The organism is Streptomyces sp. NPDC016851, assembly GCF_055562795.1.
The window spans coordinates 1-54,947 of record NZ_JBVHEP010000016.1 but is presented as its reverse complement, the minus strand read 5'-3'; the positions used below and the strand labels follow the sequence as shown (position 1 = coordinate 54,947).

Genomic DNA, 54,947 nt, shown 5'->3' with positions numbered 1-54,947 from the left:
GACGAGACGGCCGTCCGCAAGGTGGCCGGCGCGGTGACCGGGGCCGGGGTCTGGCTGAAGGCCTTCCGGGACCCGTCGGTGGTGGCCGGCTGGCTGGACGACAGCTGGTGGATCGACCCCGAGCCCGGCTACCTGATGACCGTCCCGCTGACCCCGGCGGACGTTGCGGACGTGCCCGACGGCTACCGGCTGCGCAGCTGGTCGCGCGGCGGAGTGACGCGAGTGATGGTGGCCGCGCCGGACGGTTCGCTGGCGGCGCGCGGGCAGATCGCCCCGACCGGCGCCACCGCCGTCGCCGACCAGATCGAGACGGCGCCGGAGCATCGCCGCAAGGGACTCGGCAGCCTCGTCATGCGGACGTTGCAGAGCGCCGCCGTTCGTCAGGGGGCACACACCGGTGTGCTCGCCGGTACGCCCGCGGGGCGAGGGCTGTACGAGGCGCTGGGCTGGGAGGTGGCGGCCCTGCTCACCAGCGCGAAGCACGACCCGCGGACCTGAACGGTCCCGCCTTCAGCGCCGGGCAGGTCAGAGCGGGCCGGTGGGCCTGCCCCGCCACCGCCGGAGCACCGGCCAGGTCGCGATCCCGATGGCCAGGGCGATCAGATGCCCCCAGTTCGTCAACGGGTCGGCGAGGGCGAGCAGGTCCTGGAGCAGCATCCCGCCGAAGCCGGCCAGCAGCGGCACGCGCAGCCAGAGCGGCAGCAGTCCGGCCAGGGCGCCGGTGCCGGCGGCGACGCCGAAGCTGACGCCGTAGTCGAGGCGGTGCAGCGAGCTCTCGGGGAGCTGCCCGGCCAGCACCGCGAGCCCGACCGGGACCTCGGTCGCCAGGGTCGCGAGGACATGCCCGAGCAGGAAGACCCCGGCCGTGCGCAGGCCGCCGATCCGCCGTTCCAGCGCGGTCAGCACGAGCACGAACCCGATCGCGAACGGCGAGGCCACCCCGCCCGCGAGCCACAGCGCGCTGCCGACCAGCACCAGCTCCGGCGTCCGCACCAGGTGCGCCACATCCGTACTGGAGCCCTGGAGCAGGGCGTGCACCAGGGCGGGGTCCGCGTACGCGGAGAACAGCGAGGTCAGACAGAGGACGATCCCGTAGCCGAACGTGAACGGCGTGCCCGTGGGAGTGGGGAGCAGCCGCCACAGCCGCGGTGTCCGGAGCCGGAGCCGGGGCTTCCCCGCCTCGGTGGGCTCTCGCACGTCCGGGACCGCGGTTCCGCACGGCACCCGGCCGCCGGCCCGCTGCCGCGGCACCCCGTCCAGCAGCGCCGGCACACCGGGAACGGGCACGTCCGAAGGCGTCGGCGTGGCCGTCTCGTCGGCCGGCGCGGTGCGGTCCACGGCGGGCGCTCCTTCCGTCATGTCCCACACTTCGCGCACCTTCGCCCCCTGTCTGTGACGGGCGCCACGCGAGACCCGATTCACAGCAACCTGACAGCAGCGCACGGCGTCCCCTGCCGGCCCGTCCGTAATGCTTGGCGCCGGACGCCCCTCACCTGCCAGGATGCTCGGATGCCCACCTCGAACGACACCCCCCTCGTGCTGGACCGTCGCGAGGGTCCGCACGGCGAGGTCGTGCTGCGACGGCACGGCGGCCGGCTGGAGATCATCGCGAACGGCTGCTTCCTGATGGACACCTCCGACGGCCGCTCGGAGCGGCGGCTGGTCGACGCGGCCCTGGACGCCCTGACCGGCCGGGACCGCCCCGAGGTGCTGATCGGCGGACTCGGCGTCGGCTTCTCCCTCGCCCACGCGGCGGCGAACCCGCGCTGGGGAGGGATCACGGTCGTGGAACGCGAGCGCGCGATTGTCGAATGGCATCGCGACGGCCCGCTCTCCGCCTTCTCCGCCGAGGCCCTCGCCGACCCCCGCACGAAAATCGTCGAAGCCGATCTCGTGGCCTACGTCAATGAGACATCCGACACGTACGACGCCCTGTGCCTCGACATCGACAACGGACCCGGCTGGACGGTCACGGAGGGCAACCAAATCCTCTACGGAGAAGCCGGACTGGCAAGCTGCGTACGGGTGTTGAGGCCCGGCGGGGTACTCGCCGTCTGGTCCGCCCAGCCCTCCCCGGAATTCGAAGAAACCCTGCGGAATGTCGGGTTCCAACAGGTGCGTACCGAAGAGATCCCGGTTGCCCGGGGCGTTCCGGACGTCGTGCACCTCGGCATCAGCCCTGGATAGCAAAGGTGTGCTGACTCCCCGTACGCTGCTCCTCTGACGCCGATCATTCAAGCGTCAATCGCAACCATGCGCAGACCGAGGAATCACCCCACTGATTCCGGAAAGCACACCCCAGGGGCGGGCGATGGAGCAGACACACACCTCCCACAACGGTTCGGCGACGGCTACACCGGGCGCACAGCGCCGGGTTCTCGTCGTCGAGGACGACGCCACGATCGTGGACGCCATCGCGACCCGCCTGCGAGCCGAGGGATTCCTCGTGCAAACAGCGGGTGACGGTCCGGCCGCCGTCGACACGGCCGAGGCCTGGCAGCCCGACCTGCTGATCCTCGACATCATGCTGCCGGGCTTCGACGGTCTGGAGGTCTGCCGGCGCGTGCAGGCCGCCCGGCCGGTGCCGGTGCTGATGCTCACCGCGCGCGACGACGAGACCGACATGCTGGTCGGGCTCGGCGTCGGCGCCGACGACTACATGACGAAGCCGTTCTCGATGCGGGAGCTGGCGGCGCGCGTGCACGTGCTGCTGCGCCGTGTGGAGCGGGCCGCGCTGGCCGCCGCGACGCCGCGCAGCGGCATCCTGCGCCTCGGCGAGCTGGAGATCGACCACGCGCAGCGCCGGGTCCGGGTCCGGAGTGAGGATGTTCACCTCACGCCGACCGAGTTCGATCTGCTCGTGTGCCTGGCGAACACCCCGCGCGCGGTGCTCTCCCGCGAGCAGCTGCTCGCCGAGGTCTGGGACTGGGCGGACGCCTCCGGCACCCGCACGGTCGACAGCCACATCAAGGCGCTGCGCCGGAAGATCGGCGCCGAGCGGATCCGTACGGTGCACGGCGTCGGCTACGCCCTGGAGACCCCGACGCCATGAGCGGCGGGCCGGCCGCACGGAGAAACCCCCGGGAGCCGGAACCCTGGGGCGGGGTGAGCCCGTTCTCGATCAAGACCAAGCTGGGCGCGCTGGTCGTCATCTCGGTGCTGATCACCACGGGCCTGTCGGTGATCGCGGTGCACACGAAGACGGAGCTGCGCTTCATCACGGTCTTCTCGATGATCGCCACACTGCTCATTACGCAGTTCGTGGCCCATTCGCTCACCGCACCGCTGGACGAGATGACGGCCGTGGCCCGTTCCATCTCGCAGGGCGACTACACCCGCCGGACGCGGGAGAACCGCCGTGACGAGCTGGGCGACCTGGCCGTGACGATCAACGCCATGGCCGACGAGCTGGAGGCGCAGGACAGCCAGCGCAAAGAGCTGGTGGCGAATGTCTCGCACGAGTTGCGCACGCCCATCGCGGGCCTGCGCGCGGTGCTGGAGAACATCGTCGACGGCGTCACGCAGGCGGACCCGGAGACGATGCGCACGGCACTGAAGCAGACCGAGCGGCTCGGCCGGCTGGTGGAGACGCTGCTGGACCTGTCCCGCCTCGACAACGGCGTCGTACCGCTGAAACAGCGGCGGTTCGAGGTGTGGCCGTACCTGTCCGGCGTGCTGAAGGAGGCCAACATGGTCGCCTCCGTGCGCGCGGGCATCGCCACCGGCTCGGGCAGTCACACCCGTACGGACGTCCATCTGCACCTCGACGTGCACCCGCCGGAGTTGACCGCGCACGCCGACCCGGAACGCATCCACCAGGTCGTGGCCAACCTCATCGACAACGCGGTCAAGCACAGCCCGCCGCACGGCCGTGTGACGGTCAAGGCGCGGCGCGGCGTGCTGCCGGAGTCGCTGGAGCTGGAGGTCCTGGACGAGGGCCCCGGCATTCCGAAGTCCGAGTGGCACCGCGTCTTCGAGCGGTTCAACCGCGGCAACGTCAAGCGGCCGCAGGGCCCGGGGAGCGACGGCGGTACGGGTCTCGGCCTGGCCATCGCGCGCTGGGCGGTGGATCTGCACGGCGGGCGGATCGGAGTGGCCGAATCCGAGCGGGGTTGCCGGATTCTTGTCACTCTTCCGGGACTTCCATCTGTGCCAAGTTGACGTAAAGTTCGAAGCGGAGCCACAAGATCCACGGGCGTCCGCACTGACGGACACGTGTGATCAGGCACAGGCCCGCGCCGTCGGCGTGTGAGGCCCTGCCCCGCCCTTCCCTCTTTAAGCGGAACCACGCTTGTTTCCCGCCATTTCAAGCCCCGAAACACACTTCAAGATGTGACTTGCACGACGTTGAACGGGCCCGACCTGACCTACCCGGTCCAGGGGGCGTAGCCTTGATTCCCGCTGTCCATCATCTTGTGAAGCGGAAGAGGGCGGTTGCCGCCGTGTCGCCACAGTCCCCCAGTAACTCGAGCATCTCGACCGACACCGACCAAGCGGGGAAGAACCCTGCCGCGTCGTTCGGTGCCAACGAGTGGCTCGTCGACGAGATCTATCAGCAGTACCTCCAGGACCCGAATTCCGTAGACCGAGCCTGGTGGGACTTCTTCGCCGACTACAAGCCGGGCGCCGCTGCCGCCTCGGCTCCGGCGGGTACCGCGGCCGCGGGGGCCGCGGGGACCACCACCGCTCAGCCGGCCCAGGCCGCCCCGGCCCAGGCCGCCCCGGCCCAGGCCGCGGCCCCCGCCCCGGCGGCCCCGAAGCCCGCGGCCGCCGCGCAGGCTCCCGCCCAGGCGAAGCCCGCCGCGCAGGCCCCGGCTCAGGCTCCCGCCCAGGCCCCGGCTCAGGCGAAGGCCGCCCCGGCCGCCAAGCCCGCCGCCGCGAAGCCGAAGGCCGAGCCCGCCGGTGAGGCCCCCTCGGGTCCCGAGCAGGTCGTGCTGCGCGGCCCCGCCGCCGCGGTCGCGAAGAACATGGACGCCTCCCTGGAGCTGCCCACGGCCACGTCCGTGCGCGCGGTCCCGGTGAAGCTGCTGTTCGACAACCGCATCGTCATCAACAACCACCTCAAGCGGGCGCGCGGCGGGAAGATCTCCTTCACGCACCTGATCGGCTACGCGATGGTCCAGGCCATCAAGGCGATGCCGGCGATGAACTACTCGTTCGCGAAGGTGGACGGCAAGCCGACCCTGGTCAAGCCGGAGCACGTCAACCTCGGTCTCGCCATCGACCTGGTCAAGCCGAACGGCGACCGCCAGCTGGTCGTCGCGGCGATCAAGAAGGCCGAGACGCTGAACTTCTTCGAGTTCTGGCAGGCCTACGAGGACATCGTCCGCCGCGCCCGCGACGGCAAGCTGACGATGGACGACTTCTCCGGGGTCACGGTCTCCCTGACCAACCCCGGCGGCCTCGGCACGGTCCACTCGGTGCCGCGTCTGATGCCCGGCCAGTCCGTGATCATGGGCGTCGGCTCCATGGACTACCCGGCGGAGTTCCAGGGCACCTCCCAGGACACCCTGAACAAGCTCGGCATCTCGAAGGTCATGACGCTCACGTCGACCTACGACCACCGGGTGATCCAGGGCGCCGCCTCCGGCGAGTTCCTGCGCCAGGTCGCGAACCTCCTGCTCGGCGAGAACAACTTCTACGACGAGATCTTCGAGGCGCTGCGCATCCCCTACGAGCCGGTCCGCTGGCTCAAGGACATCGACGCCAGCCACGACGACGACGTCACGAAGGCCGCCCGCGTCTTCGAGCTGATCCACTCCTACCGGGTCCGCGGCCACGTCATGGCCGACACCGACCCGCTGGAGTACCAGCAGCGCAAGCACCCCGACCTGGACATCACCGAGCACGGGCTCACCCTGTGGGACCTGGAGCGCGAGTTCGCCGTCGGCGGCTTCGCCGGCAAGTCGATGATGAAGCTGCGCGACATCCTCGGCGTGCTGCGCGACTCGTACTGCCGCACCACCGGCATCGAGTTCATGCACATCCAGGACCCGAAGCAGCGCAAGTGGATCCAGGACCGTGTGGAGCGCCCGCACTCCAAGCCGGAGCGCGAGGAGCAGCTGCGCATCCTGCGCCGTCTGAACGCCGCCGAGGCGTTCGAGACCTTCCTGCAGACCAAGTACGTCGGCCAGAAGCGCTTCAGCCTGGAGGGCGGCGAGTCCGTCATCCCGCTGCTGGACGCGGTCCTCGACAGCGCTGCGGAGTCCCGCCTGGACGAGGTCGTCGTCGGCATGGCCCACCGCGGCCGGCTGAACGTCCTGGCCAACATCGTCGGCAAGTCGTACGCGCAGATCTTCCGCGAGTTCGAGGGCAACCTCGACCCGAAGTCGATGCACGGCTCCGGCGACGTGAAGTACCACCTGGGCGCCGAGGGCACCTTCACGGGCCTGGACGGCGAGCAGATCAAGGTCTCCCTGGTCGCGAACCCGTCGCACCTCGAAGCCGTCGACCCGGTCCTGGAGGGCGTCTCCCGCGCCAAGCAGGACATCATCGGCAAGGGCGGCACGGACTTCACGGTCCTGCCGGTGGCGATCCACGGCGACGCGGCCTTCGCGGGCCAGGGCGTGGTGGCCGAGACCCTGAACATGTCGCAGCTGCGCGGCTACCGCACCGGCGGCACGGTCCACATCGTCATCAACAACCAGGTCGGCTTCACCGCGGCCCCCGAGTCCTCGCGCTCGTCGATGTACGCGACGGACGTGGCGAGGATGATCGAGGCCCCGATCTTCCACGTGAACGGCGACGACCCGGAGGCCGTGGTCCGCGTGGCCCGCCTGGCCTTCGAGTTCCGCCAGGCGTTCAACAAGGACGTGGTGATCGACCTCATCTGCTACCGCCGCCGCGGTCACAACGAGTCGGACAACCCGGCCTTCACCCAGCCGCTGATGTACGACCTGATCGACAAGAAGCGCTCGGTGCGCAAGCTCTACACCGAGTCCCTCATCGGTCGCGGCGACATCACCCTGGAAGAGGCCGAGCAGGCGCTGCAGGACTACCAGGGCCAGCTGGAGAAGGTCTTCACGGAGGTCCGCGAGGCCACCTCGCAGCCGACGATCGTGGAGACCTCCGACCCGCAGGCCGAGTTCCCGGTCGCCGTGAACACCGCGGTGACCACGGAGGTCGTCAAGCGGATCGCCGAGTCCCAGGTCAACATCCCCGACCACATCACCGTCCACCCGCGTCTGCTGCCGCAGCTGCAGCGCCGGGCGGCGATGGTCGAGGACGGCACGATCGACTGGGGCATGGGCGAGACCCTCGCGGTCGGCTCCCTCCTCCTGGAGGGCGTCCCGGTCCGCCTGGCCGGCCAGGACTCGCAGCGCGGTACGTTCGGCCAGCGCCACGCGGTCATCATCGACCGCAGCACGGGCGACGAGTACACGCCGCTGCAGTACCTCTCCGAGGACCAGGCGCGTCTGAACGTCTACAACTCCCTCCTCTCCGAGTACGCGGCGATGGGCTTCGAGTACGGCTACTCGCTGGCCCGCCCCGAGGCGCTCGTGATGTGGGAGGCGCAGTTCGGCGACTTCGTCAACGGCGCGCAGACGGTCGTGGACGAGTTCATCTCGTCGGCCGAGCAGAAGTGGGCCCAGACCTCCGGCGTCGTCCTGCTCCTGCCGCACGGCTACGAGGGCCAGGGCCCGGACCACTCCTCGGCCCGCCCGGAGCGCTTCCTCCAGATGTGCGCCCAGAACAACATGACGGTCGCCATGCCGACGTCGCCGTCGAACTACTTCCACCTCCTGCGGTGGCAGGTGCACAACCCGCACCACAAGCCGCTGGTGGTCTTCACGCCGAAGTCGATGCTGCGCCTGAAGGCGGCTGCCTCGAAGGCGGAGGAGTTCACGACCGGCCAGTTCCAGCCGGTCATCGGCGACCCGTCGGTGGACGCGGCCGCGGTCAAGAAGGTCGTCTTCTGCGCTGGCAAGGTCTACTACGACCTGGAGGCCGAGCGTCAGAAGCGCGGCGTCACGGACACGGCGATCATCCGCATCGAGCGCCTGTACCCGCTGCCGGGTGCCGAGCTCCAGGCGGAGATCAAGAAGTACCCGAACGCCGAGAAGTACCTGTGGGCCCAGGAGGAGCCGGCGAACCAGGGTTCCTGGCCGTTCATCGCGCTCAACCTGATCGACCACCTGGACCTGGCGGTCGGCGCGGACGTCCCGCACGGCGAGCGCCTGCGCCGCATCTCTCGCCCGCACGGCTCGTCCCCGGCGGTCGGTTCCGCGAAGCGGCACCAGGCCGAGCAGGAGCAGCTGGTGCGTGAGGTGTTCGACGCGTGAGCCACTGAACACCGGCTCGTAGCAGGGCCCGGCCCCGGGAACACGCGTCCCGGGGCCGGGCCTTTCGCCGTCCGGAGTGTCAGATCGGCTGCGGTTCGAAATCCCAGTAGGGGCGGTGACGTTCCAGGATGTACTGCGTGTGCGGGTGATCCGGGCCGAGCAGGACGGTGAGCCGGGCGGCGACATCGTGGTGCAGCTTCTCCGCCTCGGCGCGGTGTCCCAGGTCGGCGAGGTCGAGAGCGAGACCGGCGCGCAGGCTGATCGTCAGGATGTGATCGTCGCCCAGCACCCGCGCGGAGCGTTCGGCGGCGTCCCGGCCGAGAGCGGCCGCGGCGTCCGTCTCCCCGTTGGCGGCGAGGGCGGCCACCCCGTTCTTGGCGCAGCCGATGGCCCATGGATGGTCCCGTCCGACGGCCTGCTCCATCTCCCGGACAGTGGTGAGGGACAGCTCCAGAGCGGCGCGCCGGTCCCCCATGTCCCGCATGACGGTGGCCACGTTGTCCCGGGCTCCGACGCAGTAGGGGTGCTGTTCGCCCAGCAGGGCCGCGTACTGTTCGGCGGTGAGCTCGGCGAGCTCCCTGGCCTCGGCTGCGCGCTCCATGTGCCGCAGCAGCATCGCGTAGTCGCAGGAGACCATGAGCGTTTCGGGGTGCGAAGCGCCGCGTCGGCGCAGCAGCTTCTCCCGTACCTCCCGCATCATGGCGTACGCGAACTGGAGGTCACCGTCCCGGCGGGCGCACAGCGCGAGGTTGTGCTCGGCCTGCAGGGTCTGGCTGTGGTTGCGGTCGAGGACCTGGCTGTGGACGCGGGAGTTGTGGCCCTGGATCGTCATCGCCTCCCGGTAGCGGCCGAGCAGCCGCAGCATCCAGGCGCTGCGCAGCGCCGAGTTGAGCGTGGCGACGTCCTTGCCGCCGAGGAGCTGGACCCGGGCCTCGAAGACGCTGCGGTGCAGGGCGAGCGCCTCGGTGTAGTGGCCCTGTAAGCCGATGGCGACGGCGAGGTTGCTCCGGATGCTGAGCGTGCGGGGTACGTTCTCTCCGCCGAGTTCCCGCGCGGCGCTCTCGGCGGCCTCCTCGAACAGGGTCCGGGCCTCCGTGTAGCGGCCGAGCGCCATCAGTGTGCCGCCGAGACCGTCCTTGGCGCGGATCACTTCGATGGGGCGGACCCCGTGGGCGTCGCGCAGCCGCCGCAGGTTCTCCTGGCCGACCTGCTCCGCCTCGGTGTACCGGCCGAGTCTGCGCAGCATGTTGCCGAGCTGGTGGACGGCGACGAGGACCGACCGGTCGGTGTCGCCGAATCTGGGCCGCCAGTTGTCCACCGCGAGCCGGCTCAAGGCCCAGCCGTCGTGGTATTCGCCGCGCATCCGCAGGTACTCGACGCAGTTCAGCACGAGGTCCCGGACATCCTGGTCGGAGGCCTTCAGGGCACCGGACGGTTCCAGGTGCGGGATGATCACGGAGTATCGGGCCCAGTTGCCGGCGGAGGCCGAGTCGCGCGGGTCGGCGGAGACCAGGACCCTGCGGGCGGCGGCGGAGTAGCGCGCGGCGTCGCGAGGCGACTGCACGGACCGTACGAACCGGTGGAACAGGCGGTGCATACGGACCGTGCCCACGGTCTGCGCGTCCATGCGAGGGCCCTGCTCGTACTCGATGCGCATGGAGGTGACCTCGGAGAGCCTGCGCAGCGCGGTGTTCCAGCTGCTGGGCTCGGCGATCAGTTCGGCCAGCTCGGGCGGCAGGTCGGCGAGCCGGGCCGTCTGCAACAGGCGTACCGGGACCACGTCGTGTGCGAAGCAGACCAGCAGGTTGAGCAGCTGCCAGGCGGGTTCGTGGCTCTCCCGCAGCGTGTTGATCAGCTTGGACCAGGCGATCTCGTACTTGGGGTGGTGGCCGGAGGCCATGACGCCGAATCGGTCCGGCTTGCCGTCCCGGATGTCGCGTATGTAGTCGTTGACGGTGACGCCCGGGTTGAGCTGGAGCCAAGCGGCGGTCTGGTCGAGCAGCAGGGGCATGTCCTCCACCGCCTGGGCGAGCCGCTCCGCCTCATGGTCGGTGAGCCGCACGGCGCGCCGCCGGGCGAACGCGACACTCTCCCGGCGTGCGAAGGCCGGCACGTCGATGACCTCGGCGTGGGCCGACCACTCACCTCGGTGGGTGGTGACGAGGACGTGTCCACGCCCGTCGGGGACGAGCCCGCTCAGTCGCTCGGGCTCCTCGGCCCCGTCCAGGACGAGCAGCCAGGGGCGGGCGGTGCCGTCGAGCTCACGCTGTACCGCCTTGATGGTGGCCGACAGGTCGCCGGTGCCCGGAACACCCATGGCCGGGGCGAGCTCGGCGAACTGCTGGCGCGCGGTGACGCGCTGGGCGGCGCTGATCCACCAGACGATGTCGTACTCGCCCGCGAACCGGTGGACGTACTCCATCGCGAGCTGCGTCTTGCCGTTGCCGCTGGGCCCGCGCAACGCCACGGCGGCGCCGTCCCGCCCCTTCGCCGAGAACGCCCCGTACACCTGCTCCAGCAGTTCGGAGCGGCCGACGAAGCGGTGGTTGCGCCGCGGTACGCCGCCCCACACCTCCGGCGGGTCGTCCGGGAAACGCGGGCCGCGGCTGAGGTCCGGGGCGACGGGGCCCGTGATGCCCGCGAGGTCCAGGACGCGGTCGCGGGCCGCCTCGGGAGTGAGGCCGCGCAGTTCGACGGGGGCGAGGGCGATGACGGCGGAGGGCATCGGCTGGGCGGTGACGCTGACGGCGGCGACCCGGTCCCCGTGCTCCGTCAGCAGTTGCCTGAGCACGCCGGCCCAGGCGTCGAAACGGTCGCGGTCCAGCTGTTCGTGCCAGTCGTCGATGACGAGCAGGATCCGGCCCGGGGCACTCAGCAGGTCGTTCAGCGCCTCGACGGCGGCCGGTCGCCGCAGCGGATTCCAGCGCACCAGCGTCGTGGCCCGCCCGGCGGCCCGGATCTGGTGGTCGATCCACTTGGCCCAGGATTCGCTCTGCCCGGCGAAGATCACTGTGACGTGTCCGAGCTCCGCCGTCATCTCGCTGTCCCCTCAACTGAACCTGGTCACGACTGTGCACAGGTTATTCAATTGTGCGTCAAAAGGGCTCGATCAACGCAAAGTTGACGAGTGATCAGTTATCCGGAGGCCGTGCCCCGTGCGGTCCGTGCGAGTCGTCGGGCGATGTGCCGGACAAGCCGCTCCAGGTCAGCGCAGTAGACGCTGGGGTGGCGGAAGCCGGTGCCGGGCGCGTACCGGTGCACGTAGTTGCCGCCTCCGCACACCCTCCCGACCGGGCAGCCCCGGCACTCCGTGGCCAGGGCCCGTTCGCCCAGCTGGCGGGCGGCGACGCCGGGGTGGCGCAGGGCTTCGTCGAAGGAGTTCCGGAAGACGTCCAGCCCGGTCTCCGCCGCGCCCGCGTAGGCCGATCTCAGGGAGTCGACCTGCTCGATCGCGCCGTCCGTCTCGACCACGACGGCGGCCATCGGCGACAGTCCCACGGCCTCGGCCCTGCTGGGCGAGCCGAGCAGCAGGGCGGCGATCTCCTGGAAGAGCCGGACGCGGGTGCGCAGTCGCCGCTCGTCCCACCAGGCGTCGAAGACGGTGGCCAGCCAGTCACCGTAGGGGGCGGGGTGCGGGCGGTGGCGTCCGGGGCGCTGCGGAAGCACTCCGGGGGGCGGGTGGGCCCAGTTGGCGTGCGGCAGGAGGAAGTCCACCGCGGGCGGGTTCAGCTCCAGCAGCGACCGGTAGACGTCCAGCGGGTCGGCGTCCAGGTCGATGGTGCACAGGATGCCCGCATAGCAGGCCGGGCGCGCGGCGAGCGCGTGGGCGGCCGCCCGGGCCGCGGGCCAGGCGGGGCGGCCGGCGTGGTCGACGCGGCGGGCGTTGTGGGCGGCACGGCCGCCGTCGAGGCTGAGGCCGACCCGGATACCGGCGTCGGCGAGCACGTCGAGCGCTGAGCCCGTGAGCCGGGTGCCGTTGGTCTGCAGGGTGGCGGTGACCCGGCATCCGGCGGGCACTGCCTCGCGGACGGCCCGGGTGTAGACCAGGGCGGGGCCCGGGCCGGTGAGGAGGGGCTCGCCGCCGTGCAGCTCGACACGGATCCCGTCGAGACCATGCGCGCGGACGTGCTCGGCGATGCGGGCGGCGGTGTGCCGCATGGTGTCCTCGGGCACGCGCGGGGGCCGGTCGCGCCAGCCGGCGTCCTGGCCCCGGTACAGGTAGCAGTAGGTGCAGTCGAGGTTGCAGCGGCTGTGGACCTTCAGCACGAACTGCCGGAAGGGTGTGGCCCGGTGAGCGGAGGTGTCGAGCAGGACATGCGGCCACGGCGGGTGTGCCGACGGCGGGTGGTGCGCCGTCATGGGGCGTCCTCGTACTGGGCGACGACGACGGACTCCCCTTCCCGGGCCCGGAGCTCGGCGAGGATCGCCGCGAATACCGGGTGGTCGGTGTGGTCCGGTCGGGGGACGTCGGGCAGGGGTATGTGGGCGTCGTCGACGGGCGCGGTCACTCGTCGGCCGTTTCGGATTCCATGCGGGCAATGCGGGAGCGGAGGTGCTCACGGCGGGCGGAGTCCTGCGTGAGGGGCAGAGCGAGACGGTAGTCGGCCAGGGCCGGGCCCGTCCGTCCGAGCCGCTCGTGGACCTGTCCCCGGCACTGCAGGGCGACGGAGCGGGTCTCGTCGTCACCCGCCTCCCGGGCGTGGTCGGCGGCCTGGGAGAAGCAGTCGGCCGCCTGGTGCAGCCGTGCGCGCACGCCCGTGCGGCTGTGCAGGAACTCCTGGGCGGTCCCGCGGTTGAGCCAGCACTGCCCGAGGAAACCGGGGTCGTCGGATTCCCGGGCCGCCTCGCCGAACAGCCACTCCGCCTCGTACAGGTCGGACAGCACCTCGTGAAGTCCGAAGCGCAGGAAGTGGGCGGTGCCCAGGTGCTGCCTGCGCAGGGGCAGGCGGGGGTCGTCCGGGAAGGAAGCGTCGACCGCCCGGCGCAGCAGGTCGATGGCCCGGGTGATGTCGCCGGGCAGCCCCGCGGTGCTCGCCCGCTCGAGCAGGGCCCGCCCGAAGCCGGACAGCACGTCGGGCCGCCGCGGGTCGTCCTCGTCCAGCAGTGGTTCGGCCTCCGACCAGGCGTCGATGGCCCGGTCCAGTTGCAGCTGATCGCCGGAACGGTCGTAGCGGACGCGGTAGATGTGCGCGGCCCGCTCGTGGCAGGCGAACCTCAGGGCCTTGTCCTCACCGGCGGCTTCCAGGGCCGCTTCCACCGCGTACATCAGCGAGCGGCGTTCCCGGCCGTCGTCGCGCGGCGGCTGGTGGATCTCGATGGCGCTCGCCATGTCCAGCCAGATCGTGCAGCGCTCGGTGTCCGGGAGGGCGGTCTCGTCACGGACCGCCGCCAGGAAGTCGTCGGTGGCGCGCAGGGCGGCCTCGGCCGCGCGTCGCTCGTCCGGCGCGGCGGCGGAGGTACGGCCGTGCCCCGCGTACTGGCGCGCCAGGTCGAGCCACAGCCGGCCCCTGGCCGCATACGCCTGTTCGTCCCGGGAGGGCTCCAGGGCCACGCCGGCGGCCTCGACGGCCCGGTGCAGATGGGTGACGTACCACTCCTCGGGGCCGGATGCCGGGTAAGGGCCGTCCGGTCCGGCCGCGTCCGCTCCCGAGTCGGCGACGACCCGGCGGAGGTAGGTCAGTGCGAGCGCGGTGTCGTGCCGGTGCTCGGCCGTCGTGTCCGGGTCGTGCAGTACGGAGGTGAAGTCGCGGTCGGCCAGGTACAGCAGCACGGCGCGGGCGAAGTCCTCGGCCCGGTGGTCGCCGAGCGCGGCCCCGGCGGCCCACTGCCTGAGGCCGTCGGGGATGCCGTCGAACCCGATGTCCTGCTTGACCAGCTCCATGGCCTGGGCGAGGCAGATACGCCCCCGTACCACCCGTCCCCAGGCGCTGAGGTCCTCGAAGTCGCCGATCGTCTGCCAGGCCTCCCGGAGGTCCTCCCCGACGCCTCGCACCTGCCAGCGGGACCACAGCGCGTCGGCCAGCCCCACCGCGGCCACGGCCCGCTCCGGCTCCGCCCCAGCGGCCTCCAGCGCCTGCCGCAGATATCCGACCGCGGCGTCGAGTTCCCTGGTCAGGCCCTCCTGCCGGAACCGCTCGAGGGCCTCCCGGCCCCGCGCCAGCAGGTCTCGCACACTCAGCTCCGCGCGTACCGGCACGGCCGGCATCCGCTTGCCGAGGTCCCGCAGCACCTCCGCCGACACCTCGGCGAAGGCCCGCAGCCCGACGGGTTCGCTCTGGTCCGAGGCGAGTGCCGTCGTCAGGTCCTCACCAGGGGTGACCGAGCCGCGCAGGAACGCCCCGGCCAGGGCGGGGAAGTTACGCACGTCGCGCCCGAACCGGCGCGCCACGTAATCGGAGCAGTGCTTGAGCAGCAGGTCGGCGTCGTCCACCGCGAGCCGCGACCGTAGCTCCGAGGCGACTCCGGGCAGGAACTCGTAGCGCACCATCCACGGGTCGTCCGGGTCCTCCCGGCGTTTGAGCAGGCCACTGAGCAGCACCTCGGAGAGCACGTCAGGGCCGCTTCCCGAGAGCATGGCGTGTTGGACGAGCTGCATGACCGGCAGGTAGAGGGGCACCGCGGACAGGTACACGGCGAGTCGGCGAGCCTCCGAGGAAGCCGGGCGCCAGAACGCACGGACACGGTCCGGGCCGGTCAGCTCCTCGGAGGCCCTGACCGCCGCCCCGGACGCCGGGTGATCGGGGCGCACCCACCCCGCCGCCGTCGCCAGCGACTGCTCGGTGGCACCGGATACCAGACGTGCCCAGCCCTCCACCGGCTCCCGGCGCGGAGCGAGCACGGGCACGGGCAGCGCGGCGTGCTCGGCCCGTCCCCTGTCGGGCCGGAACTCCAGTGCGCCCGCGGGCCCTTCCCGCCGGTGGAGCAGCCCGCGCCGGGCGGGCAGGTGGGTACGCAGCCACAACCGCTGCGGGAGCGGCTGCACGACGGCCACGGGCGCCGCAGCGGCCCATCGGTGCAGCAGCCGCTGCATACGGCCGGAGCGCCACATGGGCCCGGCGCAGTCGCTGAGAACCAGGGTCACGCAGCGCCCGGTCGGATCGCTCAGCTGCTCCGGGGCGTGCAGCGGACCGGCAGGTTCCGGGATGGTGGCCCAACCGGGCAGTCCGCCCGCGGTCTCGTGCAGGTACCGCACTCGCACCTCGCGGAAGGCGCCGGCGCGTACGCAGACCTGGCGCAGTTCGTCGAGTGCCTGCTGCCACACCACGGTCGAGGTGGAGACGTCCATCAGGAGCATGAGCCGCGCCTCGCGCCGCCGGTCGGTGCGCAGGACCGGCAGGAGGAACCGGGACTCGGCGGCCCGGTGGGCGGTGGCGTGTTCGTCCAGGACGCGCGGTACGGGGCGGACGGGCGCCCGGTACCTCTGCAGCGGCCGTAAGCCCCGTTGCAGGGCGAGGGGTTCGGGCAGGGCTGGTGCGGCCGGGACGCGGATGGGCTCCATGGGAGCCGCGCCGTCGGCGGCGCCTGCCCCCGGGGCGAACAGCCGGGCCCCGTCGGGCGACTGCGGTTCGCCGTCCGTGACCGGTGGGCGAGGGGGCGGCGAGGGCGGGCCGGTGTCGCCGTCGGCCGAGGGAAGGTCCGTGCGGGCTCCGTCCGCGGCGGACGGGAGGGCCGTCTCCGCCGGGGCCGGGAGCCAGCGGGCCAGCCACAGCGCGTCCGCGAGTTCCTCCACGCCCGGCCCGATCCCCGCGTCCCGCATACGCGCGACCAGCGCCGTGAGCGTGGAGGTCACGTCGCCGGGCGGGGTGTGGGGGGCCTGGTCGGTCATCGGCTAACGCGGCCCCCGGTCCAGGGGCTGCATCAGCAGGTCCGAGATCTCCTCGCGCCGGTGGACCTCGCCCCGGGCCGCGTGCTGAGCGAGGAAGATCGCGTTGAGCAGCTGGTCCGTGGGGCGCAGTGCGCCGTCCGCCTCGGCCCGCGTGAAGCGGTCGACCAGGTCGCGGTTGTCGTCGTACGAACCCTGTCCGAAGTGCGCCTGGACCAGGGCGGCCAGGCGTTCGTCGCGCGGAGCCTTGAGGTCGAGGGTGATGCAGCGGCGCAGCAGCGGTGCGGGGAACTCACGCTCGCCGTTGCTGGTCATGAGGACGAACGGGAAGGCCCGGCAGCGGACCTGCCCGCCCGTCACCGCGACACGGCGGCCGTCGTCGGTGAGGACCTGGACGACAGGGGTGTGGTCGGCGATCCGCTCCAGCTCGGGGACGGCGAACCTGCCCTCCTCCAGGACGTTCAGCAGGTCGTTGGGCAGATCGATGTCGCTCTTGTCCAGCTCGTCGATGAGCAGCACTCGAGGCCGGTCGGCGGCGAGCAGCGCGGTGCCGAGCGGGCCGAGCTTGATGTACCGGCCGATGTCCCGGGACGCGTCGTCGCCGGGCAGCTGGGAGTCCTGGAGCCGGCCGATGGCGTCGTAGGTGTAGAGCCCGTCGCGCAGTTCGCTGCGGCTGACGATCGGCCATTCCAGGACCCGGCCGAGGCCGAGTTCGTAGGCGATGGCGTGTGCGAGGGTCGACTTGCCCACGCCCGGTTCGCCGGTGACCAGGAGCGGCCGCCGCAAGTAGAGAGCGGCGTTGACGAGTTCGAGGGTGCCGGAGTCCTGGATGGGCAGCGGGGCGGCGTCCTCGCCCAGCCTGCGGCGGGTGGAGGAGTCGGGCCCCGGCACCTCGTACGGCACGACCGGGGCGTCGAACCTCCGCCACGCCGGCGGGTCGGGCAGCCGCTCGATGCCGCGCGGATCCGGTTGCCCGGTGCCGCGGTAGACGAACCACTCGCTCATGATGTGCTCCTCGTCGACGGTCGGTGGTCGTCCACGCCCTGGCCGACGGGGGCGTTGTGCACCCACAACGGGCCCCTGAAAATGTACCCAGAACGGGCCCGCCCCACAGGCGTTTCCGGACGCTCGGCCCACGCGTCCCGTCCGTGCCACGCGTCGCTCACAGCGGCGCGTCCAGGGGTTCCGCGTCCTCGGGGGGCAACGGGCGACGAGGATCGTCGTACATCAGTGCCAGGGGTTCGGCCCAGGGGCGCTCGGCCCGGTGCTCGCTGATCTCCTGGCGCACGTGTCGCAGGCGGTCGGGGAGTTCGGCGAGGGATCCGACGGTGCCGAGCAGTTCCTCCGCCTTGGCGTACAGCGTGTCGCACGTCTCGGGGCAGGCGCGCGAGGCGTGTCCGTCGATGTGCCAGAGCGCGACGCCGTGGCCGCTCTCCAGGGCGAGCCGCATGGCGGTGCGCCCGGGGTCGCGTCCGGCCGGGCGGCACATGACCGGGATACGGTGCGCCTCGGCGTTGCGGTAGCCGCGAGAGCCGGGCACGGCTTCCTCCACGAGCGTGCGCCAGCTGCTGAAACGCCGCAGGCCGGTCATGCTCTGCCAGCGGTCGGCCCAGAGCTTGTCCGGATCTCCCCGGCGCTCGAGGGCGCGCAGGACCACACGGCGGCGCGCCCCGAGGTGCCCGGTGTCGTTCAGTTCCGCTATGTCGTCGAACCGCCAGCGGTGCACGGACATGTCGAAGTACTCGGAGGGCAGGGCCACTTCGAGCGGCACGGGCCGGTCTGCGTGGTCCTTGGCCCGCAGCAGCCTGCCCAGGGGCTCCCGCAGGGCCTGGACCAGATCCTCGGGCCGGAAGCCGTGGACGGAGCCGTCGGCCTCGTACAGCAGGGGCTCGCCCTCGCCGTCGTCGTACCAGACCTGCCAGAAGAACCTGGGCGACTGAGCGCCGATCACCGGGTCGAGCAGGACCGCCACGGTGGGGCCCTCGCCCGGGCCGGGGTAAGGGATCACCAGCCGCTCCGCCTTCTCGTCGGGGCCCGGAAGCAGCGCGTCCGGCAGGCTGACCTCCCGGACGAAATCGTGCATGGCCCTGCGGGGCTCCTTGCGCAGCCGCTTTTCGATCCACCGGGTGAGCGCGGCGCAGTCGCCGCCCCTGGTGCGGGTGTACTTCTCCACGCACATCAGGAAGCGCAGGAAGGTGAGCGCCTCGAGCGGCCGGCCCCCTTCGTAGAGCAGTCCGGCACCGTCGCGCCAGGTCAGCAACTCGAGCGTGGTGTCCGGCCACAGGTTGTTGCTGCGCGCCTTCTTCGCCAGCAGTTCGACGGTGGGCGCGTCGGGCGGCGGGGGCAGTTCGGCGAGCAGCCGGAGCGCCTCGCGGCGATCGGCCGGCGTCCAGCACGCGCCGCTGTCGGTCGCCGGGACGTCCTGCAGGTCGACCCAGTTGTCCCCGGTCGGGGACGTCGGCTCGTCGCCGTGCCAACGGTCGTGGGCGGCCATGACCGCTCGGTACGTCGCCCCGAAACGGCGCAGCGCCGAGATCGCCACCGCCTTGCCGCCGTCCTGCTGTCTCCGGCGCGATTTGATCAGGCCGACGACGGCTCCGCTGACCGGATCGACCAGCGGACCGCCGGACATTCCGCTGGGGAAGTCGATGTCGGGCTTGATGATCAGCCCGTAGGCGTCCTCTTGGCCGTTGATCTCGGCGTCCACGATCCGGAAGTGGGTCTCGGGCGGCCCCGGGTAGTACCCGCAGGCCTTGAGCGCGCCGCAGTGACGCACGGCCCGCTCGGGTATCCATACGCACTCGTGCGGGTGCTGTGCGGGATCCCCCGCCAGCCGCACCAGCGCCAGGTCCTCCTCCGGCGGGACGGCGGTCCGGCGCGGTTCGGTGAGCAACCACTGCTCCAGGCGGGCCTGTGCGTCGATGCCCTGGCCGCGTACGCGGAAGGTGACCGAGGTGTCCGCCGCGAGGTGCGGACGCAGCACGTGGGCGGCGGTCAGCACCCATCCCGGCGCGACGAAGAAGCCGCTCCCCCACAGAGGTCTGTCGTCGTCCCCGACGGCCAGCAGGTGAACGGTGGCCGCCCGGGCGAGCTCGTACAGGCGGTCGCTGCGTTCGGTCATGCCGGGCCCGGCTCCTCCGCGGGTCCGCGGTCGAGTTGCCAGGTGAGCGTCACCTGCAGGGATGCCTTGGTCTCACCCCTGGCGAGCACGGCGAACGCCACGCCCTCCTTGGCCGTCAGCTCCACGCCGAAGGTGATCGCGGCCTCATCGGGGCGGGCCGCCTTGGCGGCGTCGAGGACGGAGGCGCCCACACCTTTGATCAAATCTTGGAGCTGTTCCACCTTCGCGAGGGCGGCCTCGGTGAAACCGACGTCCTCCTGGTCGCCGTACGCCTCGCCCTCACCGATCCGCGCGGTGATCACCGTGCCGTCCGGCAGCTGCACATCCTGGATGTGGCTCATCTCGTCCCCCGTCGAGTCCCCCGCCGGCCGATCGAGCACGGCCGGCGCCCTCGTGCACCAGACGAGGGTCATACCCACGTTGACCGCCCGTGACCCCACCCGTTCCCGGCCAGGGCCTCGCGGGACCGCACGGCCTACCCTGGAGGGGTTGGCAAAAGGGGGCTTGCCCCGTCCGGATCAGGAGCACGAGTTGTATTTCACCGACCGCGGCATCGAGGAGCTGGAAAAGCGGCGCGGCGAGGAGGAGGTCACCTTCGAGTGGCTCGCCGAGCAGCTGCGGACGTTCGTCGATCTCAACCCCGACTTCGAGGTGCCGGTGGAGCGGCTGGCCACGTGGCTCGCGCGGCTGGACGACGAGGACGAGGAGTAGGACGTTCCCGGGACGGTCGGTCGCGGGAGGTTCCCGGGGCGGTCGGTCGCGGGACGTTGTTGGGACGGTCGGTGGCGGGACGTTGCCGGGGACGGTCGGTCGCGGGGACGTTGCCGGGGACGGTCAGTCGCGGGGACGTTGCCGGGGACGGTCAGTCACGGGGACGTTGCCGGGGACGGTCAGTCACGGGGGCGGATGAGGCCGTAGGCCAGGCTCAGCAAGCCGTGGGCGAGGAACAGGGCCCCCGCCGCGATCAAGCCGCCGTCGCGCCGCCGTACGCCCCGGGCCGTGAGCGGTACGCCCGCCGCCACCTGGGCGAGGGCCAGGGCGCGGGCCCTGGGGCCGCCGGTCCAGGGCATCCAGGGGCCCAGGCGGCTGTGGTCGACGGTGTCGCGTTCCGCGACCGCGTCGCGCCAGCCGGGCCATTCGACCGGGAGGCTGTCGGGCTGGAGCGCGGCGGCTTCCCGGAGGCGGTCGGCAGGCTCGCCGGGGGCGAGGGCCGGGGACAGGGAGACGCCCAGGCGCGCGAGAACCGCCAGCAGGCCGCGCAGGCGGGCGCGGGCATCGGCGGCGGGATCGGATTTCGTCAGCTGGTCGAGGGCCTGGAGGTCCAGGACGGGGTCGAGGCCCACGCGCGCGGCGAAGGTGCGCATCGCCTCCTCCTCCCCCACCGGAATCCCGCTCGCGAGCCAGACGAATCCGACCGGGCGGCGGAAGCCGGACGCGAGCGTGAAGCCCGCGTGGTCGGCGTCCCACCACAGGGCGAGAACGGGCCAGGGCGCGCCGACGGCGAGGGCCGTGGCCCAGCCGGTGACCACTCGGTCGACGGGCTCGCCGGCGTCACGCCAGGGCCTGCCTTCGGGCACGAGCACACTCCATTCGTCGCCCGCCCGGGTGAGCTGCATACGCTCCCGCAGCAGATGGGCGACGGGGGCGACCGCCCCGGGCACCGCCCGGCACAACAGCAGCGCCCCGGGGGCGGGACCGGTGCGGTCGGCTTCCGTCGGCATGGTCACACGGTAGGGCGAATCACCCCTCTTTGAGCACTTTTGTACGCCTCGACGTGCGCCTCAACTCCCCCGGAGCGAGTGCCTTGACTTTCCCCAGCCACGATATATCGTGAATGACATCAGACGCGATATGGCGCGTCCTGTCGGGAGGTCTGTCCATGTCCGAGTGGTCTGTCGCGGAGCCGGCCAAACTCACCTTCGACGAGCCCGTGAGCGAGCTGCACGTGCGCCTCGTCGACGGAACGGTGAACGTGGTGGGCACGGACGAAGGTTCCGCCCGCCTGGAGGTCTCCGAGATCCAGGGCCCTCCCCTGGTGGTCACCCAGCAGGGCGGCACCCTCACGGTGGCGTACGAGGACCTGCCCTGGAAGGGCTTCCTCAAGTGGCTGGACCGCAAGGGCTGGCGCCGCAGCGCGGTCGTCTCCCTGGCCGTCCCGGCCTCCACCCGGGTGGAGCTGGGAGTGGTCGGTGCGGCAGCGGTGGTCTCCGGGATCCAGGGCCCGGCGGTGGTGAAGGGCGTCACGGGCGACACGACCCTCGTGGCCGTCTCCGGCCCGGTCCGCGCCGACACGGTCTCCGGGAATCTGGAGGCCCAGGACGTGACGGGCGACCTCCGATTCAACTCCGTCTCGGGCGACCTCACGGTGGTCGAGGGCTCCGGTTCCTCCGTGCGGGCCGACTCGGTCAGCGGCTCGATGATCGTCGACCTCGACCCGGACGGCCCCACGGACGTGCGGCTGACCAGCGTCTCCGGCGAGATCGCGATCCGGCTGCCGGACCCGGCGGACGCGGAGGTCGAGGCCAACACGGCGAGCGGCGCGATCTCCAACGCCTTCGACGATCTGCGGGTGCACGGCCAGTGGGGCGCCCACAAGATCACGGGCCGCCTGGGCGCGGGCAACGGCAAGCTGCGTGCCATCACGGTCTCCGGCTCGATCGCCCTGCTGCGCCGCCCCGCCAGGGAGGACGATCCCGAGGAACCGTGGGACACCCGGCCCGGCACCGGCACCGGCAGCTCGCCGGCCGACCCGCAGGACGACCCGCAGGCCGGCTCGGGAGACAATTCCGTCTCCGACCGGGGCGCCGCCGACGCCGGAGTCCCGGCCGACGGCACGACCGACAAGAAGGTGCTCTGACATGCCCCCCGTCTTCGCCCACGGCCGCCTCCGCCTCTACCTGCTGAAGCTGCTGGACGAGGCCCCCCGTCACGGCTACGAGGTGATCCGCCTCCTCGAGGAGCGCTTCCAGGGGCTGTACGCGCCGTCGGCGGGCACGGTCTACCCGCGCCTGGCCAAGCTGGAGGCCGAGGGCCTGGTCACCCACACCACCGAGGGCGGCCGCAAGGTGTACTCGATCACGGACGCGGGCCGCGCCGAGCTGGCCGACCGCAGTGGCGAACTGGCCGACCTGGAGCTGGAGATCCGGGAGTCGGTCGCGGAACTGGCGGCGGAGATCCGCGCCGACGTGCGCGGGGCCGCCGGCGACCTGCGCCGCGAGATGCGCGCGGCCGCGACCGAGGCCCGCCGGGAGACCGGCGGCAAGGGGGCCCGTGGCGCGGAGGACGCCCCCTTCGGGGACTTCGGGCAGTACGGCGACAAGGACGCCTGGCGCGTGGCCAAGGAGGAGATGCGGCGAGCCAGGCAGGAGTGGAAGGAACAGGCCCGCCGCGCCAAGGACGAGAGCCGCCGCGCCCGCGAGGACGCCCAGCGCGCCCGCCGCCAGGCGAAGGAGGCCGAGGAACAGGCCCGTGCCCAGGCCCAGGAGCAGGTGCAGCGCATCGCACGCCGGGTCCAGGAGCAGGTCCAGGACCACTTCGCCCGCGGTGACTGGCCCACGGGACTGCGCGAGGGCCTGAGCGAACTGGCCAAGGAGGTCGGCGAGTTCGGCAAGGACTACGGCAAGGACTTCGGCTTCGACTGGACCGGCACCGGCAAGCCGGCCGCGGAGCCGACGCCCTCACAGCCCGCCGAGGACTTCCCGGCCGACTACGAGCCCGCCTGGGCCCACGAGGACGCCACGGACTCCACCGGCGACCCGGCCCGCGACCTGGACCGCCTGCTCGACCGCTTCCGGGACGACATCCGCGACGCGGCCCGCGACCACGGCGTCACCCCCGGCCAACTGCGCGACGCCCGCCGCCACCTGTCGACGGCCGCGGCCCACATAGGAGCCCTGCTGCGCACGCCGAAGAAGTAAGCGGCCGCCCCCCGCCCTCACCCGGCCTTGGCCTCGCCGCCCCCGTACAGCACCCGCACCAGGGACGCGTACGTCACCCCGTGGTCGGCGAGGACCTCGGCCGGGACGCCGGGGCGCAAGGTCAGGGCGAGCAGGATGTGCTCGTCCCCGATGTGCCGGTCCCGCTGGGCGAGGGCGACCCGCAAGGAGCGCTCCAGGACGTCCTTGGACCCGCGCCCGAAGGAGGGCCGCCCCGACCACCACCCCTTGTCCTTCCGGTCACCGGCCATGGCACCCGCCCCGTGCACCTCCTCCACCCGGGCGACGATCTCCTCCACGTCGATCCCGAGCCCGGCGAGCGCGTCGGTCTCGGCCTGCGACAGCCCGGCCCGCCGCCGCGCCGCCCCCAGCGCCTGCCGCACGGACTCCCTCCCCTCACCGAGCCCGAGAGCGGCGAGCGCGAAGGAGCCACGACTGCTCTCCCGATCGAGCAGCGCGAGCAACAGATGCTCCGGCTCCACGACCTGCCCGCCTCCACCACCCTCCACATACGCGAACGCACCCTTGACCACGCTCCGGGCGTCCTTCGTGAACCGCTCGAACATCAATGCCTCCCGTACTTCTTGTGCACGGCCTGCCTGCTCACACCGAGTTCGGTGGCGATCTCCTGCCACGACCAGCCCTGATTGCGCGCGTTGCGCACCTGGACGGCTTCCAGTTGCTCCAGCAGCCTGCGCAGGGCGGCGACGGCCCGCAGGCCGACCCGTGGATCACGGTCGCCCGCACGCTCGGCCAGATCGGTTGCTTCGGTCATGGCGTCAACCTACGTTGACAACCCACTCCCGTCAACCCCAGTTGACAAACCAAACGGCCGGCCCGAACCCGGACCGGCCGTCGGCGCACCCACTCAGCAGGCACTACGGATTGACGAGCACGACCTTCCCGAACTGCTCACCGGACGCCAGCCGTTCGAAGCCCTCCCGCGCACGGTCCATGGGCAGCACCTCATCGATCACGGGCCGCACTCCGGTCGCGGCACAGAACGCGAGCAGGTCCTCCAGCTCGTCCTTGGTGCCCATCGTGGACCCGACGACCTTGAGCTCCAGGAAGAAGATCCGCGTCAGTTCGGCGTGCGAGGGCCGGTCACCACTGGTGGCACCGGAAATCACCAGCGTGCCGCCGGGCTTCAGCGACTTCACGGAGTGCGACCAGGTTGCGGCCCCGACGGTCTCGATCACGGCGTCGACCCGCTGCGGCAGCCGCGCCCCCGCCTCCAGGGCCTCCACGGCCCCCAGCTCCACGGCCCGCTTCCGCTTGGCCTCGTCCCGGCTCGTGGCGAAGACCCGCAGCCCGGCCGCCTTGCCCAGCACGATGGCGGCCGTGGCGACACCACCACCGGCGCCCTGCACGAGCACCGAGTCGCCGGGCCGGACACCCGCGTTGGTGAACAGCATCCGGTACGCGGTCAGCCACGCCGTGGGCAGACAGGCGGCCTCCTCGAAGGAGAGCTCCTTGGGCTTGGGCAGGATGTTCCAGGTCGGCACGGCGACCTGCTCGGCGAAGGTCCCCTGGTAGCGCTCCGTGAGGATGGAACGGGGCTCCTTGGGGCCGACCCCGTGCCCGCTCTGTCCGATCACGGAGTGCAGGACGACCTCGTTGCCGTCCTCGTCGACGCCGGCGGCGTCACAGCCGAGGATCATCGGCAGCTTGTCCTCTGCGAGGCCGACGCCGCGCAGGGACCACAGGTCGTGATGGTTGAGGGAGGCGGCCTTGACCGTGACGGTGCTCCAGCCGGGGCGGACCTCGGGAGCCGGACGCTCTCCCAACTCCAGGCCGGCCAGTGGCTGGTCGCGGTCGATTCGGGCGGCGTAGACAGCGAACATGACCTTGACGATAGGTTCCCCAACGGGCCCGGGGAACCATCAGCCCCTGTGAGACACACCCTCTTGCCAGGCCCACGGAGTGGGTGCCGCTGCCGGGTGGGCCCGCAGCCCGGCGGAACGGGGTGCCGCTGCGCCCACCCGTGCCGCCCCAAGCGGCACGACTGCCCGCAGCCAGGTCGGCCACGGCGCCCGCGGCACGGGGTCTGCCCGCAGCTAAGGCGGACACGACTCCCCGCAGCGCGGCGGCCTGCGGCAGCTAAGGCGAGACGCGCCCGCAGCCGCGCACGCGCGGAAGGGGACGTGTCGGGGGGTGTCCGCCCGCAGCGGTTGGCGCGTCAACGGACAGTCAGTCGGTACCCGACCCCATCGCGCCGTTCCGAGGACGGACACCCCCCGGCGCGGCCCCGACCCACCGCACCCCGGCAGGCGCTACGCGCACCCCCACCGAACCAGCCACAGGCCGCCGCAGGCATGCACATTCCACCCGAACAGCCGCACCTGACGGCAAAAAGTGACCCCGCCCACCAGGGCAGGGCCACCTCACAACACCGGCGGACGTCAGCGCCGAGCCACACCCTCAGCCCGCGCAGCCGCAGCCACCGCAGCCGTCACCGCCGGCGCAACCCGCTCGTCGAACGGCGACGGGATGACGTAGTCGGCCGCGAGGTCGTCCCCGACCACACCCGCCAGAGCCTCCGCCGCAGCCAGCTTCATCCCCTCCGTGATCCGCGACGCCCGCACCTGCAGGGCACCCGCGAAGATCCCCGGAAACGCCAGCACGTTGTTGATCTGGTTCGGGAAGTCCGACCGCCCGGTGGCCACCACGGCCGCGTACTTGTGCGCGACCTCGGGGTGCACCTCGGGATTCGGATTCGCCATGGCGAAAACGAACGCCCCGTCAGCCATGGACGCCACCGCGTCCTCCGGCACCGTCCCACCGGACACCCCGATGAACACATCGGCCCCGACCAGCGCCGCCTCCAGCGACCCGCTGATCCCCGCCTTGTTCGTGAACCCGGCCAGCTCCCGCTTCACGGGCGTCAGATCGTCCCGGTCCGCCGACACAACACCCTTGCGGTCGGCCACCGCGACATCCCCGACCCCGGCCTCGACCAGCATCTTCGCAATCGCGACACCCGCCGCACCGGCGCCGGAGATGACAGCCCGCAGATCCCCCAGCGCCCGCTTGCTCAGCCGCGCAGCGTTCCGCAGGGCCGCCAGCGTCACCACCGCCGTACCGTGCTGGTCGTCGTGGAAGACGGGAATGTCCAGCGCCTCCTGGAGCTTCCGCTCGATCTCGAAGCACCGCGGCGCCGAGATGTCCTCCAGGTTGACCCCGCCGAACGACGGCGCGAGCCGCACCACCGTCTCGACGATCTCGTCGACGTCCGTGCAGTTCAGCGCGATCGGAACCGCGTCCACGCCGCCGAACTGCTTGAACAGAATCGCCTTGCCCTCCATCACCGGGAGGGAGGCCTCGGGCCCGATGTCACCGAGGCCCAGCACGGCCGTACCGTCCGTCACGACGGCCACGACCGACGACTTCCATGTGTAGTCGTGCACCAGCTCCGGCTGCTCCGCGATCGCGCTGCACACCTTCGCGACCCCGGGCGTGTACGCCAGGGACAGGTCGTCCTTGTCACGGACCGGCACCGTGGCCTGCACGGCCATCTTGCCGCCGCGGTGGAGCGCGAACGCCGGATCGAAGGAGTCGAGGGGCTCCGCACCGCCCTCATGACCCGTATGGTCCGTCGTGCTCTCGCTGCGAGGATTGACGATCTCCGCTGCCACTTCGTTTTACCCCTTAAATCTTCATTGGCTTGAGGGTGGCCACTCCTGGTGAGGCGTGGGCGGGACCGCGTACGGCCGTGGTCGTGCTCTGTACGTGTTACGTACGGGCGCGTACGCGATGGGCGCGCCGCACACGCGCCCTGAGCCCCGGATGAGGGGTGTAAAGAACCTTCTTACCGGACGGACGGCGCCGACGACGAGTCCATAACGCGAAGGTCACACACGGGCGCCCTGACTCTTCGTCCAATATCGGGACAAGGTCTGGACAAACCCTCGACAACCGCTCATGCGTCGGTGAATCCCTCGGGCCCCGTATCGGATTCCCGGGACATACCGAAGATCTTCCTGCCGGAAGGAATGATTCCCGCAGAAGGTCCGGCCGTGATGTACCGGAGTGGTGCGGTTCGGGGGTCGCCCGTTATCCGATTTTGACATGGCTGGCCCCCAGAATGGCGCCGTCCGAATGGCAAGATGCCGTAATCACACGAGGTCGCGACACTCGAAGACGTGTGTTCTCGTCGACCCACGGCACTACCGGCACCGCCGGTAGTCCACGGCACTGCCGAACCCCTTCGGTAGTCCACGGCACTGCCGAACCTTCGGCAGTCCACGGCACTGCCGAACCCATCGGCAGCGCTCGCCCCATCGGCAACTCCACCCATCCGCCGGAGGAACCCACCATGACCGCAAGCTCCACCCGTCGTACGACCGCCGCGCACTCCCGGCTAGCAGCGGTCGGTGCGATCGCGGTCGCAGGCGCGCTGATGCTCACCGGATGCGGTGACCAGACCAAGGACACCGGATCGGGCAGCGAGACGAGCGCGGCCCCGCTCGCCGACAAGCTGCCGCAGGCGATCCGTGACAAGGGTGTCATCAAGGTCGGCTCGGACATCGCGTACGCCCCGGTCGAGTTCAAGGACAGCTCCGGCAAGGTCGTCGGCATCGACCCCGACCTCGCCGCCGCCATGGGCAAGCAGCTCGGGGTCGACTTCCAGTTCGAGAACGGCACCTTCGACACGCTGATCACCGGTCTGCGCTCCAAGCGGTACGACATCGCCATGTCCGCGATGACCGACAGCCCGGAGCGCCAGAAGGGCATCGACCCGAACACCGGCAAGAAGGTCGGTGAGGGCGTCGACTTCGTCGACTACTTCACCGCCGGTGTCTCGATCTACACCAAGAAGGGCGACGACCAGGGCATCAAGACCTGGTCCGACCTGTGCGGCAAGAAGATCGTGCTGCAGCGCGGCACGGTCTCCGAGGACCTCGCCAAGGCCGAGTCGAAGAAGTGCCCGGCCGGCAAGAAGATCGCCATCGAGCCCTTCGACAACGACCAGCAGGCCCAGACCCGCCTGCGCGCGGGTGGCGCCGACGCCGGTTCGTCCGACTTCCCGGTCGCCGCGTACGCCGTGAAGACCTCCGGTGGCGGCAAGGACTTCCAGCTGGTCGGCGAGCAGGTCGAGGCCGCTCCGTACGGCATCGCGGTCGCCAAGAACCAGACGCAGCTGCGGGACGCCCTCAAGGCCGCGCTGGACGCGCTCATCAAGAACGGCGAGTACGAGAAGATCATGAAGAAGTGGGGCGTCACGGACGGCGCCATCAAGGAAGCCACGATCAACGGCGGCAAGTGACCGCGACGCAGCGGCACTGAAAGGCAACACCCGTGACTGTTGACATCGACAAGACGACGGGCGACACGCCCCCGGCCGGGCCGGAGGCCATCAAGGCCATCCCGGTCCGGCACTACGGGCGGTACATCTCCGCCGTCGTCGCCATCGCCCTGCTGGTCGGGGTCGTCTACGCGTTCTCCCAGGGCAAGATCAACTGGGACGCGATCCCGGACTACTTCTTCGACGACCGCATCCTGGACGGCGTGGGCAAAACGCTCCTGCTGACCGTGCTGTCCATGGTGATCGGCATCGTCGGCGGCGTCGTGCTCGCCGTGATGCGCCTGTCGAAGAACCCGGTGACCTCGTCGATCGCGTGGTTCTACATCTGGTTCTTCCGCGGCACCCCGGTCCTGGTGCAGCTGATCGTCTGGTTCAACCTGGGCCTGGTCTTCGAGTACATCAACCTCGGGCCGTTCTACAAGGACGAGTGGTCGGACTTCATGACCCCGTTCCTGACGGCGCTGCTGGGCCTCGGTCTCAACGAGGCCGCGTACATGGCGGAGATCTGCCGTGCCGGTCTGCTCTCCGTCGACGAGGGCCAGACCGAGGCGTCGCACGCGCTGGGCATGAGCCACGCCAAGACGCTGCGCCGGATCGTCATCCCGCAGGCGATGCGCGTGATCGTGCCGCCGACGGGCAACGAGGTCATCAACATGCTGAAGACGACCTCGCTGGTCTCGGTCGTCCAGTATCCGGAGCTGCTCCGCGCCGCTCAGGACATCGGCCAGACCTCCGGCGCCCCCGCCGAGATGCTGTTCCTGGCGGCGGCCTGGTACCTGCTGATGACGTCGGTCTTCAGCATCGGCCAGTACTACCTGGAGCGGTACTACGCGCGTGGTTCGAGCCGGTCGCTCCCGGCCACGCCGTTCCAGAAGGTCAAGGCCAACCTCCTGTCCCTGTCCAACCGCTCGAAGCCGACGGGAGGCACCGCATGACCGCCATGGTGAAGGCCGAAGGCGTCCACAAGAACTTCGGTCCCCTCGAGGTCCTCAAGGGCATCGACCTGGAGGTGAAGTCCGGCGAGGTGTTCTGCCTCATCGGCCCCTCCGGCTCGGGCAAGTCGACGTTCCTCCGGTGCATCAACCACCTGGAGAAGATCAACGCCGGCCGCCTGTACGTGGACGGGGAGCTGGTGGGCTACCGCCAGAAGGGCGACAAGCTCTACGAGCTGAAGGACAGCGAGGTGGCCCGCAAGCGCCGGGACATCGGCATGGTCTTCCAGCGCTTCAACCTGTTCCCGCACATGACGGCCGTGGAGAACGTCATGGAGGCGCCGGTCCAGGTCAAGGGCGTGAGCCGGAGCCAGGCCCGGCAGCGTGCCCTGGAGCTGCTGGACCGGGTGGGCCTGGCCGACAAGGCGGGCAGCTACCCCTCGCAGCTCTCCGGCGGCCAGCAGCAGCGCGTCGCCATCGCCCGGGCCCTCGCCATGGACCCGAAGCTGATGCTGTTCGACGAGCCGACCTCGGCGCTCGACCCGGAGCTGGTCGGCGACGTCCTGGACGTCATGCGCGACCTCGCCGAGTCCGGCATGACGATGATCGTCGTCACCCACGAGATGGGCTTCGCCCGCGAGGTGGGCGACAGCCTGGTCTTCATGGACGGCGGTGTGGTCGTCGAGTCCGGTCACCCGCGCGAGGTACTGACGAACCCGCAGCACGAGCGGACGAAATCGTTCCTGTCCAAGGTGCTCTGACATCACCCACCCCGAGGGGGCGGTACGGAACTCCGTACCGCCCCCTTCGGCATGCGGCTGGTGATGTCCGCGTCCACCACCCAGCCCCGCCCTCGTAATACCCTGGAACCACCATCAGCTGTTACGAGTGCGCGCTCAGGACAACAAAGCCCCTCCGTAAGGACTACACGTGGAACTGGCCTATTACTCGGACTACGCCGTGCGCCTCGTCAACACGGAGGAACCGGCCCGGGGCAAGGACACCCTGACGTCGGTCGAGGCGGTCCGCGAGCTGTTCGTCGACAACCAGTCGGCGGCCCGCCGCACCACCGACGCGGACGTCACCCGCTTCCGCTCGGTCCGGGCCCGGCTGCGCGCGGTCTTCGAGGCGGCCGACAAGGGCGACGAGACGCTCGCCGTGGACCTGCTGAACTCACTGCTGCTGGAGTTCCCGGTGAGCCCGCAGATCTCCGGGCACGACGTCCGCGACGACGACGGCCGCCCCCTGTGGCACATGCACCTGGCGGACCATCCGTCCAACGCGACCGCCGGATACGCGGCGATCGCGGCGATGGGCCTGGCGTTCCACCTGACCGAGTACGGCGTGGACCGGCTGGGGCTGTGCGAGGCCGCGCCCTGCCGCAACGCCTACCTGGACACCTCCACCAACCGCTCCCGGCGCTACTGCTCCGACCGCTGCGCGACCCGGGCCAACGTGGCGGCCTACCGCGCCCGCAAACGCCTCGAAGCGGCCCGGCCCGGCCTGCCCGAGAGCACGGGCCTGGCGGCGGACAGCGCCCAGCCCAGCAGCGCCCAGGGCGAGCGCAGCCCCGGCTTGCGCGGCCGGTAGCGGAAGCGGACCCGCCCCAGCACCAGGTCGTCGGGCACGACGCCGTAGTCGGTGCTGTCGCCGCCGGCGTACGCGTTGTCCCCGAGCACCCACCAGCCGTTCTCGCGCCGCTGGGCGACCCGCTTGACGACCAGCAGGTCCTGCTGGAACGGATGCCGCAGCACGACGACGTCACCGGGCTTGACCCGGGCCCCGTAGTGCACCAGGAGCCGGTCCCCGTGGTACAGCGTGGGCACCATGGACGGACCGGTCACCTCGGCCACCCCGAAGGGCGCGGCCGACCTCCCCCGCTCGGACTCCTGCGACAGCTCCGGCATCACCCGGCACCTCCCCGGTTCTTCGTCCACAGTCTCAGTCTCACCCTGGACTTTTGTCCTAAGCCCATGGGGGCACTCGCGAAAACCGCTCCCCCACGGAGTAATGTCCCCTGTGAGAAGACGATCACGAGGAAGGAATGCTCCATGCTTTCCCGCCTGTTTGCCCCCAAGGTCAAGGTCAGCGCACACTGCGACCTTCCCTGCGGTGTGTACGACCCTGCCCAGGCCCGCATCGAGGCGGAGTCGGTGAAGGCCATCCAGGAGAAGATGGCCGGCAACGACGACCCGCACTTCCAGGCGCGTGCCACCACCATCAAGGAGCAGCGCGCGGAGCTCGCGAAGCACCACGTGTCCGTGCTGTGGAGCGACTACTTCAAGCCGCCGCACTTCGAGAAGTACCCCGAGCTGCACCAGCTGGTCAACGACACCCTCAAGGCCCTCTCCGCCGCCAAGGGTTCGACCGATCCGGCGACCGGCCAGAAGGCGCTGGACTACATCGCCCAGATCGACAAGATCTTCTGGGAGACCAAGAAGGCCTGAAGCCACGGGCAGACGAAGGGACCCGGCCGGGAGAACCGGCCGGGTCCCTTCGTCGTGGGCCCTCGTGGCCCTCGTGGGCGGCGTCGGTGTCGGTATCGGTATCGGTCAGTGGAACTGCGGGACGATCAGGAAGATCCCGTACGCCACCACGGCCGCGCAGGCGAGGAAGCACAGCGCCGCCTGGGTGAGGCCCAGGGCGAAGGTGCGGCCCTGCCGGTCGCGGGCGCCCTCCAGTCGGGCGAGGCCGAGGACGCCGAGGGCGAAGACGACGACCACGGCGACGGTGGCGCCGATGCTCACGGCGGTGACCTGGCCGAGTGCGGTCCAGTCCAGATGCATGTCGACTCCCCTTCGTTCAGGCGGCCGTGCCGACCTTGGCGGGCGGCTCGGTGCGGACGGTGACCTCGTGTGCGTCGTTGACGTTGTGCGCGTGCACCGGGTTGCGGCGCGAGACGGCCACGATGCCTGCGGCGAGGGCCGCGCCGACCAGGGCGACGACCGCCGTACCGAAGTCCCCGCCGCTCTGCACCACGCTGGCGGCCAGGCCGCCGACCAGTGCGGCGGCGGGCAGCGTGATCAGCCACGCGAGCGCCATGCGGCCCGCGACGCCCCAGCGGACCTCCGCGAGCCTGCGGCCGAGTCCCGCCCCGAGGATGCTGCCCGAGGCGACCTGGGTGGTGGACAGGGCGAAACCGAGGTGCGCGGACGTCAGGATGACTGTGGTGGAGGCGGTCTCGGCGGCGAAGCCCTGCGGCGACTGGATCTCGGTGAGGCCCTTGCCCATGGTGCGGATAATGCGCCAGCCGCCGAGATACGTGCCGAGGCCGATGGCGAGGCCCGCGGAGGCGATCACCCACAGGGGCGGTCCGGCGTCGTGGCCGAGCGCGCCGGCCGAGATCAGGGTGAGGGTGATGACGCCCATGGTCTTCTGCGCGTCGTTCGTGCCGTGGGCGAGGGAGACCAGCGAGGCCGAGGCGATCTGGCCGATCCGGAAGCCCTTGGTGACGGAGTCCTTGCGGGCGCGGTCGGTGAGCCGGTAGGCGAGGTAGGTGGCCAGCAGTGCGGCGACGCCGGCCACGACCGGCGAGGCCACCGCCGGCACCAGCACCTTCTCGACGACCTTGTCGAAGTCGACACCGTGGCTGCCCGCCCCGACCCACACGGCTCCGATCAGCCCGCCGAACAGGGCGTGCGAGGAACTCGACGGGAGTCCCACCAGCCAGGTCAGCAGGTTCCACAGGATCGCCCCGACCAGTCCCGCGAAGATCATCCCCGGGGTGACGAGAGTGTCGTCCACGATGCCGCCCGAGATGGTCTTGGCGACCTCGGTGGACAGGAAGGCACCGATCACGTTGAGGACACCGCTGATCAGGACCGCCGTGCGGGGAGCGAGCGCGCCGGTGGCGATGGATGTGGCCATCGCGTTCGCCGTGTCGTGAAATCCGTTGGTGAAGTCGAAGGCCAGTGCCGTCACGATGACGACCGCCACGAGGAACGTGATGTGGTCCATTCCTGAATGCAAACAAGTGCAGGCCAATAGGCGGGGAACGGCGAGGCAAAGGCTGGTCAAGGTTCACGCGGGTGGCGGTGACGCATGGCACTCTAAGATCGCGCCCATGAGGATCAGCTGGACGTACGCCTTCATCGACCGCCCGCGGGAGACTTTCGGTGCCGCCTGCGCCTTCTGGACGGCGGTCACGGACACCCGGCTGTCCGAACTGCGCGGAGAGCACGACGAGTTCGTCACGCTGCTTGCCGACGGCGCCGACGCCTGTGTGAAGGTACAGGCGGTCGGGCCGCCTTCCGGCGGTGCGCACATCGACTTCTGTGTGGACGACGTATCGGAGTTCGCCGCCGCGGCGGTGCGGTTCGGCGCGAGCGTGGTGACCGATCTCGGTTCACTCGTCGTGCTGCGTTCGCCCGGTGGGCAGTTGTTCTGCGCGGATCCCTGGCGCGGGCAGTCCTCACGCCCGGACGTGGTGCGGGGCAGTCGGCTCGACCAGGTGTGCGTGGACGTCGCGCCCTCGGCCTTCGACACCGAAGTCGCCTTCTGGAGCGCGCTGCTCGCCGACTGGGAGTCGCTGCCGGGCTCCCTCCCCGAGTTCCACGTGGTCAAGCCGCCGCCCGGTCTGCCGGTCCGTCTGCTCCTGCAACGCCTCGACGAGGAACGCCCGGCCTCCGCCCACCTCGACCTCGCCTGCGCTGACGTCGCGGCGACCCGGGCGCGCCACGAGGAACTCGGAGCCTCCTTCGTGGCCGGCTTCCCCGGCTGGACCGTGATGCGCGACCCGGCGGGCGGCACGTACTGCCTGACGACCCGGGATCCGGTCTCGGGCCGGGCCCGTGTCTAGCGCGCTTCGGCGTAGGCGCACGCGACGAGCAGTCCGGCCCTGTCCGGCGTCGGGCAGGGCGGCAGGTCCGGCGTCTCGCCGGGCTTCGCGTTCTCCCAGACGTAGGGGCCCTGAGGCTCCATCGAGTCCTGCAGCCACAGCGTCAGTCCGCCTGCGACGGCCACGGCGAGCACCCACACGATCACAGCCCAGCGCCACACCCGGCGGCGCCGCTCCCCCGTCATGCCCATGCCTTCACGTTAGTCCCTCAGGCGCGCGGCCCGCGCCATGAGGTAACGCTGTTCGGGCAGGCTGAGGGTCTGCGCGGCCGCCGACTCGTAGGCGGCGCGGGCACCTTGGGGATCGCCCGCGCGTTCCAGGAGGTGACCGCGTACGGCGTCCACGCGATGGCCCTGCAACTCGCCTGCCAGGGCGTCCAGTTCGTCCAGGCCGACGTGCGGGCCGTGGACCATGGCGACGGCCACCGCGCGGTTGAGGCGTTCGACGGGGCCGGGGACCAGGCGGACGAGGACGTCGTACAGGCCCAGGATCTCGGCCCAGCCCGTCGCCTCGGGCGAGGGTGCCTCGTCGTGGACGGCGGCGATCGCGGCGCGCAGCTGGTACGGCCCGGGCCGGCCCCGGGACAGCGCCCCGGTGACCAGCGCGACGCCCTCCTCGATCGCGGCCTTGTCCCAGCGGCCCCGGTCCTGCTCGTCGAGGGGGATCAACTCCCCGTGCGGTCCGCTGCGCGCGTCGCGGCGGGCGTCGGTGAGCAGCATCAGCGCGAGCAGGCCGGCCACCTCGCCGTCGTCGGGGAGCAGCCGGTGGACCGTGCGCGTCAGGCGTACGGCCTCGCCCGCGAGGTCACGGCGCTGGAGAGCGGCTCCGGAGGTGGCCGTATAGCCCTCGTTGAAGATCAGGTAGAGCGTCTGGAGGACGGACGGCACCCGCTGTTCCCAGCGGTCCGGGCGACCGAAGCGCACGCCCCGCACCTTCTGCTTGGCCCGGCTGATGCGCTGCGCCATCGTCGCCTCCGGCACCAGATACGCGCGGGCGATCTCCGCCGTGGTCAGACCGCCGACGGCGCGCAGCGTGAGCGCGATCTGGGCGGGTGGCGTCAGGTCCGGATGGCAGCACAGGAAGAGCAGCAAGAGCGTGTCGTCCTCGCGGGGAGCCCGCTCCCCGGGCGGCGCGGCGGTGAAGGCGTCGCGGGGCGTGAGCGCCGCCGCCCGCTCCTCGCGCTGCCGCCGGGCCTCCTCGCTGCGCAGGGCGTCGGTCAGCCGCCGCGAGGCGACTTTGATCAGCCAGCCGCGCGGATTGCCGGGTACGCCCGCCGAGGGCCACTGCCCGGCCGCCGCGAGCAGCGCCTCCTGTACGGCGTCCTCGGCGGCGTCGAAATGGCCGTACCGCCTGACGAGCGCGCCGAGGACCTGCGGCGCGTCACGGCGCAGCAGGTCCTCGATCTCGGGTGTGCTCCTCACCGGTCCCACAGGTCCCATCGACGCGCCCTTCGGCGTGTCCGGGCCCTCAGATGTCCCCGGAGCCGTCCATGATCGGACGGATCACGACCGGGTAGTCGGGGGCGCCGGCCGGCTGGGGGCACCCGGCGACGCGCTCGGCGATCTCGGTGACCCGCTCCAGGCTCTCGCACTCCAGGACCCAGTAGCCGGCCAGCAGCTCCTTGGTCTCGCTGTACGGGCCGTCGGTGATCACCGCCTTGCCGTCGTCACCGAGGGTGACGTGCCGGGTCTGGGCCGGCTCGGCCAGGCCCTGCCCGTCGACGAATTCGCCCGTCTCGGAGAGGTCGTCGTTGATGGCTCCCATGTAGGCGAACATGGCCTGGAGCTCCTCCTCGCTCCACGCCGGGGAGTGCGCCGACGCCTTGCCGCGCATGGCGTCGTAGTCCGCCTGCGTGCCCTGCACCATGACCAGGTACTTCATCAGTCCGCTCCTTCGGCTCTCACCGCCCTGGTGGGCGGCTCTCACAGGGGACGTCGGAGCCGGGCCGGGATTCTCGACACGACCTCAGGGATTTTCCGCGACGGTTTCTCCGGGGGCGTCGTCGCGCGGGGTCGTCACAGGTGAGGCGGTGTCCTCGGCGGACCGGGGCGGGTCGGCGGTCCGGGTCTCCTCGCCGGTCCGGCCGCCCTCGGCCTCTTCCGCTTCATGGGCCCCGCACTCGGGGTTGCGGCAGGGGCCCGCCACCCACACGGGGACCCACGCGCCCAGCGTCTTGTGGCGCCGGACCACTGTTTCCACCGGCTGTCCGCAGGTCGGACAGGTGTGTCCTGCTCTGCCCATGTCCTCAGGGTAGGCCGGTCGGCGGCTCAGCGCTTCCTGCTGTACGTGCGCACCAGCATCCCGTTGCCGAACGTGCGCACCGACTCGAGCGTGAAGTCCGAGATCGCGATTCCCGAGCCGAACATCGGCATGCCCGTGCCGTACACGAGCGGGTAGGTCTTGATGACGAGTTCGTCGATCTCGTCGAACAGTTCGCCCGCGACCTTGGACCCGCCGCACAGGTAGATGCCCAACCCACCGTCCTCGGCCTTCAGTTCGCGGACCTTTCCGACGAGGTCGTCCGCGATGATCTCGACGTTCGGGTCGGGCGACTCCTTCAGCGTCCTGGAGGCGACGTACTGGCGCAGGTGGGCATACGGGCTGGTGATGCCCTCTTTCAGGCCGACGTCGTAGCTGCCGCGGCCCTGGATGATCGTGTCGAACCGCTTGTTCGGCAGGTCGTCGAAGCCGAGGGCCCGGCGGCCCGGGGTGGCCGCGGTCTCCGGATACTCCGCCTTCAGAAAGGCGAGGAACTCCTCGTCGAGGAAGCGGAGCATCGACGTCGCGTCGCCGTCCGGGTCTCCGATGAAGCCGTCGATCGAACAGGCGATGAAGTACGTGAGCTTTCGCAAGCCGGTCTCTTTTCGTAGGCTGTCACTGCAACGACTTCAGTTGTAGTACTTCTGACGTAGTGGTTGCAAGGGGTTATCCGCGAACAGCGGAAAGCAGGAGAAGGGATTCCGCATGGTCAGCAATCCCGGGCGCCGTGCCGCGCTCGTCGACGCCGGTGTCGAGGTGCTCGCGCGTGAGGGAGCGCGCGGGCTGACGTTCCGCGCGGTGGACGCGGAGGCCGGTGTGCCCGTGGGCACGGCCTCCAACTACTTCACCGACCGCGCCGACCTGCTGCGTCAGATCGACACCCGGCTGCACGTACGGCTCGCGCCCGACCCCGACGTGGTCGCCGGGCTGATGACCCGCCCCAAGGACCGTTCACTGGTCACGGCCTTCATGTACGACCTGATGGCCCGCGCGACCCGCGACCGCACGGGCTATCTGGCCCTCATGGAACTACGCCTGGAGGCCACCCGGCGTCCCGAACTGCTCGCCTCCTACACCAAGTCGGTCCGAGGCGACCTGGAGGAGGCCATGGAGTTCCACCGCACGGCCGGCCTGCCCGGCGGCGACGAGTCCGTCGCCGTGCTGTACCTGGCCATGCTCGGCCTGCTCCTGGAGCACCTGACCCTGCCGGGCGTCCTGGAGGGCGTACTGCCCGGGGTGAGCGTGCCGGAAGGGCTGGTGGAGAAGATCGTGGCGACGGTGCTGCCGGAGGGATAGGAGGGCCGGGCACCGGCCGGGTGGGTCAGGACGCGCTCTCGGCGGTGCGGGGCTCGCGCCACATCGGCCACATGGTGGGGCCGCCCTCCGGGAGGTCGAGCACCGGGCCGGCGAGTTCGAAGCCGAGGCGCTCGTACAGCTTGCGGCTGCGGGCGCTGCTCGCTTCCAGGTAGGCGGGCAGTCCCTCACGGTCGCACCGGTCGAGGACCGACCCGATGAGCGCCGTGCCGAGACCCTCGCCCTGGCGGCCGGGGGCCACGCCGATCATCCACAGGTACTCGTGGGCCCGCCCGGAGGGATGGATGGCGGCGGTCAGCCGGCCGATCGCCTCGATGCGTTCGTTGTCCGGGTCGACGGCCTCACGCACCTGGGCCGGACCGTCGTCCTCGGCGTCGCCGTCGTGGTCGTCGGCCGGCATGGACAGCCACAGGGCACAGGCCGAACCGTCCTCGGTGAGGTCGATGCGCCCGGACTCGAGCACGATGTCGGTGAAGGCGGCCATGAGCCCGGGATGGTGGGCACGACGGTCCTCCGCCCCGGGGAAAACCCAGCCGCTCACGGGATCGTCCTGGAACGCCTCGTCCAGCAGCCGGACAACCAGCTCCCGGTCCCCCTCGCCCGCCGTCCGGATCGCCACACCCATGTCCCCGCCCCTTCACTCGTCCCGACCGGCGTTGATCGTAGGGCGGTTGGGAGCCGCCCCGGCGCACGGGGCCGGAGCTTGGCGGGATTTCATCGGACAGGCGCCCAAAGCACCCGTCGTCGCGGACATGGGAAGCGGGCCCCGCACACCGTGGGGAAGTGCGGGACCCGCCTGACCGGAGGCCCGGGGCCGTACGGAGTCAGGAGCCGCACGGCCCCGGCGCCTCCGGAGTCCTGCCCTTCGGTCACCCGAAGGCCGGTCAGGTGGCCGCCGACGGCCGGTTGTCACACCGCCGGCCACCGCGACGACCGATCGCCGCTCCGTCAGCCGGTGCCGACGGCTGATTGCCGCACCACCACCGCCGTCAGCTGGTGCGCCGTGTCACGAACTCGGCGAGGGCCAGCAGACCGCCCGCCGCCTCCGGGTCCGGCACCGCGCGGGCCAGTTGCTGCATCGCCAGGGCCATCCGGTCGGCCGCCTGGTTCTGGGCCCAGTCACGGCCGCCCGCCCGCTCCACGGTCAGGGCGATGTGGTCGAGGTCCTCCTTCTCGCTGGGTCGTGCGTACAGTTCGGCCAGTTCCTCGGCCGCCGGTGTGCCGGAGGCGAAGGCCGCCACGACCGGCAGGGACTTCTTGCGGGCGGCCAGGTCCGCGCCGACGGGCTTGCCGGTGCGGCGCGGGTCGCCCCATATGCCGATGACGTCGTCGATGAGCTGGAAGGCGAGCCCGGCCTCCCGGCCGAACGCGTCCAGCGCCGCCACGTCCGCGTCCCCGGTGCCCGCGTACAGCCCGCCGAGCGCACAGGCGCTTCCCAGCAGTGCGCCCGTCTTGGCCTCCGCCATGGCGAGGACCTCGTCGAGCGTGACCTCGTCGGGAGCGCGACGCTCCATGGCCGTGTCCGCGTGCTGGCCCGCGCACAGTTCGATCACGCAGTGGGCGAGCCGGGCGGTGGCGGCCGGGGCCGCCGGATGCGGGTCCTCAGCGAGCAGCCGCATGGCCAGCGCCTGGAGGGCGTCCCCGGCGAGGATCGCGTCGGGGTCGCCGAAGACGGACCACGCGGTGGGCCGGTGGCGCCGGGTGGTGTCCCGGTCCATCACGTCGTCGTGCAGCAACGTGAAGTTGTGGACCAGTTCCACCGCCGCGGCCGCCCGGACCGCCGCCGCCCGTGCCTCGGGCCCGCCGAGGGCGGCCGCCGCGGCGAGGACGAGCGCGGGCCGGATCGCCTTGCCGGAGCCGCCCTCGGCCGGCGAGCCGTCCGCCTGCTCCCAGCCGAAGTGGTAGAGCGCGATCCGGCGCATCGGCCCGGGCAGTGAGCCGAGAGCGTCCCGCAGTACCGGGTCGACCTCCGCCCGGGCCCGCTCCAGGAGCATGAGCGCCTCGTGGCCCTCGTCCGGCTCCGGCCGGCCTTCCCGCTGCGTCCCGATGAGCCCCCGCCCTTCCGGCGCCCCGGCCGCACGCCCGGGCTCGGTACCGCGCTGCCCACCGGGGGCGGGCAGCGTCGTCTGCGTCCTGAACTCCGTAAGGGACTCACCCATGGGACCGCCTCGGAGACTGAGCGGACGGTTGCCCTTCCGCTGCCGCTGGGCGCGTACCCCGAGGATGTACCCGCGCTGCGGGGCGCGGACACGGCCGGCGTACCGGAAGCGTCACTGCCAGCGGCCGATCTCGACGTTCTCCAGGACGCCGAGCGCGTCCGGTACCAGGACCGCGGCCGAGTAGTAGGCCGTGACCAGGTACTTGATGATGGCCTGTTCGTTGATGCCCATGAAGCGCACCGACAGGCTCGGCTCGATCTCGTCCGGGATGCCGGAGGCCCGCAGGCCGACGACGCCCTGGTCGCTCTCGCCGGTACGCATGGCGATGATCGATGTCGTCCGCTCCTGGGTCACCGGGATCTTGTTGCACGGGAAGATCGGCACCCCGCGCCAGGTGGGGATGCGGTTCCCGGCCATGTCGATGGTCTCGGGGACGAGCCCTCGCTTGTTGAGCTCACGGCCGAACGCGGCGATCGCGCGCGGGTGGGCGAGGAGCAGTTTGGTGCCGCGGCGCCTGCTGAGCAGCTCGTCCAGGTCGTCCGGGCTGGGCACGCCGTCGTGCGGCTGGATCCGCTGGTCGTACTCGCAGTTGTGCAGGAGACCGAAGTCTCGGTTGTTGATGAGCTCGTGCTCCTGACGCTCCTTGAGCGCCTCGACCGTCAGCCGGATCTGCTGCTCGGTCTGGTTCATGGGCTGGTTGTAGAGGTCGGCCACGCGCGTGTGGATGCGCAGGACGGTCTGGGCGACGCTCAGCTCGTACTCACGGGGCCTGGCCTCGTAGTCGACGAAGGTGTGCGGGATGTCCGGCTCGCCGGAGTGGCCGGCGGCGAGGTCGATCTCCTTCTCGCCGTACTTGTTGGAGCGCTGCGAGGGGATCGAGCGGCGCTGCTGGAGGTGTTCGCCCAGCGTGTCCGAGCGCTCGGCGATCTGCGCGAACTCCGCACGGGGCAGGACGAGGACGGTGCACGGGGTGAGCGCGCGGGCCGTGTACTCCCAGATCGCGTCCTCGTTCAGCAGCGCGTCGTCGCCGAAGTAGGCGCCGTCGGCGAGGATCCCGAGGGACTCGTCGTCCCCGTACGGGCCGGTGCCGACCTTCTCCACCCGGCCGTGCGCCAGCAGGTACACCTCGTCGGACGGGCTGCCGAACGAGGCGATCACCTCGCCCGCGGGGATCTCCCGCTGCTCGCAGCGCCGGGCGATCTCGAAGAGCACCTCCTCGTCCTCGTAGGACCGCAGCGCCGGCAGTTCGCCCAGCTCCGCGGGGATGATCTCGACGCGGTCGCCGGTCTTCACGAACGTCAGCCGGCCGTCGCCCACGGCGAACGTCAGCCGCCGGTTCACCCGGTACGTACCGCCCTGGATGTCGACCCAGGGCAGCATGCGCAGCAGCCAGCGGGAGCTGATCTCCTGCATCTGCGGCACGGACTTGGTCGTGGTGGCCAGGTTCCGCGCGGCCGCCGTGCCGAGACTCTGCTGCGGCTTGGTCTGCTCCGTGCGGACCTCTTCGCCTACCGACATAGAGAACTGCCCTCCCGGTTGTGACCGACGCCCATATGCCTCGGGCATCGATGTGCACGCCCAAGCCTTCCTCACGCGGCGTCTTGGTGCTATTACACGAAAGAGCGGGAATGGATCTTCGTACGACTGGGCAGGGGCCCGTTTTTCCACCCTCTCTCGGGCGGCACACCCCGGCCCCGGACGGCTGGCGACAACCCGTGGGAACGTGTCGGTAATGCCGCTGGGGAGCGTGCGGAACCGGATCTAGCGTGGTGATCCGTCCCTCCCGCCCACTCTCGGAAACGGCCTCTCCATGCTGTACATCGCGCCGATCGGCGTCGGCATCCTCTACGCCCTGTTGATGTCCTTCGTCCGCGAACCGCACCGGCGGCGTCTGAACGCGGTCATGGTCGGCGGTGCCGGCGCGGCGTACCTCAGCGGCGGCGGCATGGGCGGCTGGGAGTTCCCCTTCACCGCGCTGCTCGCCTACGTCGCCTTCCGCGGCCTGGAGTCGTGGACGTGGATCGGCATCGGCTGGCTGCTGCACACGGCGTGGGACATCGTCCACCACATCAAGGGCAACCCGATCATCCCCTTCGCGCACACGTCCTCCCTGGGCTGCGCGATCTGCGACCCGGTGATCGCCCTCTGGTGCCTGCGGGGCGGCCCGTCACTCATCGACCTCCTACGCCGCCGCCGGTCCGGGCGGCCGCAGCGCGGCCCGGGCTCGCAGGAAGGCATCAGCTCCGAGTCCCCCTCCCCCACCCCCGGGTGACAATGGCCCGGTGACCAGCCCCGACATCCCCGGATCCGCCGTGCTGCGTCCCCGGCTGCCCTCGCCGGTGCAGGAAGTCGTGGACGGCCGGTTCGAGCGCCACGGCGTGCGGCTGGTGCTGAAGCGGGACGACCTGATCCACCCGGAGCTGATCGGCAACAAGTGGCGCAAGCTGGCGCCGAATCTCGCGGCTGCGGCAGGCCGTACCCTCGTCACCTTCGGCGGTGCCTACTCCAACCACCTGCGTGCCACGGCCGCGACCGGCCGGCTGCTGGGCATCCGCACAGTCGGTGTCGTACGCGGCGAGGAACTGGCCGGCCGGCCCCTCAACCCCTCGCTGACCCGCTGCACGGCCGACGGCATGCGACTGCACTTCGTCGACAGGGCGACGTACCGCCGCAAGTCCGAGCCGGGTCCCTTGGCCGCGATCCTGCGCGCGGCGGACGCGGAGGGTGCGTACGTCGTCCCCGAGGGCGGCAGCAATGCGCAGGCCGTACGCGGTTGCCGGGCGCTCGGCGCCGAACTGCACGACCGGGCCGATGTCGTCGCCGTGGCCTGCGGCACCGGCGGCACCCTTGCGGGGCTGGCCGCCGGACTCGCCCCCGGGCAACGAGCGCTGGGTGTCCCGGTCCTCAAGGGCGGTTTCCTGACCGCCGAGGTCAGGGCCTTGCAGCAGCAGGCCTTCGGAGGCCCGCGCGGCACCTGGAGCCTCGACGACCGCTTCCACTTCGGCGGCTACGCGCGCGTGCCCGACGAGCTCGACGCCTTCGCGGCGGACTTCGAGCAGCGTCATGGACTGCCCGTCGAGCGCCTGTATGTCGCGAAGCTGCTGTACGGGCTCGTCTCCCTGGCCGGTGAAGGCGCCTTCCCGCGCGGGACGACGGTGGCGGCGGTGATCACCGGCCGCCCTTTCCCGTGACGCCCGCTACGCCGTCCTACGCCGTCCTACGCCGCCGTCCTACGCCGTCTCCCGGAAGGCCGCCGCCTCCTCCAGGTCCAGCCTGCGCAGCAGCGTCCGCAGCATCTCGTCGTCGATGTACCGGCCGTCCCGGAGCTTGACGAACACTTCGCGCTCGGCGCTGATCATCTCCCGCGACAGCCGCCGGTAGGTGTCGTCGACGGACTCCCCGGTGACCGGGTTGGCCTGGCCGAGCCGTTCCCAGACGGCGTTGCGGCGGCGCTCCAGGACGATGCGGAGCCGGTCGGCGAGCGGGGCGGGCAGGGCGTTGCGTTCGTCGGTGAGGAGTTCGTCCAGGCGCCGCTCGGCGGCCCGGGAGGCCTGCGCCTGGGCGTTGGCCTCGGCCAGTGTCTCGGCCTGTGCGTCCCGGCCGGGGAACTTCAGCAGACGGATCAGCGGGGGCAGGGTGAGCCCCTGCACGACCAGCGTCCCGATGACCGTCGTGAAGGTCAGGAAGAGGATGAGGTTGCGGTGCGGGAAGGGCTCCTCGCCGTCGTGCAGGGTGAGCGGGATCGAGAAGGCGATGGCCAGCGAGACCACGCCCCGCATACCGGCCCACGCGACGACGAACGGCCCCTTCCAGGTCGGGCTCGCCTCCCGCTCCCGGATCCGGGCCGACAGCAGCCGCGGCAGGAAGGTCGCCGGGTACACCCACACGAACCGGGCCGCGACGACCACCAGGAAGACGGCGACCGCGTACCAGGCGGCCAGGACCCCCTCGTACTCCCCGAGTCCCCTCAACACCACCGGCAGCTGGAGTCCGATCAGCGCGAACACCGCCGACTCCAGGACGAAGGCGACCATCTTCCACACCGCCTCCTCCTGGAGCCGAGTGGCGAAGTCGACCTCCCACGCGCGGTGTCCCAGGTAGAGCGCCACGACGACGACCGCCAGGACGCCGGAGGCGTGCACCTGCTCGGCGGCGGCGTACGCGACGAACGGGGTGAGCAGGGAGAGCGTGTTCTGGAACAGCGCCTCCTTCACGTGCGTGCGAATCCAGTGGATCGGCGCCATCAGCACGAGCCCGGCCACGACTCCGCCGACCGCCGCGAGCAGGAACTCGCCGATGCCACCGGCCCAGGTCGCGCCCTCGCCGACGGCGGCGGCCAGGGCCACCCGGTAGGCGGTGATAGCGGTGGCGTCGTTGAGCAGGGACTCGCCCTGGAGGATCGTGGTGATCCGCGACGGGAGCCCGACCCGGCGGGCCACGGCCGTCGCCGCGACCGCGTCCGGCGGCGCCACCACCGCGCCGAAGACCAGGGCCGCGGTCAGCGGCAGGTCCGGCACGAGCAGGTACAGGGCCCAGCCGACGGCGAAGGTCGCGAACAGCACGTACCCGACGGACAGCAGCGCGACCGGCCGCAGCTGCGCCCGCAGGTCGAGGTACGAGCTGTCGGTGGCGGCCGTGTGCAGCAGCGGGGGCAGGAGGAGCGGCAGGACGACGTGCGGGTCGAGGGTGTAGTCCGGCACGCCGGGGACGGAACTGACCGCGAGCCCGACCGCCACCAGCAGAAGCGGCGCGGGAACCGGTGTGCGCCTTGCCACCGCGGCGATCCCGGCGCTGCCCGCCACCAGCAACAGCAGTGGCATCACGTCCATCGTTCTCGCCCGCCCTCTTTTTTCCACGCGGTCTTCGGCGCGACCGTCGTAACCTGGCAATCATGAAACAGTGCACGCATGCCGACGCGCTGCCGCATCCCGAACCCGTCCCGCTCAGCGAGACGTGTCCGGGGTGCCTGGCGGACGGCATGGATCCGGTGCAACTGCGGCTGTGTCTGAGCTGCGGTCACGTCGGCTGCTGCGACTCCTCGCCGGGGCGGCACGCGGCGGAGCACCACAAGGAGTCCGGACATCCGGTGATGCGGACCCATGAGCCCGGGGAGACCTGGCGCTGGTGCTTCGTCGATCATGTCCTGGTGTGACTCGACAGGACCCCGGCGCCGGACGGTTCGACCGTCTGACGTCTGGGTACGTCAACCCGGCGCGCGCTCTTCCCATTTGGGCCCGCCGACCCCCTAGACACGGAGCGTATCCACAGGTTTACTGTGAGTGACGGCAAGGGGTTGGGGTCCCGGGGACAGGACCGTTGAGAGCGCGATAGCGTCACCGCTGAACCACGTATCGCGTTACCCCGGGGGGCGACCCTCGGCCCTGAAACACTTGTACCACCATGGAGGTGAGGGTGTCCCAGATCGCAGGCGAGCCCGCGACTCAGGACTTCGTGGAAGTCCGGCTGCCGGCCGCGGGTGCCTACCTGTCGGTGCTGCGTACGGCCACGGCCGGTCTCGCGGCCCGTTTGGACTTCACCCTCGACGAGATCGAGGACCTGCGCATCGCTGTGGACGAGGCGTGCGCGATCCTGCTTCAGCAGGCCGTGCCCGGCTCGGTCCTCAGCTGCGTCTTCCGCCTCGTCGACGACTCGCTCGAGGTCACCGTCTCGGCGCCGACCACGGATGGTCATGCCCCCTCGCGGGACACCTTCGCCTGGACGGTCCTGTCCGCTCTCGCGGGCAAGGTCTCCTCCGCCGTGGACAAGGACAAAACCGTTTCGATCAGCCTCTACAAACAGCGCGGCGCGGGACCCGGGCCGGCGTGAGGAACGAGGACGGGCCGGTGCGGGACGAAGAGCGCGGCACACGAGAGCTGCCGGCCGAGGGCACGGCCACGGACCCGTGCGGTCCGACCGGGACCCGGCGCATGGCGGACGGCATCGACGGCATCCCCGAGCAGGCCCGCCCGCATCCCGAGGACGACTCCGCGGGGGCCGTCCTCCCGGGAGGCGAGCGGCGGGAGGGGGAGAGTGCCGTGCGGAGCGCGCCTCCGGGCGGAGGGATCGCGGCATCTCCTGCCCAGGGGGGTTCCCCCACTCGCGCGAAGCCGGGAGTGGAGGAGGAGGCGAGGGCTCGGGGAAGGGCGACGGGCGGGACGATGAGCGAGCACGAGCGACACTCCGAGGACGCAGCGCCGCGCGCGCACCACACGCAGGGTGCGCAGCACGGCTCCCCGGACCGCAGCGGGGCGCGCGAGATGTTCCTCAAACTGCGCACTCTGAGCCCCGGCAGCCCCGAGTACGCGGAGCTGCGCAACCAGCTGGTCCGCATGCACCTGCCGCTCGTGGAGCATCTCGCGCGGCGCTTCCGCAACCGCGGCGAGCCACTGGACGACCTGACCCAGGTCGCCACGATCGGGCTGATCAAGTCGGTCGACCGCTTCGACCCGGACCGCGGCGTGGAGTTCTCCACGTACGCGACCCCCACGGTCGTCGGCGAGATCAAGCGGCACTTCCGGGACAAGGGCTGGGCGGTGCGCGTCCCGCGCCGCCTTCAGGAGCTGCGCCTGTCGCTGACCACGGCCACGGCCGAGCTCTCGCAACTGCACGGCCGCTCCCCCACGGTCCACGAGCTCGCCGAGAAGCTCGCGATCTCCGAGGAGGAGGTCCTGGAGGGCCTGGAGTCCGCCAACGCGTACTCCACACTGTCCCTGGACGTCCCCGACACCGACGACGAATCACCGGCGGTCGCGGACACCCTCGGCGCGGAGGACGAGGCGCTGGAGGGCGTGGAGTACCGGGAGTCCCTCAAGCCGCTGCTGGAGGACCTCCCGCCGCGCGAGAAGCGGATCCTGCTGCTGCGGTTCTTCGGCAACATGACCCAGTCGCAGATCGCGCAGGAGGTCGGCATCTCGCAGATGCACGTCTCGCGGCTGCTGGCGCGCACCCTGGCGCAGCTCCGGGAGAAGCTCCTCGTCGAGGAGTGACGCCTTCCCGTACGGCTACTTCTCCACGTTCCCGGGCCCGCGGATCCCGAGGGCCCGGGTCGTCTCGGGGTTCACGAGCAGGACGAGCGCCGCGACGGCCACGACCGCGAGGGCGATCCCGGCCGGAATGGCCATGCTGTCGGCCTGGAGCAGGTTGTAGGCCACCGGCAGCGCCATGATCTGAGTGATGACGGCCGGGCCGCGGCTCCAGCTGCGGCGGCCGAGCAGCCCGCGCGCGGCGAGCAGCGGCAGCAGCGCGAGCACGACGAGCGTGATACCCCCGGTCACGGCCTGCTGACGGTCGTCCGGCTCACCGGTGAGGCCGAGGACGAGGATCCAGACGCCGCCGACGACCAGCGCGAACCCTTCCAGTGCGGCCAGCAGCGCGGCGTACGTCAGCCGCCGCGGTCGGGGGCCGGTGGTGTCCTGGGTGGTGGAGGTCTGCTCACTGCTCACCCCTGAAGAGTAGCCCCGGCCGTACGCGCCCCTCATGGCCAGGTTCGCCCCCGCTCTCTTACCTGATCCCTACCTCGGTATGGGCCAGGTACCACCCAGTAGGTACGCTGCCAGTCATGCGTGCACTTCTCGTGGTCAATCCGGCGGCAACCACCACAAGTGCGCGCACACGCGACGTACTGATCCATGCGCTCGCCAGCGAGATGAAGCTGGAAGCGGTCACTACCGAGTACCGCGGCCATGCGCGCGACCTGGGCCGGCATGCGGCGGAGAGCGACGACATAGACCTGGTGGTGGCCCTCGGCGGCGACGGCACGGTCAACGAGGTGGTCAACGGCCTGCTCCACGCCGGTCCCGACCCGGGGCACCTCCCCGGCCTCGCCGTGGTCCCCGGCGGCTCCACCAACGTCTTCGCCCGTGCCCTGGGCCTGCCCAACGACGCGGTGGAAGCGACCGGGGCCCTGCTGGACGCCCTGCGCGACGGCAGCGAACGCACCGTCGGCCTGGGCCTGACCTCCGGCACTCCGGGCACGGAGGACGCGGCGGTGCCTTCCCGCTGGTTCACCTTCAACGCGGGACTCGGCTTCGACGCCGGCGTGGTCGGCCGGGTGGAGCAGCACCGCGAGCGCGGCCGGAAATCCACACACGCTCTTTACGTCCGCCAGGTCGTGCGCCAGCTCCTCGGGGAACCGAACCGCCGGCACGGGACGATCACGCTGGAGCGGGCCGGCGAGGATCCGGTCACCGATCTGGTGCTGTCCATAGTCTCGAACACCTCCCCGTGGACGTTTCTGGGGAATCGCCCCATCTACGCGGCACCTAAGGCCTCGTTCGATACCGGACTGGATCTCTTCGGTCTCAGCCGGCTGTCCACGACGGCGGTTGCCCGGTATGGCACCCAGTTGCTCACTTCGTCCCCCGAGCGCGGACCCCATGGCAAGCACGCGACCTCTCTGCACGATTTGACCGAGTTCACCTTGCATTCGAAGGTGCCGCTCCCCCTCCAGATGGACGGTGACCACCTGGGGCTGCGAACAAGCGTGACGTTCACAGGCGTACGTCGTGCACTGCGTGTGATTGTGTGAGCAGAACTGGCTAAAGTCCTTTCACTCGAACGTTTAGGCCAGGATCCACCCCATGGAAGTACGGCTGTGACCTAGTCGACACCGAAGAATCAAAAAAAACTTTCCAGAAGGGGTTGTATCCGCCGCTGAGGTTTGCGAGTCTCTACGTGGCGATCGGGACGGCCCGCAACATCGGCCTCCACTGATCACCAGAACCCCTCTTCAACTCACAGGACCCACGCCAGGGAACCTGGCGGTCGGCCCTTCACTTGTTGAGGGATTCGTGAAAGCGTTCACATTCACAAGCACCCTGCACGTAATACCAAGGAGAGGTAGCAGCCATGGACTGGCGTCACAACGCCGTTTGCCGCGAGGAAGACCCCGAGCTCTTCTTCCCCATCGGCAACACCGGTCCTGCGCTGCTGCAGATCGAGGAAGCCAAGGCCGTCTGCCGTCGCTGCCCGGTGATCGAGCAGTGTCTGCAGTGGGCGCTCGAGTCCGGCCAGGACTCCGGCGTCTGGGGTGGTCTCAGCGAGGACGAGCGCCGCGCCATGAAGCGCCGCGCCGCCCGCAACCGGGCCCGTCAGGCCTCCGCCTGACAACCCACCCCTGCTGACAGCCTGAGCTTGGCGGCGCGTACAGCGAGTACGCATCTCCCGCCCCCGAGCCGCAGCGCGCAGTTCCCCCGATGCGCTTAGTTAAGCAGCAACGAGCTTTAGCCCCGGGCCATTTGATGGCCCGGGGCTCAATGCTGTGATGGGCCTCTTCCGAGGGACGCGGACCGGCTTGGGCAGCTGTTGCCTCTACTTCCGCGTCGGCACCGGGATGTCCAGGATCACACGGGTGCCGCGCTCCGGGGCCGGGACCATGTCGAAGGTTCCCCCCAACTCGCCCTCCACCAGGGTGCGTACGATCTGGAGACCGAGATTGCCCGCGGTCTTCGGATCAAAACCGTCCGGCAGGCCGATGCCGTCGTCCTGGACGGTGACCAGCAGGCGGGCTTCCTTGGGCGTACCGCCGCGGACCGCCGACACCTCGACCGTGCCAGTGTCGCCCTCGCGGAAGCCGTGCTCCAGCGCGTTCTGCAGAACCTCGGTCAGCACCATCGACAGCGGCGTGGCGACCTCGGCGTCGAGGATGCCGAAGCGGCCGGTGCGCCGGCCGGCGACCTTGCCCGGGGAGATCTCCGCGACCATGGCCAGGACGCGGTCGGCGATCTCGTCGAACTCCACGCGCTCGTCCAGGTTCTGGGAGAGCGTCTCGTGCACGATCGCAATCGATCCGACGCGTCGCACCGCCTCCTCCAGGGCCTCGCGGCCGCGGTCGGATTCGATGCGCCGGGCCTGGAGGCGGAGCAGGGCGGCGACCGTCTGGAGGTTGTTCTTGACGCGGTGGTGGATCTCCCGGATCGTCGCGTCCTTGGTGATCAACTCGCGTTCGCGGCGGCGGAGTTCGGTGACGTCGCGGAGCAGGACCAGCGAGCCGATGCGGGTGCCCTTGGGTTTGAGGGGGATCGCGCGGAACTGGATGACCCCGTCGGTGGCCTCGATCTCGAACTCGCGCGGCGCCCAGCCGCTGGCGACCTTGGCGAGCGCCTCGTCCACCGGGCCCCTGGTCGGGGCGAGTTCGGCCGTGGTCATGCCCAGGTGCTGGCCGACGAGGTCGGAGGCGAGGCCGAGGCGGTGGTAGGCGGACAGCGCGTTCGGGGAGGCGTACTGGACGAGGCCGTCGGCGTCGAGCCGGATCAGGCCGTCGCCCACCCGGGGCGAGGCGTCCATGTCGAGCAGCTGGTTCGCGAACGGGAAGGAGCCGGCCGCGATCATCTGTGCGAGGTCGGAGGCGCTCTGGAGGTAGGTGAGCTCCAGGCGGCTCGGGGTGCGCACGGTGAGGAGGTTGGTGTTGCGCGCGATGACGCCGAGGACGCGCCCCTCGCGCCGCACGGGGATCGACTCGACCCGGACGGGAACCTCTTCGCGCCACTCGGGGTCCCCCTCACGCACGATGCGGCCCTCGTCGAGGGCGGCGTCCAGCATCGGGCGGCGGCCACGCGGGACCAGGTGGCCCACCATGTCGTCCTGGTAGGACGTCGGACCGGTGTTGGGCCGCATCTGCGCGACGGACACGTACCGTGTGCCGTCACTGGTGGGGACCCACAGCACCAGGTCCGCGAAGGAGAGGTCGGAGAGCAGCTGCCACTCCGAGACCAGCAGGTGGAGCCACTCGAGATCGGTGTCGTCGAGGGCGGTGTGCTGGCGTACGAGTTCGTTCATGGAGGGCACGTGAGCGAGCGTACCCGGGGGTTTGTACGGCTCTGAAATGTGCGGGCCCGGAGCACACGGGCTCCTGGAACACCCGCGGGCCGCGGCGCCTGGGAGGGACCCTCAACCCTCCCGGCACCGCAGCCCGGAGCAATATCGGCCGTGGGGTGTGCGGTCCCGGTCGGCCGAAGGACGAGGAGCCGGGGCAGTCAGGGCAGAGAGCCTCGGTTCCTCTGTCCGCCTTCCTGTGCGGGGAAGGCGGAGGCTGGTGCGCGCTGCACACGCGCTCTCATCACGCATTGTGGACTAGACCACTCGTGGGTGTCCATGCGTTGGAGGCTGTTCGTTGTTGTTAATTCTCAGACGGCTCGGACGCGCCGGCGTCCTCCCGCAGCCTAACCCGTGTGGGTTCCTGTGCGGGGCCAGACGGACATGGCAATTTCCGCGACCGCCTCCAGTTCCTCCCGGCTCGCCCCGTCCCGCGCCTGTTGTGACATGCCCTGGATCATCGCGCCGGTGTGCCGGGCCAGGGCGGCGGCGTCGGTGCCCGGAGGCAGCACGCCGGCGGCGGCATCGGCACGGGCGCGGCTCTCGATCGCGGCGATATTGGCGTTGCGGCGGTCCCGCAACGACCGTTCGACCTCGGGGGTCGAGCAGTTGGCGGCGGCGTGGACGACGAGACAGCCGTGCGGATGGCCTGGTTCCGTGTACGCGGTGGCGGCCTCGCGCAGCATGCGCTCGACGGCGTCCCGGGCGGTGGGTTCCTCGGCGAGGGCCCGGTCCGTGAACGAGCCGTACCTCGTGCCGTAGACCTGGACGACCTCCTCGAAGAGGGACTGCTTGTCGCCGAAGGCCGCGTAGAGGCTGGGGGCGCCTATGTCCATGACCCGGGTGAGGTCGGAGACGGACGTGGCCTCGTAGCCGTGCTCCCAGAAGGCCAGGAGGGCTTTTTCCAGGGCGGTCTCGCGGTCGAAGGAGCGGGGGCGGCCGCGGGGCCTTCCTCTGGCCTTGCCCGTTGCCGTTGCGCCCGTCGCGGTTCCCGCGCCCTGACCCGTCCCGGTTCCGTTGTCCTGACCCGTCGCGGTTCCGTGTCTCTCGGCCCTCGCGGTCCCGTTCCCGTCGTCGTTCACCATGGAGTGCATTTTATAGCGGCCACTAGAAAATTGTCGGCGGGCTGCTGTACGGTCATTTCTGTAGCGACCGCTAGATAAATGAGAAGGGGGCGCCGCCATGGGCGTGCTCACAGGCAGGACGGCACTCGTCACGGGCGCGAGCAGGGGCATCGGGCGAGGGATCGCCGAGCGGCTGGGCCGCGACGGCGCGCGGGTCGGCGTGCACTACGGCAGGAACGAGACGGCGGCGAAGGAGACGGTCGCGGCGATCGAGGCGGCGGGCGGCTCGGCGTTCGCGGTGGGCGTGGAGCTGGGCCTGCCGGGGGACGCCGAGGCACTGTGGGCGGAGTTCGACCGGCACGCGGACGGGCTGGACATCCTCGTGAACAACGCGGGGATCGGTAACACGCCCCCGATCCAGGAGCTGGAGGAGCCGGAGTACGACAAGGTCTTCGCGGTGAACGTGAAGGCGCCGTTCTTCATACTCAAGCAGGGCATGAGCCGGCTGCGGGACGGCGGCCGGGTCGTCAACATCTCCTCGGGGCTTGCCCGCACCGCGGTAATGCCGGACAACATGGCGTACGCGATGACGAAGGGTGCGCTGGACGTCTTCTCGCGGGACCTGTCCAAGGTGCTGGGCCCTCGGGGCATCACGGTGAACTCGGTGGCGCCGGGGATCATCGACACGGACAACACGGCCCAGCTGCTGCACGGCAGTGCCGACGGCTGGGCGAAGGCCGCGGCCTATTCGGCGCTGGGCGGGGTGGGCGAGGCGGCCGACGTGGCCGACGTGGTGGCGTTCCTGGTCTCGGACCAGGGGCGGTGGATCACGGGAAGCTGGGTGGATGTGACGGGAGGGTCGCTCACGTAGTCAGCGAGTCTCCGTCACCTTCGCCAGCGCCCGGGGCGCGTCCGGGTCCTGGCCGCGGGCGATGGTGACCTCGTAGGCCAGGAGCTGGAGGGGAATGATCTCCAGGACGGGCTGGACCTCCTCGGCGACGTCCTCCGTGGGCAGGACGAAGCCGGCGGACGCCTGCTCGACCTGGTGCCCGGGGCCGATGACGACCAGATCGGCACCGCGGCCGCGCAGCCGGTCGAGGACCGGCTGGAGCGCTTCGCCGCCCTTGCCGTCGGTGACGACGGCGATGACCGGGGAGACGTTGTCGACCATGGCGAGCGGCCCGTGCAGCAGGTCGGCGCCGGAGTAGGAGAGCGCGGGGATGTAGCTGGTCTCCATCAGCTTGAGGGCGGCCTCCTTGGCCGTGGGATAGCCGTAGCCGCGTGAGGTGATCACCATGCGCTCGGCGAAGCGGTAGCGGGCGGCGAGGGCGCGCACCTCGTCCTGCCGGGCGAGCAGCTGTTCGGCGAGGTCCGGCAGCACCCGGGCGGGTGCGCCGTCGCCGCCGCGCAGGCCCTCGACGAACAGGTAGAGCGCGAGGAGGGAGGCGGTGTACGTCTTGGTCGCTGGGAGGGCCTTCTCCGGTCCGGCCATGATGTCGATGTGGTACTCGGAGACGCCGGCGAGCGGTGAGTCCGGGTTGTTGGTGACGGCGAGCGTGATCGCGCCGGCCTCGCGGGCGGCCCGCGTCGAGGCGACCAGGTCCGGGGAGCCGCCGGACTGGCTGACGGTGACGACGAGGACGTCCGTGAGGTCGGGCCGGGCGCCGTAGGCCGTGGTGGTGGACATCGAGGTGAGTCCGCAGGGCAGGCCGAGCCGGATCTCCAGGAGGTACTTGGCGTAGAGGGCGGCGTTGTCGGAGGTGCCGCGAGCGGTCAGCAGGACGAAGCGGGGTGCGCGGGCGGCGATCCGCCGTGCCACGTCCCGGATGGCGGGGGCGCCGTCGGCCAGGATCCGGCGCAGGACGGCGGGTTGCTCCGCCATCTCCCGGGCCATGATCCGGCCCGGGCGCTCGCTGAGGGGGTCCGGTGTGGCGGCGGCGGTCATGGCGGGGTCCTTCCGGGGCGCGGGCAGATGCAGCTCCCATTCCACTCCCCCGCACCGCGCAGCGGCCACGCGGGACCGGTGTTGTTCACCTGCGGGAGACCTGGCCGGCACCGGGTGGCCGGCCCTGCGGGACCGGCGGACTTCACCCTGGGAGCGGCGTCACCGCTCTGTTAGATTGGTCTAAACCACACGGCCCCTCTCGGGCCCTTCCCAGTTGAGCATCCCTCTCAGATCGGCAGGCCCAGCGTGGAAGTTGTCATCGTTCCGGACGCCAAGGCGGGCGGCGAGCTCATCGCCGAGGCCATGGCTCAGCTGCTCCGGCGCAAGCCCGGCGCCCTGATCGGCGTGGCGACCGGCTCGACGCCGCTGCCCGTGTACGAGGCGCTGGCGGCCAAGGTGCGCTCCGGTGCCGTGGACGTCACGCGGGCGCGGATAGCCCAGCTCGACGAGTACGTGGGGCTGCCTGCCGACCATCCGGAGTCGTACCGCTCGGTGCTGCGGCGTGAGGTGCTGGAGCCGCTCGGCATCGGGATGGACCAGTTCACGGGGCCGGACGGCACGGCCGAGGACGTGCAGGGCGCGTGCGAGGAGTACGACAAGGCGCTCGCGGACGCCGGGGGTGTGGACCTTCAGCTGCTCGGGATCGGGACCGACGGGCACATAGGGTTCAACGAGCCGTGTTCGTCGCTGGCGTCGCGGACACGGATCAAGACGCTGACCGAGCAGACCCGGATCGACAACGCGCGCTTCTTCGACGGCGACATCGACCAGGTGCCGCACCACGTGATCACGCAGGGCATCGGCACCATCCTGGAGGCCCGGCACCTGGTGCTGCTCGCCACCGGCGAGGGCAAGGCGGACGCGGTCGCGGCGACGGTGGAGGGGCCGGTTGCCGCGGTGTGCCCCGCGTCCGCGCTCCAGCTCCACCCGCATGCGACCGTCGTGGTCGACGAGGCCGCCGCGTCGAAGCTGAAGCTGGCGGACTACTTCCGGCACACGTACGCCAACAAGCCGGAGTGGCAGGGGATCTAGGTGTATTGATCACGAGCGTTGTTGACACTGACCGGGCTTGATCATGGCGAAGACCTCCGGTGTGGTGGAGCTGTCTAGGACTGCACCGCACGGAGGTCTTCGTGTCCCACCGTAATGCCCGGCTGACC

The 54,947-nt window shown here is 71.0% G+C and carries 52 protein-coding genes and 1 pseudogene (1 of these 53 running past the window's edge); 24 read left to right on the top strand and 29 right to left on the bottom strand.

The features are described from left to right. Positions 1-498, top strand: the 3' portion of a protein-coding gene (locus ACZ3I3_RS24635) for a GNAT family N-acetyltransferase (protein WP_467368436.1). It extends 150 nt beyond the left edge of the window; 498 of the gene's 648 nt are visible here — the last part of the coding sequence; the start codon falls outside the window, past its left edge; the stop codon is at positions 496-498. Between the two features lie 27 nt (positions 499-525). On the opposite strand, the gene ACZ3I3_RS24630 is transcribed toward ACZ3I3_RS24635, so the two are convergent. Beyond that, entirely contained in the window at positions 526-1,338 is an 813-nt protein-coding gene (locus ACZ3I3_RS24630; protein WP_467368434.1) for a rhomboid-like protein, read from the bottom strand. 171 nt (positions 1,339-1,509) lie between these two features. Between ACZ3I3_RS24630 and ACZ3I3_RS24625 the strand changes: the two genes are divergently transcribed. The 4 genes from ACZ3I3_RS24625 to ACZ3I3_RS24610 all read left to right on the top strand — a co-directional run bounded on the left by ACZ3I3_RS24625 (position 1,510) and on the right by ACZ3I3_RS24610 (position 8,282). Further along, positions 1,510-2,187 carry a spermine/spermidine synthase domain-containing protein gene (locus ACZ3I3_RS24625; protein ID WP_467368432.1) on the top strand — a complete coding sequence of 226 codons (678 nt, stop codon included), beginning with the start codon at positions 1,510-1,512 and terminating at the stop codon, positions 2,185-2,187. A gap of 124 nt (positions 2,188-2,311) precedes the next feature. Further along, entirely contained in the window at positions 2,312-3,052 is a 741-nt protein-coding gene (locus ACZ3I3_RS24620) for a response regulator transcription factor (RefSeq protein ID WP_010040369.1), read from the top strand. After that, positions 3,049-4,161 (top strand): HAMP domain-containing sensor histidine kinase, encoded by a 1,113-nt coding sequence (locus ACZ3I3_RS24615; protein ID WP_467368430.1) that lies wholly within the window; start codon positions 3,049-3,051, stop codon positions 4,159-4,161. The genes ACZ3I3_RS24620 and ACZ3I3_RS24615 overlap by 4 nt, the downstream gene beginning before the upstream one ends. A 281-nt stretch (positions 4,162-4,442) precedes the next feature. Then, positions 4,443-8,282: a multifunctional oxoglutarate decarboxylase/oxoglutarate dehydrogenase thiamine pyrophosphate-binding subunit/dihydrolipoyllysine-residue succinyltransferase subunit gene (locus ACZ3I3_RS24610; protein ID WP_467368428.1), complete on the top strand. Its 3,840-nt coding sequence runs from the start codon at positions 4,443-4,445 to the stop codon at positions 8,280-8,282. Positions 8,283-8,361: 79 nt separating this feature from the next. On the opposite strand, the gene fxsT is transcribed toward ACZ3I3_RS24610, so the two are convergent. The 7 genes from fxsT to ACZ3I3_RS24575 all read right to left on the bottom strand — a co-directional run bounded on the left by fxsT (position 8,362) and on the right by ACZ3I3_RS24575 (position 19,566). Further along, the gene (fxsT, locus tag ACZ3I3_RS24605; protein WP_467368427.1) at positions 8,362-11,319 is read right to left on the bottom strand and encodes an FxSxx-COOH system tetratricopeptide repeat protein; all 2,958 of its coding nucleotides are present in this window, start codon (positions 11,317-11,319) and stop codon (positions 8,362-8,364) included. A gap of 98 nt (positions 11,320-11,417) precedes the next feature. After that, entirely contained in the window at positions 11,418-12,641 is a 1,224-nt protein-coding gene (locus ACZ3I3_RS24600) for an FxsB family cyclophane-forming radical SAM/SPASM peptide maturase (RefSeq protein ID WP_467368425.1), read from the bottom strand. After that, complete coding sequence (locus ACZ3I3_RS24595) at positions 12,638-12,790, bottom strand: hypothetical protein (protein WP_356924601.1); 153 nt, start codon at positions 12,788-12,790, stop codon at positions 12,638-12,640. Before ACZ3I3_RS24595 ends, ACZ3I3_RS24600 begins: the two co-directional genes overlap by 4 nt. Beyond that, complete coding sequence (locus ACZ3I3_RS24590; protein ID WP_467368423.1) at positions 12,787-16,107, bottom strand: SAV_2336 N-terminal domain-related protein; 3,321 nt, start codon at positions 16,105-16,107, stop codon at positions 12,787-12,789. Before ACZ3I3_RS24590 ends, ACZ3I3_RS24595 begins: the two co-directional genes overlap by 4 nt. Before the next feature lie 3 nt (positions 16,108-16,110). Beyond that, a complete protein-coding gene (locus ACZ3I3_RS24585) occupies positions 16,111-17,109 on the bottom strand; it encodes an AAA family ATPase (RefSeq protein WP_467368421.1) in 999 nt (332 codons plus the stop codon). 157 nt (positions 17,110-17,266) lie between these two features. Then, on the bottom strand, positions 17,267-19,225 hold the full coding sequence (locus ACZ3I3_RS24580) for a VMAP-C domain-containing protein (protein ID WP_467368419.1): 1,959 nt from the start codon (positions 19,223-19,225) through the stop codon (positions 17,267-17,269). Then, a complete protein-coding gene (locus ACZ3I3_RS24575) occupies positions 19,222-19,566 on the bottom strand; it encodes a CU044_2847 family protein (RefSeq protein ID WP_467368418.1) in 345 nt (114 codons plus the stop codon). Before ACZ3I3_RS24575 ends, ACZ3I3_RS24580 begins: the two co-directional genes overlap by 4 nt. A gap of 190 nt (positions 19,567-19,756) precedes the next feature. On the opposite strand from ACZ3I3_RS24575, the gene ACZ3I3_RS24570 reads away from it, so the two are divergent. Beyond that, a complete protein-coding gene (locus tag ACZ3I3_RS24570) occupies positions 19,757-19,936 on the top strand; it encodes a DUF6104 family protein (RefSeq protein ID WP_023586593.1) in 180 nt (59 codons plus the stop codon). Between the two features lie 179 nt (positions 19,937-20,115). Here the strand turns inward: ACZ3I3_RS24570 and ACZ3I3_RS24565 are convergent, their stop codons facing one another. Continuing rightward, positions 20,116-20,946, bottom strand: coding sequence for a hypothetical protein (locus ACZ3I3_RS24565; protein ID WP_467368416.1), 831 nt, complete (start codon positions 20,944-20,946; stop codon positions 20,116-20,118). A 158-nt stretch (positions 20,947-21,104) separates the two neighbouring features. On the opposite strand from ACZ3I3_RS24565, the gene ACZ3I3_RS24560 reads away from it, so the two are divergent. Together ACZ3I3_RS24560 and ACZ3I3_RS24555 are read left to right on the top strand one after the other, a co-directional pair. Continuing rightward, on the top strand, positions 21,105-22,082 hold the full coding sequence (locus tag ACZ3I3_RS24560) for a DUF4097 family beta strand repeat-containing protein (RefSeq protein ID WP_467368414.1): 978 nt from the start codon (positions 21,105-21,107) through the stop codon (positions 22,080-22,082). A gap of 1 nt (position 22,083) precedes the next feature. Further along, the gene (locus ACZ3I3_RS24555) at positions 22,084-23,142 is read left to right on the top strand and encodes a PadR family transcriptional regulator (protein WP_467368412.1); all 1,059 of its coding nucleotides are present in this window, start codon (positions 22,084-22,086) and stop codon (positions 23,140-23,142) included. Positions 23,143-23,159: 17 nt separating this feature from the next. On the opposite strand, the gene ACZ3I3_RS24550 is transcribed toward ACZ3I3_RS24555, so the two are convergent. The 4 genes from ACZ3I3_RS24550 to ACZ3I3_RS24535 form a co-directional block, all read right to left on the bottom strand. Beyond that, entirely contained in the window at positions 23,160-23,726 is a 567-nt protein-coding gene (locus tag ACZ3I3_RS24550) for a Clp protease N-terminal domain-containing protein (protein ID WP_467368410.1), read from the bottom strand. Next, complete coding sequence (locus ACZ3I3_RS24545; protein ID WP_003992902.1) at positions 23,726-23,935, bottom strand: HTH domain-containing protein; 210 nt, start codon at positions 23,933-23,935, stop codon at positions 23,726-23,728. Before ACZ3I3_RS24545 ends, ACZ3I3_RS24550 begins: the two co-directional genes overlap by 1 nt. Positions 23,936-24,038: 103 nt before the next feature. Continuing rightward, positions 24,039-25,004: a zinc-binding dehydrogenase gene (locus ACZ3I3_RS24540; protein WP_467368408.1), complete on the bottom strand. Its 966-nt coding sequence runs from the start codon at positions 25,002-25,004 to the stop codon at positions 24,039-24,041. Positions 25,005-25,562: 558 nt separating this feature from the next. Further along, entirely contained in the window at positions 25,563-26,795 is a 1,233-nt protein-coding gene (locus ACZ3I3_RS24535; protein ID WP_467368406.1) for an NAD(P)-dependent malic enzyme, read from the bottom strand. A gap of 449 nt (positions 26,796-27,244) precedes the next feature. Between ACZ3I3_RS24535 and ACZ3I3_RS24530 the strand changes: the two genes are divergently transcribed. The 4 genes from ACZ3I3_RS24530 to ACZ3I3_RS24515 all read left to right on the top strand — a co-directional run bounded on the left by ACZ3I3_RS24530 (position 27,245) and on the right by ACZ3I3_RS24515 (position 30,987). Further along, a complete protein-coding gene (locus ACZ3I3_RS24530; protein ID WP_467368404.1) occupies positions 27,245-28,426 on the top strand; it encodes an ABC transporter substrate-binding protein in 1,182 nt (393 codons plus the stop codon). Between the two features lie 32 nt (positions 28,427-28,458). Then, positions 28,459-29,400, top strand: coding sequence for an amino acid ABC transporter permease (locus ACZ3I3_RS24525; RefSeq protein ID WP_020277103.1), 942 nt, complete (start codon positions 28,459-28,461; stop codon positions 29,398-29,400). Beyond that, complete coding sequence (locus ACZ3I3_RS24520; RefSeq protein WP_467368401.1) at positions 29,397-30,158, top strand: amino acid ABC transporter ATP-binding protein; 762 nt, start codon at positions 29,397-29,399, stop codon at positions 30,156-30,158. Before ACZ3I3_RS24525 ends, ACZ3I3_RS24520 begins: the two co-directional genes overlap by 4 nt. Before the next feature lie 169 nt (positions 30,159-30,327). Next, entirely contained in the window at positions 30,328-30,987 is a 660-nt protein-coding gene (locus tag ACZ3I3_RS24515) for a CGNR zinc finger domain-containing protein (RefSeq protein WP_467368399.1), read from the top strand. 65 nt (positions 30,988-31,052) lie between these two features. On the opposite strand, the pseudogene sodX reads toward ACZ3I3_RS24515, so the two are convergent. Further along, positions 31,053-31,226: pseudogene (gene sodX, locus ACZ3I3_RS24510) on the bottom strand (nickel-type superoxide dismutase maturation protease); the annotation flags it as partial. Positions 31,227-31,448: 222 nt separating this feature from the next. Here sodX and sodN point away from each other — a divergent pair. Then, on the top strand, positions 31,449-31,844 hold the full coding sequence (sodN, locus tag ACZ3I3_RS24505) for a superoxide dismutase, Ni (RefSeq protein ID WP_010040396.1): 396 nt from the start codon (positions 31,449-31,451) through the stop codon (positions 31,842-31,844). Positions 31,845-31,949: 105 nt separating this feature from the next. On the opposite strand, the gene ACZ3I3_RS24500 is transcribed toward sodN, so the two are convergent. Both ACZ3I3_RS24500 and ACZ3I3_RS24495 read right to left on the bottom strand, forming a co-directional pair. Beyond that, positions 31,950-32,183 carry a hypothetical protein gene (locus tag ACZ3I3_RS24500; protein WP_467368397.1) on the bottom strand — a complete coding sequence of 78 codons (234 nt, stop codon included), beginning with the start codon at positions 32,181-32,183 and terminating at the stop codon, positions 31,950-31,952. Between the two features lie 16 nt (positions 32,184-32,199). After that, complete coding sequence (locus tag ACZ3I3_RS24495; protein ID WP_467368395.1) at positions 32,200-33,354, bottom strand: inorganic phosphate transporter; 1,155 nt, start codon at positions 33,352-33,354, stop codon at positions 32,200-32,202. A 106-nt stretch (positions 33,355-33,460) separates the two neighbouring features. Here ACZ3I3_RS24495 and ACZ3I3_RS24490 point away from each other — a divergent pair, with 106 nt between their 5' ends. After that, a complete protein-coding gene (locus ACZ3I3_RS24490; protein WP_467368393.1) occupies positions 33,461-34,195 on the top strand; it encodes a VOC family protein in 735 nt (244 codons plus the stop codon). Here the strand turns inward: ACZ3I3_RS24490 and ACZ3I3_RS24485 are convergent. From ACZ3I3_RS24485 to ACZ3I3_RS24465, 5 genes are all read right to left on the bottom strand, one after another. Further along, complete coding sequence (locus ACZ3I3_RS24485; protein ID WP_467368392.1) at positions 34,192-34,425, bottom strand: hypothetical protein; 234 nt, start codon at positions 34,423-34,425, stop codon at positions 34,192-34,194. The genes ACZ3I3_RS24490 and ACZ3I3_RS24485 overlap by 4 nt on opposite strands. Positions 34,426-34,434: 9 nt before the next feature. Then, positions 34,435-35,673 (bottom strand): RNA polymerase sigma factor, encoded by a 1,239-nt coding sequence (locus tag ACZ3I3_RS24480; RefSeq protein ID WP_467368390.1) that lies wholly within the window; start codon positions 35,671-35,673, stop codon positions 34,435-34,437. A 28-nt stretch (positions 35,674-35,701) separates the two neighbouring features. Further along, positions 35,702-36,115, bottom strand: a complete 414-nt coding sequence (locus ACZ3I3_RS24475; RefSeq protein WP_467368388.1) for a YciI family protein — start codon at positions 36,113-36,115, stop codon at positions 35,702-35,704. A gap of 84 nt (positions 36,116-36,199) precedes the next feature. Continuing rightward, on the bottom strand, positions 36,200-36,475 hold the full coding sequence (locus ACZ3I3_RS24470) for a hypothetical protein (RefSeq protein WP_467368387.1): 276 nt from the start codon (positions 36,473-36,475) through the stop codon (positions 36,200-36,202). 26 nt (positions 36,476-36,501) lie between these two features. Then, positions 36,502-37,086 (bottom strand): dihydrofolate reductase family protein, encoded by a 585-nt coding sequence (locus tag ACZ3I3_RS24465; RefSeq protein ID WP_467368385.1) that lies wholly within the window; start codon positions 37,084-37,086, stop codon positions 36,502-36,504. 112 nt (positions 37,087-37,198) lie between these two features. Here ACZ3I3_RS24465 and ACZ3I3_RS24460 point away from each other — a divergent pair, with 112 nt between their 5' ends. Beyond that, a complete protein-coding gene (locus ACZ3I3_RS24460; protein WP_467368383.1) occupies positions 37,199-37,789 on the top strand; it encodes a TetR/AcrR family transcriptional regulator in 591 nt (196 codons plus the stop codon). Positions 37,790-37,814: 25 nt separating this feature from the next. Here ACZ3I3_RS24460 and ACZ3I3_RS24455 read toward each other — a convergent pair whose 3' ends face one another. The 3 genes from ACZ3I3_RS24455 to ACZ3I3_RS24445 form a co-directional block, all read right to left on the bottom strand. Beyond that, positions 37,815-38,432, bottom strand: a complete 618-nt coding sequence (locus ACZ3I3_RS24455; RefSeq protein WP_467368381.1) for a GNAT family N-acetyltransferase — start codon at positions 38,430-38,432, stop codon at positions 37,815-37,817. 364 nt (positions 38,433-38,796) lie between these two features. Beyond that, on the bottom strand, positions 38,797-39,966 hold the full coding sequence (locus ACZ3I3_RS24450; protein WP_467368379.1) for a family 2 encapsulin nanocompartment cargo protein polyprenyl transferase: 1,170 nt from the start codon (positions 39,964-39,966) through the stop codon (positions 38,797-38,799). A gap of 111 nt (positions 39,967-40,077) precedes the next feature. Next, positions 40,078-41,484, bottom strand: coding sequence for a family 2B encapsulin nanocompartment shell protein (locus ACZ3I3_RS24445; RefSeq protein WP_467368377.1), 1,407 nt, complete (start codon positions 41,482-41,484; stop codon positions 40,078-40,080). A 292-nt stretch (positions 41,485-41,776) separates the two neighbouring features. Here ACZ3I3_RS24445 and ACZ3I3_RS24440 point away from each other — a divergent pair, with 292 nt between their 5' ends. Both ACZ3I3_RS24440 and ACZ3I3_RS24435 read left to right on the top strand, forming a co-directional pair. Next, entirely contained in the window at positions 41,777-42,238 is a 462-nt protein-coding gene (locus ACZ3I3_RS24440) for a DUF6010 family protein (RefSeq protein ID WP_467368376.1), read from the top strand. Positions 42,239-42,248: 10 nt separating this feature from the next. Continuing rightward, on the top strand, positions 42,249-43,157 hold the full coding sequence (locus ACZ3I3_RS24435; protein ID WP_467368374.1) for a 1-aminocyclopropane-1-carboxylate deaminase/D-cysteine desulfhydrase: 909 nt from the start codon (positions 42,249-42,251) through the stop codon (positions 43,155-43,157). Between the two features lie 39 nt (positions 43,158-43,196). Here ACZ3I3_RS24435 and ACZ3I3_RS24430 read toward each other — a convergent pair whose 3' ends face one another. Further along, on the bottom strand, positions 43,197-44,795 hold the full coding sequence (locus ACZ3I3_RS24430; protein ID WP_467368372.1) for a Na+/H+ antiporter: 1,599 nt from the start codon (positions 44,793-44,795) through the stop codon (positions 43,197-43,199). Between the two features lie 62 nt (positions 44,796-44,857). Here ACZ3I3_RS24430 and ACZ3I3_RS24425 point away from each other — a divergent pair, with 62 nt between their 5' ends. The 3 genes from ACZ3I3_RS24425 (at position 44,858) to ACZ3I3_RS24415 (ending at position 46,952) form a co-directional block, all read left to right on the top strand. Further along, positions 44,858-45,118, top strand: a complete 261-nt coding sequence (locus tag ACZ3I3_RS24425; protein WP_467368370.1) for a UBP-type zinc finger domain-containing protein — start codon at positions 44,858-44,860, stop codon at positions 45,116-45,118. A 260-nt stretch (positions 45,119-45,378) separates the two neighbouring features. Next, entirely contained in the window at positions 45,379-45,792 is a 414-nt protein-coding gene (locus tag ACZ3I3_RS24420) for an ATP-binding protein (protein WP_003992877.1), read from the top strand. A 17-nt stretch (positions 45,793-45,809) separates the two neighbouring features. Next, positions 45,810-46,952: an RNA polymerase sigma factor SigF gene (locus tag ACZ3I3_RS24415; protein WP_467368648.1), complete on the top strand. Its 1,143-nt coding sequence runs from the start codon at positions 45,810-45,812 to the stop codon at positions 46,950-46,952. A 15-nt stretch (positions 46,953-46,967) separates the two neighbouring features. On the opposite strand, the gene ACZ3I3_RS24410 is transcribed toward ACZ3I3_RS24415, so the two are convergent. After that, positions 46,968-47,408, bottom strand: a complete 441-nt coding sequence (locus tag ACZ3I3_RS24410; RefSeq protein ID WP_467368368.1) for a hypothetical protein — start codon at positions 47,406-47,408, stop codon at positions 46,968-46,970. A 116-nt stretch (positions 47,409-47,524) separates the two neighbouring features. Between ACZ3I3_RS24410 and ACZ3I3_RS24405 the strand changes: the two genes are divergently transcribed. Both ACZ3I3_RS24405 and ACZ3I3_RS24400 read left to right on the top strand, forming a co-directional pair. Further along, positions 47,525-48,493, top strand: coding sequence for a diacylglycerol/lipid kinase family protein (locus ACZ3I3_RS24405; protein ID WP_467368367.1), 969 nt, complete (start codon positions 47,525-47,527; stop codon positions 48,491-48,493). A 320-nt stretch (positions 48,494-48,813) separates the two neighbouring features. Further along, entirely contained in the window at positions 48,814-49,071 is a 258-nt protein-coding gene (locus tag ACZ3I3_RS24400) for a WhiB family transcriptional regulator (RefSeq protein WP_003992873.1), read from the top strand. 204 nt (positions 49,072-49,275) lie between these two features. Here ACZ3I3_RS24400 and ACZ3I3_RS24395 read toward each other — a convergent pair whose 3' ends face one another. Beyond that, positions 49,276-50,742, bottom strand: coding sequence for a sensor histidine kinase (locus ACZ3I3_RS24395; protein WP_467368646.1), 1,467 nt, complete (start codon positions 50,740-50,742; stop codon positions 49,276-49,278). Between the two features lie 383 nt (positions 50,743-51,125). Beyond that, complete coding sequence (locus tag ACZ3I3_RS24390; protein WP_467368365.1) at positions 51,126-51,863, bottom strand: TetR/AcrR family transcriptional regulator; 738 nt, start codon at positions 51,861-51,863, stop codon at positions 51,126-51,128. Between the two features lie 97 nt (positions 51,864-51,960). On the opposite strand from ACZ3I3_RS24390, the gene ACZ3I3_RS24385 reads away from it, so the two are divergent. Continuing rightward, positions 51,961-52,713, top strand: a complete 753-nt coding sequence (locus tag ACZ3I3_RS24385; RefSeq protein WP_467368363.1) for an SDR family oxidoreductase — start codon at positions 51,961-51,963, stop codon at positions 52,711-52,713. On the opposite strand, the gene ACZ3I3_RS24380 is transcribed toward ACZ3I3_RS24385, so the two are convergent. Then, a complete protein-coding gene (locus ACZ3I3_RS24380) occupies positions 52,714-53,787 on the bottom strand; it encodes an SIS domain-containing protein (protein WP_467368361.1) in 1,074 nt (357 codons plus the stop codon). 246 nt (positions 53,788-54,033) lie between these two features. On the opposite strand from ACZ3I3_RS24380, the gene nagB reads away from it, so the two are divergent. Then, entirely contained in the window at positions 54,034-54,819 is a 786-nt protein-coding gene (gene nagB / locus ACZ3I3_RS24375; RefSeq protein ID WP_467368359.1) for a glucosamine-6-phosphate deaminase, read from the top strand. The last annotated feature ends 128 nt before the right edge of the window (positions 54,820-54,947 follow it).

What these genes read in the sequence shown, in the direction of transcription:
- ACZ3I3_RS24625 (WP_467368432.1), top strand. Translation starts at nt 1,510, where the DNA reads ATGCCCACCTCGAACGACACCCCCCTCGTGCTGGACCGTCGCGAGGGT.
- ACZ3I3_RS24620 (WP_010040369.1), top strand. Translation starts at nt 2,312, where the DNA reads ATGGAGCAGACACACACCTCCCACAACGGTTCGGCGACGGCTACACCG.
- ACZ3I3_RS24615 (WP_467368430.1), top strand. Translation starts at nt 3,049, where the DNA reads ATGAGCGGCGGGCCGGCCGCACGGAGAAACCCCCGGGAGCCGGAACCC.
- fxsT (WP_467368427.1), bottom strand. Translation starts at nt 11,319, where the DNA reads ATGACGGCGGAGCTCGGACACGTCACAGTGATCTTCGCCGGGCAGAGC.
- ACZ3I3_RS24600 (WP_467368425.1), bottom strand. Translation starts at nt 12,641, where the DNA reads ATGACGGCGCACCACCCGCCGTCGGCACACCCGCCGTGGCCGCATGTC.
- ACZ3I3_RS24590 (WP_467368423.1), bottom strand. Translation starts at nt 16,107, where the DNA reads ATGACCGACCAGGCCCCCCACACCCCGCCCGGCGACGTGACCTCCACG.
- ACZ3I3_RS24585 (WP_467368421.1), bottom strand. Translation starts at nt 17,109, where the DNA reads ATGAGCGAGTGGTTCGTCTACCGCGGCACCGGGCAACCGGATCCGCGC.
- ACZ3I3_RS24580 (WP_467368419.1), bottom strand. Translation starts at nt 19,225, where the DNA reads ATGACCGAACGCAGCGACCGCCTGTACGAGCTCGCCCGGGCGGCCACC.
- ACZ3I3_RS24575 (WP_467368418.1), bottom strand. Translation starts at nt 19,566, where the DNA reads ATGAGCCACATCCAGGATGTGCAGCTGCCGGACGGCACGGTGATCACC.
- ACZ3I3_RS24565 (WP_467368416.1), bottom strand. Translation starts at nt 20,946, where the DNA reads ATGCCGACGGAAGCCGACCGCACCGGTCCCGCCCCCGGGGCGCTGCTG.
- ACZ3I3_RS24560 (WP_467368414.1), top strand. Translation starts at nt 21,105, where the DNA reads ATGTCCGAGTGGTCTGTCGCGGAGCCGGCCAAACTCACCTTCGACGAG.
- ACZ3I3_RS24555 (WP_467368412.1), top strand. Translation starts at nt 22,084, where the DNA reads ATGCCCCCCGTCTTCGCCCACGGCCGCCTCCGCCTCTACCTGCTGAAG.
- ACZ3I3_RS24550 (WP_467368410.1), bottom strand. Translation starts at nt 23,726, where the DNA reads ATGTTCGAGCGGTTCACGAAGGACGCCCGGAGCGTGGTCAAGGGTGCG.
- ACZ3I3_RS24545 (WP_003992902.1), bottom strand. Translation starts at nt 23,935, where the DNA reads ATGACCGAAGCAACCGATCTGGCCGAGCGTGCGGGCGACCGTGATCCA.
- ACZ3I3_RS24540 (WP_467368408.1), bottom strand. Translation starts at nt 25,004, where the DNA reads ATGTTCGCTGTCTACGCCGCCCGAATCGACCGCGACCAGCCACTGGCC.
- ACZ3I3_RS24530 (WP_467368404.1), top strand. Translation starts at nt 27,245, where the DNA reads ATGGCGCCGTCCGAATGGCAAGATGCCGTAATCACACGAGGTCGCGAC.
- ACZ3I3_RS24520 (WP_467368401.1), top strand. Translation starts at nt 29,397, where the DNA reads ATGACCGCCATGGTGAAGGCCGAAGGCGTCCACAAGAACTTCGGTCCC.
- sodN (WP_010040396.1), top strand. Translation starts at nt 31,449, where the DNA reads ATGCTTTCCCGCCTGTTTGCCCCCAAGGTCAAGGTCAGCGCACACTGC.
- ACZ3I3_RS24500 (WP_467368397.1), bottom strand. Translation starts at nt 32,183, where the DNA reads ATGCATCTGGACTGGACCGCACTCGGCCAGGTCACCGCCGTGAGCATC.
- ACZ3I3_RS24495 (WP_467368395.1), bottom strand. Translation starts at nt 33,354, where the DNA reads ATGGACCACATCACGTTCCTCGTGGCGGTCGTCATCGTGACGGCACTG.
- ACZ3I3_RS24490 (WP_467368393.1), top strand. Translation starts at nt 33,461, where the DNA reads ATGAGGATCAGCTGGACGTACGCCTTCATCGACCGCCCGCGGGAGACT.
- ACZ3I3_RS24485 (WP_467368392.1), bottom strand. Translation starts at nt 34,425, where the DNA reads ATGGGCATGACGGGGGAGCGGCGCCGCCGGGTGTGGCGCTGGGCTGTG.
- ACZ3I3_RS24480 (WP_467368390.1), bottom strand. Translation starts at nt 35,673, where the DNA reads ATGGGACCTGTGGGACCGGTGAGGAGCACACCCGAGATCGAGGACCTG.
- ACZ3I3_RS24475 (WP_467368388.1), bottom strand. Translation starts at nt 36,115, where the DNA reads ATGAAGTACCTGGTCATGGTGCAGGGCACGCAGGCGGACTACGACGCC.
- ACZ3I3_RS24470 (WP_467368387.1), bottom strand. Translation starts at nt 36,475, where the DNA reads ATGGGCAGAGCAGGACACACCTGTCCGACCTGCGGACAGCCGGTGGAA.
- ACZ3I3_RS24460 (WP_467368383.1), top strand. Translation starts at nt 37,199, where the DNA reads ATGGTCAGCAATCCCGGGCGCCGTGCCGCGCTCGTCGACGCCGGTGTC.
- ACZ3I3_RS24455 (WP_467368381.1), bottom strand. Translation starts at nt 38,432, where the DNA reads ATGGGTGTGGCGATCCGGACGGCGGGCGAGGGGGACCGGGAGCTGGTT.
- ACZ3I3_RS24450 (WP_467368379.1), bottom strand. Translation starts at nt 39,966, where the DNA reads ATGGGTGAGTCCCTTACGGAGTTCAGGACGCAGACGACGCTGCCCGCC.
- ACZ3I3_RS24445 (WP_467368377.1), bottom strand. Translation starts at nt 41,484, where the DNA reads ATGTCGGTAGGCGAAGAGGTCCGCACGGAGCAGACCAAGCCGCAGCAG.
- ACZ3I3_RS24440 (WP_467368376.1), top strand. Translation starts at nt 41,777, where the DNA reads ATGCTGTACATCGCGCCGATCGGCGTCGGCATCCTCTACGCCCTGTTG.
- ACZ3I3_RS24430 (WP_467368372.1), bottom strand. Translation starts at nt 44,795, where the DNA reads ATGGACGTGATGCCACTGCTGTTGCTGGTGGCGGGCAGCGCCGGGATC.
- ACZ3I3_RS24425 (WP_467368370.1), top strand. Translation starts at nt 44,858, where the DNA reads ATGAAACAGTGCACGCATGCCGACGCGCTGCCGCATCCCGAACCCGTC.
- ACZ3I3_RS24405 (WP_467368367.1), top strand. Translation starts at nt 47,525, where the DNA reads ATGCGTGCACTTCTCGTGGTCAATCCGGCGGCAACCACCACAAGTGCG.
- ACZ3I3_RS24400 (WP_003992873.1), top strand. Translation starts at nt 48,814, where the DNA reads ATGGACTGGCGTCACAACGCCGTTTGCCGCGAGGAAGACCCCGAGCTC.
- ACZ3I3_RS24395 (WP_467368646.1), bottom strand. Translation starts at nt 50,742, where the DNA reads ATGAACGAACTCGTACGCCAGCACACCGCCCTCGACGACACCGATCTC.
- ACZ3I3_RS24390 (WP_467368365.1), bottom strand. Translation starts at nt 51,863, where the DNA reads ATGGTGAACGACGACGGGAACGGGACCGCGAGGGCCGAGAGACACGGA.
- ACZ3I3_RS24385 (WP_467368363.1), top strand. Translation starts at nt 51,961, where the DNA reads ATGGGCGTGCTCACAGGCAGGACGGCACTCGTCACGGGCGCGAGCAGG.
- ACZ3I3_RS24380 (WP_467368361.1), bottom strand. Translation starts at nt 53,787, where the DNA reads ATGACCGCCGCCGCCACACCGGACCCCCTCAGCGAGCGCCCGGGCCGG.